General features: G+C 69.4%; 45 protein-coding genes (1 of these 45 running past the window's edge). 14 read left to right on the forward strand and 31 right to left on the reverse strand.

Annotation, left to right across the window (positions count from 1 at the left end):
• The 5 genes from FJY74_02565 to FJY74_02585 all read right to left on the reverse strand — a co-directional run.
• The coding region (locus FJY74_02565) for a hypothetical protein (protein ID MBM3307190.1) at positions 1-196 on the reverse strand (196 nt) is incomplete at its 3' end.
• A gap of 35 nt (positions 197-231) precedes the next feature.
• Positions 232-1,461 carry an aminopeptidase P family protein gene (locus tag FJY74_02570; GenBank protein MBM3307191.1) on the reverse strand — a complete coding sequence of 410 codons (1,230 nt, stop codon included), beginning with the start codon at positions 1,459-1,461 and terminating at the stop codon, positions 232-234.
• 95 nt (positions 1,462-1,556) lie between these two features.
• Positions 1,557-2,018 carry a hydrogenase maturation protease gene (locus FJY74_02575; protein MBM3307192.1) on the reverse strand — a complete coding sequence of 154 codons (462 nt, stop codon included), beginning with the start codon at positions 2,016-2,018 and terminating at the stop codon, positions 1,557-1,559.
• Positions 2,019-2,084: 66 nt separating this feature from the next.
• Complete coding sequence (locus tag FJY74_02580) at positions 2,085-3,554, reverse strand: Ni/Fe hydrogenase subunit alpha (GenBank protein MBM3307193.1); 1,470 nt, start codon at positions 3,552-3,554, stop codon at positions 2,085-2,087.
• Positions 3,555-3,614: 60 nt separating this feature from the next.
• Positions 3,615-4,583, reverse strand: a complete 969-nt coding sequence (locus tag FJY74_02585; protein ID MBM3307194.1) for an oxidoreductase — start codon at positions 4,581-4,583, stop codon at positions 3,615-3,617.
• Positions 4,584-4,817: 234 nt separating this feature from the next.
• On the opposite strand from FJY74_02585, the gene FJY74_02590 reads away from it, so the two are divergent.
• The 6 genes from FJY74_02590 (at position 4,818) to FJY74_02615 (ending at position 11,434) form a co-directional block, all read left to right on the forward strand.
• Positions 4,818-5,945, forward strand: coding sequence for a response regulator (locus FJY74_02590; GenBank protein MBM3307195.1), 1,128 nt, complete (start codon positions 4,818-4,820; stop codon positions 5,943-5,945).
• Positions 5,946-5,971: 26 nt separating this feature from the next.
• Complete coding sequence (locus FJY74_02595) at positions 5,972-6,259, forward strand: hypothetical protein (protein MBM3307196.1); 288 nt, start codon at positions 5,972-5,974, stop codon at positions 6,257-6,259.
• Positions 6,260-6,268: 9 nt separating this feature from the next.
• Positions 6,269-6,655 carry a response regulator gene (locus FJY74_02600; GenBank protein ID MBM3307197.1) on the forward strand — a complete coding sequence of 129 codons (387 nt, stop codon included), beginning with the start codon at positions 6,269-6,271 and terminating at the stop codon, positions 6,653-6,655.
• A 63-nt stretch (positions 6,656-6,718) separates the two neighbouring features.
• The gene (locus tag FJY74_02605; GenBank protein MBM3307198.1) at positions 6,719-7,138 is read left to right on the forward strand and encodes a response regulator; all 420 of its coding nucleotides are present in this window, start codon (positions 6,719-6,721) and stop codon (positions 7,136-7,138) included.
• Between the two features lie 129 nt (positions 7,139-7,267).
• Positions 7,268-9,499 (forward strand): NADPH-dependent glutamate synthase, encoded by a 2,232-nt coding sequence (gene gltA / locus FJY74_02610; protein MBM3307199.1) that lies wholly within the window; start codon positions 7,268-7,270, stop codon positions 9,497-9,499.
• A gap of 6 nt (positions 9,500-9,505) precedes the next feature.
• Entirely contained in the window at positions 9,506-11,434 is a 1,929-nt protein-coding gene (locus tag FJY74_02615; protein ID MBM3307200.1) for a cache domain-containing protein, read from the forward strand.
• Between the two features lie 30 nt (positions 11,435-11,464).
• On the opposite strand, the gene FJY74_02620 is transcribed toward FJY74_02615, so the two are convergent.
• The 3 genes from FJY74_02620 to FJY74_02630 form a co-directional block, all read right to left on the reverse strand.
• The gene (locus FJY74_02620; protein MBM3307201.1) at positions 11,465-12,814 is read right to left on the reverse strand and encodes a polysaccharide biosynthesis C-terminal domain-containing protein; all 1,350 of its coding nucleotides are present in this window, start codon (positions 12,812-12,814) and stop codon (positions 11,465-11,467) included.
• Between the two features lie 7 nt (positions 12,815-12,821).
• Positions 12,822-14,084 (reverse strand): glycosyltransferase family 4 protein, encoded by a 1,263-nt coding sequence (locus tag FJY74_02625; protein MBM3307202.1) that lies wholly within the window; start codon positions 14,082-14,084, stop codon positions 12,822-12,824.
• Between the two features lie 185 nt (positions 14,085-14,269).
• Positions 14,270-17,911 (reverse strand): right-handed parallel beta-helix repeat-containing protein, encoded by a 3,642-nt coding sequence (locus FJY74_02630; GenBank protein ID MBM3307203.1) that lies wholly within the window; start codon positions 17,909-17,911, stop codon positions 14,270-14,272.
• 178 nt (positions 17,912-18,089) lie between these two features.
• On the opposite strand from FJY74_02630, the gene FJY74_02635 reads away from it, so the two are divergent.
• Positions 18,090-19,439, forward strand: coding sequence for an NAD(P)/FAD-dependent oxidoreductase (locus FJY74_02635; GenBank protein ID MBM3307204.1), 1,350 nt, complete (start codon positions 18,090-18,092; stop codon positions 19,437-19,439).
• A gap of 181 nt (positions 19,440-19,620) precedes the next feature.
• Positions 19,621-22,272: a T9SS type A sorting domain-containing protein gene (locus FJY74_02640; protein MBM3307205.1), complete on the forward strand. Its 2,652-nt coding sequence runs from the start codon at positions 19,621-19,623 to the stop codon at positions 22,270-22,272.
• An 87-nt stretch (positions 22,273-22,359) separates the two neighbouring features.
• On the opposite strand, the gene FJY74_02645 is transcribed toward FJY74_02640, so the two are convergent.
• From FJY74_02645 to FJY74_02660, 4 genes are all read right to left on the reverse strand, one after another.
• Complete coding sequence (locus FJY74_02645; protein ID MBM3307206.1) at positions 22,360-23,043, reverse strand: PEP-CTERM sorting domain-containing protein; 684 nt, start codon at positions 23,041-23,043, stop codon at positions 22,360-22,362.
• A gap of 135 nt (positions 23,044-23,178) precedes the next feature.
• Positions 23,179-25,293, reverse strand: a complete 2,115-nt coding sequence (locus FJY74_02650) for an ABC transporter ATP-binding protein (GenBank protein ID MBM3307207.1) — start codon at positions 25,291-25,293, stop codon at positions 23,179-23,181.
• Between the two features lie 4 nt (positions 25,294-25,297).
• Positions 25,298-27,055, reverse strand: a complete 1,758-nt coding sequence (locus FJY74_02655; GenBank protein ID MBM3307208.1) for an ABC transporter ATP-binding protein — start codon at positions 27,053-27,055, stop codon at positions 25,298-25,300.
• Between the two features lie 439 nt (positions 27,056-27,494).
• On the reverse strand, positions 27,495-28,208 hold the full coding sequence (locus FJY74_02660; GenBank protein MBM3307209.1) for a hypothetical protein: 714 nt from the start codon (positions 28,206-28,208) through the stop codon (positions 27,495-27,497).
• Between the two features lie 167 nt (positions 28,209-28,375).
• Between FJY74_02660 and FJY74_02665 the strand changes: the two genes are divergently transcribed.
• Positions 28,376-29,908 (forward strand): FG-GAP repeat protein, encoded by a 1,533-nt coding sequence (locus FJY74_02665; protein ID MBM3307210.1) that lies wholly within the window; start codon positions 28,376-28,378, stop codon positions 29,906-29,908.
• Between the two features lie 114 nt (positions 29,909-30,022).
• Here the strand turns inward: FJY74_02665 and FJY74_02670 are convergent, their stop codons facing one another.
• The 6 genes from FJY74_02670 to FJY74_02695 form a co-directional block, all read right to left on the reverse strand.
• The gene (locus tag FJY74_02670; GenBank protein MBM3307211.1) at positions 30,023-31,810 is read right to left on the reverse strand and encodes a T9SS type A sorting domain-containing protein; all 1,788 of its coding nucleotides are present in this window, start codon (positions 31,808-31,810) and stop codon (positions 30,023-30,025) included.
• A gap of 82 nt (positions 31,811-31,892) precedes the next feature.
• Entirely contained in the window at positions 31,893-33,404 is a 1,512-nt protein-coding gene (locus FJY74_02675) for a radical SAM protein (GenBank protein MBM3307212.1), read from the reverse strand.
• 115 nt (positions 33,405-33,519) lie between these two features.
• A complete protein-coding gene (locus FJY74_02680; GenBank protein ID MBM3307213.1) occupies positions 33,520-34,110 on the reverse strand; it encodes a TetR/AcrR family transcriptional regulator in 591 nt (196 codons plus the stop codon).
• Positions 34,111-34,487: 377 nt separating this feature from the next.
• Complete coding sequence (locus tag FJY74_02685; GenBank protein ID MBM3307214.1) at positions 34,488-36,797, reverse strand: PKD domain-containing protein; 2,310 nt, start codon at positions 36,795-36,797, stop codon at positions 34,488-34,490.
• A gap of 164 nt (positions 36,798-36,961) precedes the next feature.
• On the reverse strand, positions 36,962-39,586 hold the full coding sequence (locus FJY74_02690; protein ID MBM3307215.1) for an immune inhibitor A: 2,625 nt from the start codon (positions 39,584-39,586) through the stop codon (positions 36,962-36,964).
• A 166-nt stretch (positions 39,587-39,752) separates the two neighbouring features.
• Positions 39,753-40,496, reverse strand: a complete 744-nt coding sequence (locus FJY74_02695) for a class II glutamine amidotransferase (protein ID MBM3307216.1) — start codon at positions 40,494-40,496, stop codon at positions 39,753-39,755.
• A 204-nt stretch (positions 40,497-40,700) separates the two neighbouring features.
• On the opposite strand from FJY74_02695, the gene FJY74_02700 reads away from it, so the two are divergent.
• Positions 40,701-41,315, forward strand: coding sequence for an arginine decarboxylase, pyruvoyl-dependent (locus tag FJY74_02700; protein MBM3307217.1), 615 nt, complete (start codon positions 40,701-40,703; stop codon positions 41,313-41,315).
• A gap of 72 nt (positions 41,316-41,387) precedes the next feature.
• Positions 41,388-42,290 carry an agmatinase gene (gene speB / locus FJY74_02705; GenBank protein ID MBM3307218.1) on the forward strand — a complete coding sequence of 301 codons (903 nt, stop codon included), beginning with the start codon at positions 41,388-41,390 and terminating at the stop codon, positions 42,288-42,290.
• Between the two features lie 13 nt (positions 42,291-42,303).
• Here speB and FJY74_02710 read toward each other — a convergent pair whose 3' ends face one another.
• From FJY74_02710 to FJY74_02720, 3 genes are read right to left on the reverse strand one after another with little or no spacing between them, the layout of a single operon-like run.
• The gene (locus FJY74_02710; GenBank protein ID MBM3307219.1) at positions 42,304-42,978 is read right to left on the reverse strand and encodes a gamma-glutamyl-gamma-aminobutyrate hydrolase family protein; all 675 of its coding nucleotides are present in this window, start codon (positions 42,976-42,978) and stop codon (positions 42,304-42,306) included.
• Positions 42,948-44,087, reverse strand: coding sequence for an NAD(P)/FAD-dependent oxidoreductase (locus tag FJY74_02715; GenBank protein MBM3307220.1), 1,140 nt, complete (start codon positions 44,085-44,087; stop codon positions 42,948-42,950). The genes FJY74_02710 and FJY74_02715 overlap by 31 nt, the downstream gene beginning before the upstream one ends.
• An 18-nt stretch (positions 44,088-44,105) precedes the next feature.
• Complete coding sequence (locus FJY74_02720; protein ID MBM3307221.1) at positions 44,106-45,857, reverse strand: metallophosphoesterase; 1,752 nt, start codon at positions 45,855-45,857, stop codon at positions 44,106-44,108.
• 256 nt (positions 45,858-46,113) lie between these two features.
• Here FJY74_02720 and FJY74_02725 point away from each other — a divergent pair, with 256 nt between their 5' ends.
• A complete protein-coding gene (locus tag FJY74_02725; protein MBM3307222.1) occupies positions 46,114-46,458 on the forward strand; it encodes a DUF2007 domain-containing protein in 345 nt (114 codons plus the stop codon).
• A 27-nt stretch (positions 46,459-46,485) separates the two neighbouring features.
• On the opposite strand, the gene FJY74_02730 is transcribed toward FJY74_02725, so the two are convergent.
• On the reverse strand, positions 46,486-46,968 hold the full coding sequence (locus tag FJY74_02730; protein MBM3307223.1) for an adenosine-specific kinase: 483 nt from the start codon (positions 46,966-46,968) through the stop codon (positions 46,486-46,488).
• Positions 46,969-47,155: 187 nt separating this feature from the next.
• On the opposite strand from FJY74_02730, the gene FJY74_02735 reads away from it, so the two are divergent.
• On the forward strand, positions 47,156-48,295 hold the full coding sequence (locus FJY74_02735) for a glycosyltransferase (GenBank protein ID MBM3307224.1): 1,140 nt from the start codon (positions 47,156-47,158) through the stop codon (positions 48,293-48,295).
• A 138-nt stretch (positions 48,296-48,433) separates the two neighbouring features.
• On the opposite strand, the gene FJY74_02740 is transcribed toward FJY74_02735, so the two are convergent.
• The 8 genes from FJY74_02740 to FJY74_02775 all read right to left on the reverse strand — a co-directional run bounded on the left by FJY74_02740 (position 48,434) and on the right by FJY74_02775 (position 56,886).
• Positions 48,434-48,943 carry a hypothetical protein gene (locus tag FJY74_02740; protein ID MBM3307225.1) on the reverse strand — a complete coding sequence of 170 codons (510 nt, stop codon included), beginning with the start codon at positions 48,941-48,943 and terminating at the stop codon, positions 48,434-48,436.
• Positions 48,944-49,016: 73 nt separating this feature from the next.
• The gene (locus tag FJY74_02745; GenBank protein MBM3307226.1) at positions 49,017-50,156 is read right to left on the reverse strand and encodes a DUF4384 domain-containing protein; all 1,140 of its coding nucleotides are present in this window, start codon (positions 50,154-50,156) and stop codon (positions 49,017-49,019) included.
• Positions 50,157-50,357: 201 nt separating this feature from the next.
• Entirely contained in the window at positions 50,358-50,885 is a 528-nt protein-coding gene (locus FJY74_02750; protein MBM3307227.1) for a hypothetical protein, read from the reverse strand.
• A gap of 11 nt (positions 50,886-50,896) precedes the next feature.
• A complete protein-coding gene (locus FJY74_02755; protein MBM3307228.1) occupies positions 50,897-51,430 on the reverse strand; it encodes a zf-HC2 domain-containing protein in 534 nt (177 codons plus the stop codon).
• On the reverse strand, positions 51,427-52,053 hold the full coding sequence (locus tag FJY74_02760) for a sigma-70 family RNA polymerase sigma factor (protein MBM3307229.1): 627 nt from the start codon (positions 52,051-52,053) through the stop codon (positions 51,427-51,429). Before FJY74_02760 ends, FJY74_02755 begins: the two co-directional genes overlap by 4 nt.
• 102 nt (positions 52,054-52,155) lie before the next feature.
• Entirely contained in the window at positions 52,156-53,511 is a 1,356-nt protein-coding gene (locus FJY74_02765) for a phosphomannomutase/phosphoglucomutase (protein ID MBM3307230.1), read from the reverse strand.
• 47 nt (positions 53,512-53,558) lie between these two features.
• Complete coding sequence (trpS, locus tag FJY74_02770) at positions 53,559-54,542, reverse strand: tryptophan--tRNA ligase (protein ID MBM3307231.1); 984 nt, start codon at positions 54,540-54,542, stop codon at positions 53,559-53,561.
• Positions 54,543-54,630: 88 nt separating this feature from the next.
• Positions 54,631-56,886: a tetratricopeptide repeat protein gene (locus FJY74_02775; GenBank protein ID MBM3307232.1), complete on the reverse strand. Its 2,256-nt coding sequence runs from the start codon at positions 56,884-56,886 to the stop codon at positions 54,631-54,633.
• 170 nt (positions 56,887-57,056) lie between these two features.
• Here FJY74_02775 and nifU point away from each other — a divergent pair, with 170 nt between their 5' ends.
• Complete coding sequence (nifU, locus tag FJY74_02780) at positions 57,057-57,458, forward strand: Fe-S cluster assembly scaffold protein NifU (protein ID MBM3307233.1); 402 nt, start codon at positions 57,057-57,059, stop codon at positions 57,456-57,458.
• A gap of 5 nt (positions 57,459-57,463) precedes the next feature.
• On the opposite strand, the gene FJY74_02785 is transcribed toward nifU, so the two are convergent.
• Positions 57,464-57,671, reverse strand: partial view of a tetratricopeptide repeat protein gene (locus FJY74_02785; GenBank protein MBM3307234.1) — the 3' end only. The gene runs 2,051 nt beyond the window's last position; the window shows 208 of its 2,259 coding nt (coding positions 2,052-2,259); the start codon falls outside the window, past its right edge — the gene reads right to left on this strand; it ends in the stop codon at positions 57,464-57,466.

Consider the following 57,671-nt stretch of genomic DNA (forward strand, 5'->3'; position numbering starts at 1 on the left):
CCGCGTCCAGGAGCGCGTCGGCGACCTCCTGCTCCGACCGCGCGAAGACGATGCGCTCACACGACGCCGGCCCGTACCGCGACTCGTCGGCGAGGTACGAGGCGTAGGATCCCTCGATGCGCTCGCGCGAGTCCACGACGGGCCCGCGGTCGCCGCGGGCGGGCCGCGGGGGCTCTGTGGCGATGCGACGGGTCAAGCCGGAGGCCCTCCTCCGGGCGCGCGGCGCCGGCCCTAGGCGCGGAGCTCGAGGTCGCGCGGGTAGTTCGTGAGGTTCTCGATACGGCCGTCGTCGGTCACACGGTAGATGTCCTCGATCCGCATGCCCCACCCGCCCTCGTCGGGATAGTAGAGCCCAGGCTCGAACGTGAAGACGGCGCCCGGTTCGAGCGTGTCGTTGTTCCCCGGGAGGTCCGCCAGCGTCGGGCGCTCGTGGACCTCGAGGCCCACGCCGTGCCCAAGGCTGTGCACGTAGCCGTTTCGCACCTGCGGGTTCGTCCTGAGCGTCTCGCGGCCGCGCTTCTCGAAGAAGTCGCACGTGAGGGTCTGGTACAGCGACGCCTTCTCGCCCGCCCTGAGCTGCGCGGCGACCGTGTCGAAGCACTCCTCGAGCTCGCGGTAGGCCGCGGCGATCTCCTTCGGCGCCTCGCCCACGACGAACGTGCGAGTGAAGTCGAAGAAGTAGCCGCCGCCCTGCTCCTGCGGGAAGATGTCGCAGACGATGGTCTTCCCGAGCGCGATCGGGTCGGCGTCGTTGCCTCTGCTGTGCGGGATGCCGGCGTCGCGCCCGAGCGCGAAGATCGTCTCCTCGGCCTCGATGAGCTTCCGCGCGGCGAGCGCGGTCCGGATCTCCGCCTTGCAGTCGCGGATGGTGAGCGGAGAGCCGTCGTCCTTGACGAGCGCGCCGCCCTTCGCGCGGTGCGACGCGAGGAACGACTTCATGTGGCTCACGACCTCGCAGGTGAGTCTGCCCACGCCCTTGATGCGCTCGATCTCGTCGCCGTCCTTCGTGCCGCGCGCCGTGAGGAAGATGTCGTCCTTGAACTCGCCGGCGACCGTCACGCCGGGGAGCCCCTTCTCCAGCTCGCGGAAGAGCGCGATGTTCCGGCCCACGTCGCCGACGCCGTAGAACGCGACGCGACCCCGGACGCCGAACTCGTCGAAGATCGCCCGGTAGTAGCTCACCGTCGCCTTGAGCGAATCGCCGCCCGCGGCCGCGAGCATCGACCGGTAGTCGTACTTCGACGTGTCGACGGTCTCAAGGCCGCTCGCCTCCGCCTCCTCCCGCTCCATCGTGCCGCACAGGAGCACGGGCTTGCCGCCCCTCCTCCTGATGACGACGGCGTGGCTGAGCTTCGCGCCGCTTGTGACGTAGAACATCGTCGGGTTGCCGAGCACCTTCCCCACGACCACCGCCGCGTCGATGCCGCGCTCCTCCATGAGCCTGTCGATGTCGCGCTTCAAGGACGACCTCCTCTCATGTCGTGTGATGTCCCGCTCGGCGGCCCCCCGCCGCCGGCACATGATACAGCGGCCGCGCCGCGAGGGCCACCGCCCCCTTAGGCCCCGAGGACCTCGCGCTCGATCGTCGCGACGATCTCGCCGAGCCTCGCCTCCACCTCGGGACTCAGCCGCTCGCCGAACGCGTTCACGTCCCTGACCTCGATCGCGTACACGACGACCTCGCGCGGCACGGCCAGGCCCTGCCGCCGCCCGAACTCGAGCACGGTTGCAAGGTCCAAGCCATGCGGCGCGCCGCAGTGCACGGTCGGGGCGAGGTCCTGAAGCGCGAGGCGCGTCAGGCGGCCGGGCTCGGCTCCCAGGACCGCGTCGATCACGACCAGCCGGTCGAACCCCAGCGCGTCCTCGAGGAGCGTGAAGCCGCCCTCCTCGTTCGTCGCGAACTCGACGTCCCCACGCCCGCCGGCCCGCGACTCGAGCGCCCGCGCCACGGCGAGACCGACGCCGTCGTCCGACAGGACCGAGCTTCCCACTCCGAGCACCAGTGTCTTCATGGTCAAGCAGACGCCCCGGCGCCGCCTTGCGGGGCCGCGCCGGGGCGCCTCACGCGGACGTCTTCCGACGCCCTAGTCCACGAACTGCGACAGCCTCCGAATCAGCGTCCCGTCCGCGCCCCTGATCTCGACGACGAGCGGCGTCCGCCCCGGCAGCGCGTGCGACGCGCACGCGAAGCACGGGTCGTACGCGCGGAACGCCATCTCGACCATGTTCAGCAGACCGTCGGAGACGTTGCCGTTCTTGATGAGACCCTTCGCGGCGCGCTCGACGGACATGCAGATGGCGGGCGCGTTGTTCACGGTCGCCACGATGAGGTTCGCCTGCGTGATCACGCCGCGCTCGTCGGATTTGAAGTGGTGGATGAGCGTGCCGCGCGGCGCCTCGACGACGCCGACGCCCTCGGACGGCTTCTGCGTGGGCAGCGTCCGGATGTCCGTCCCCATGATGTCGGGGTCCTTCACGAGCTCGACCATCCGCTCGGCCGCGTACAGGAGCTCGACGAGCCTCGCCCAGTGGTACGCGAGCGTGTTGTGGGCGGGCTTCCCGCCGAGGGTCTCGTACATGCGGTCGTGCTCGGCCTGGGCCTTCGGGGTCGCCATGCCGTCCGACGCGTTCAGGCGCGCGAGCGGCGCGACGCGGTAGATGCCGCTCTTCTCGCCGTCCACGAACCCCTTCCACCCCACGGCCTTGAGATAGGGGAACTTCACGAAGCTCCAGGTCTCGACGTGCTCGGCGACGTGCTTGAGGTAGTCGCGCGCGGGGAACTTCGCGAACTCCTTCCCGCTGGGGTTCACCACGCGGATGTCACCGTCGTAGAAGCTGACCTTGTTGGCTTCGTCCACGAGCCCCATGTAGTACGTCCGGTGCTTGTAGACGTCGCCGACGATGGTGTCCACGTACGTCTTGTTCTTGAGCACGACGCTGCCGAAGAGATCGAGGGAGAACCTCGCGAACTCGACGGCGTCCTTCGCGGTCTTGGCGAACTCCTCCCTGTTCTCCGGCGTGAGGCCGCGCGACACGCCGCCCGGGAGCCCGAGCACCGGGTGGATGACGCGTCCGCCGAGCGTCGTGATGATGTTCCGGACGCGCTTCCGCATGTCGATGACCTTGCCGCCCGTCTCGAGCCCTACCTTCCCGATGACGCCGAGGATGTTCCTCTCGGCCTTGGGGGCCTCGAGCCCCACGACGAAGTCCGGCCCGCCGAGGAAGTAGAAGTGCAGCGCGTGGTCCTCGAGCATGAAGGCGTTGTACACGAGCTCTCGGATGAGGCGCGCCGTGCGCGGCGGCTCGACCTTGTAGAGATCGTCCACGGCCTTCGTCGAGGCCATGTGGTGGGCCGTCGGGCAGACGCCGCAGATCTTGGGGGTGATCCTCGGCATCTCCTCCGCCATCCTGCCCTCCGAGAACTTCTCGAACCCGCGAAGCTCCGGCACCTGGATGTACGCCTGCGCGACGTCTCCCTTGTCGTCGAGGAAGATCTCGATCTTGCCGTGGCCCTCGAGCCGCGTGATGGGATCGATCGTGACTCTCTTCGTCATCGTCCCTCCGAGTCGCCTGCGAGCACCGTTGGTCGGCCGCGTCGAGCCCGCGGCCCCGCGCTACTTCGCCGCCTTCTTCCTGGTCAGGAGCGAGGCGGGAAGGCTGTACATGTAGAACAGACCCGTCGTGTCGGGGATGGACTCGGCCACCTTCTCCATCTCGGCCGGGTCATCCGTCGCGATGATGGACGCGAGCGCCGACAGGAACTTCGCGCCCTGGTCCCGCACCTCGTCCGTCGGCCCGAAGCAGCCCCTGCAGGGCATGTTCGCGTTGATGCACCGCTCGCCGCAGCCCGAGCGCGTCGCCGGCCCCGTGCAGATGACGCCCTCGGCGAGGAAGCACTTCTCCGGGTCCATGAACGTCTCGTGCGGCCGCTTGAGCTTCGCGATCTCGAGCTTCTCGGGTTTGGATTCGTTGCGCTTGCACGAGTCGCACAGCGATTTCGCGGGCGCCAGCACGCTCCCCTTCGGCGGGAGCTTCCCGGTGAGGATGGCCGTCACGGCCTCCATGATGAGGTCGGGCGGCGGGGCGCAGCCGGGCAGGTAGTAGTCCACGTCGATCACCTGGTCGAGCGCGTAGACCGCGTCGTAGAACTCCGGGAGCCCGAGCTCGCCCCCGGGAACGCGGGTCTTGCGCTGAGGCATCACGCCGTCGGGGTTGTCCACGCTGGGGAGGTAGCCGTACGCGGCCTCGAAGACGCCCTTCCGGTCGGTGAGATTGGCAAGCCCGGGGACGCCGCCGAGGTGGGCGCACGACCCGAACGCGACGACGAGCCCCGACTTCCTTCGCAGGAGCTTCGCCCACTCCTCCTGCTCGCTCGTCCTGACGCCCCCGTTGATGAACGAGACGGCGATCTCCCCGTCCTTGAGCGCCTCGACGTCGGACTTCTTGAAGTCCATGGCGACCGGCCACAGGACGATGTCCACCGCCTCCACGACCTTGAGAATGTCCTCGGCGAGGTCCACGACCGCTTCCTCGCAGCCGCCGCACGACGCGTTCCAGTAGAAGGCCACCTTCGGCTTCGCCACGTGATCCCCCCGCTGCGTGAGGTGCAGAACAGACCTGCCATCATGGCGGGCGCCGCCGCAGGTCGTTCCCAGGGCGGCGCCCCGACGCGACGAGCATAGCATCGGCGTTCCGCGCCGCGCAAGGGGAAGCACCGGGGATTCCGCTTGAAGCACGGGCGTTCGCGTAGTAGCATGCCGATGCTGAAGCACACTCAAGGCGGGGCGGCCACCCGCGAACGCGACGAGCGAGGCGCCATGCCCGAACGACACACCGTGCTGGTGGTCGACGACGAGGAAGCGATCCGCGACGCCTGCCGCCAGGTGCTCACGAAGGCTGGCTTCGACTGCCACACGGCCGTCGACGGCCTCGAGGGCCTTCACCTCGCCCACCAGGTCCAGCCCGACATCGTTCTCCTCGACCTCATGATGCCCGGCCTGAGCGGCTACGAGGTGCTCGACCAGCTCCTCAACACCCACAAGCACCTCGTGTGCATCGTGATCACCGGCTACGCGACGATCGAGTCCGCGGTCGAGGCCATGAAACACGGCGCGTTCGACTTCCTCCCGAAGCCGTTCACGCCCGACGAGCTTCGCCTCATCGTCGGCCGGGGGCTCGATCAGCGGAAGCTCCTCCTCGAGACGGTCGCGCTCCGCGAGGAGAAGGAGCGGATGAAGCAGTACTTCATCACGATCGTCGCGCACGAGCTCCGCTCTCCCCTCCTCCTCGTGAAGCAGTACCTCGACCTCGTGGTCGGCGGGAAGATGGGGTTAGTGGACGCGACGGCGAAGGAGCTCCTGAGCGGCGCCCACGGCACGCTGACCGGCCTCCTTGACATCATCGCCGACTGGCTCCAGCTGTCGAGGATCAACGCCGGCGACATCACGGGCGCGATGGCGGAGATCGCGGTCGCCCCGATCCTCGAGAAGGTCGCGCGCGACCTCGCCCCGCTCGCCGCCGAGCGGTGCATCACGCTGAGGGTCGAGCCGGCGGACCACGACGGCCGCGTGGACGGACACGCGGAGTCGCTCGAGGTCGTCTTCAGGAACCTCGTGACCAACGCCATCAAGTACAACAGGCCGGGCGGGAGCGTCACGATGTCGACCGGCGCCGGCCAGGGGAACCTCCGCGTGGCGGTGTCCGACACCGGCATGGGGATCGCGAAGGCCGACGTCCCCTTCGTCTTCGAGGACTTCTTCAGGGTGAAGTCCTCGAAGACCGCGGAGATCCCCGGAACGGGGCTCGGGCTGTCCATCGTAAGGAAGATCGTCGAGGGCCACCACGGGGCCGTGACCGTGGAGTCCACGGAGGGCGAGGGAACGACGTTCACGGTCGCGCTTCCCCTCGCCGGAGCCGCCGGCGGGACGGACGAGCCCGTCGACTGAACGCCGCACGGGAGGAGAACCGAGCAATGCCGGAGGGCAGCGGATTCAAGCACATCCAGGTGTACTGCCCGGAGTGCCAGCGCATGATCTCGCCGGGCGAGTACGCGCTGTGCCCGTACTTCGAGGGCGGCACGGCGGATCTCAGCGAGGCGGAACAGGCCTTCCGGCAGCTCTTCAACTGCCACGTCAAGTGCGGGACGCAGGTCGAGTATCACTACTACAAGGACGGCAAGCGCGTCACGACGACCGTGAACCCGGTGGAGAACGAGGGGATGCTCATGGAGATCCTCAAGCGGGTCCTCGAGCACAGGTAGGAGGTATCGGTGGCAGGCAAGCACGTCCTCATCGTGGACGACGACGTCGATTTCGTCAGGCTCTATTCCCTCTTCCTCAGGAACAAGGGGCTCACGGTGTCGGCTTCGTACAGCGCGGCCGAGGCGCTCGAGGCGCTCGGGAAGGCGCGGCCGGACATCGTTGTGCTCGACGTCATGATGGAGCACTTCGACTCGGGCTTCAACGTCAGCAGGACCATCAAGGAGCGGTACCCGGATCTGCCCGTGGTCCTCATGACCGCCATCGGTCAGGAGACCGGCCTGGACTTCAAGCCCCGCTCGGACGAGGACAGGAGCGCGATGCACGCGGACGCGTTCCTGGACAAGAGCGCAAGCCCCGAGGATCTCCTCGCGAAGATCGAGGAGCTCACGCGATAGGCGGGCGCGCGGGCGACGGTCGCCGTGCGCGGCCGCGCTTCGCGCCCGGATGGAGGACAAGGGGTGGCCAAGGCGAGGATCCTGATCATCGACGACAACCCCGGCTTCGTGAAGATGAACACGGTGGCGCTCGAAACCGCCGGGTACGAGGTCGAGGCCGCGTACAACAGCGACGAGGGCTACACGAAGGTCGAGTACGGCAGGCCCGACGCGATCGTGCTCGACCTCATGATGGAGCGCCACGACTCCGGGTTCACGCTGGCAAGGAAGCTCAAGACGCATCCCGTGTACAAGAACATCCCCATTCTCATGCTGACGGCCGTCGGCGAGGCGACGGGCTTCCGCTTCTCGATGGAGCGCGACGGCTACTGGATGAAGACCGACGACTTCGCGGACAAGCCCATCGCGGCCGACGAGCTGGTCCGGCGCATCGAGAGCCTGCTGGCCGCGGCCGGAGCCGGGAGGACCGAGGCGGAAGCGTAGACGCCGCCTCGGAGCCCCGTCGGACGGCCCGAGGCCTCCCCTTCACAATCAGCCGCGACAACGCATCAGCACGAGGGACGCAAGGTGGGCACACGACCCCCTGTAGCACCGCCGTACGGAAGGAACGAGATCGCGGCCGTCCACGACCTCTCCCCCGAGATCAAGCTCTTTCGCGTGTTCTGCCCCGAGATCGCCGCGTCGGCCGCGCCCGGGCAGTTCGTCGTGTTCCGGGCCAACGACTACGCCGAGCGCATCCCGCTCACGATCGCCGAGTGCGACGCCCGCGCGGGACTCGTCACGGTCGTCTTCCAGGCGATCGGGGCGTCCACCCGGAAGCTCGCCATGCTCAAGGCCGGCGACGCCGTCATGGACGTGGTCGGCCCGCTCGGCCGGAAGAGCGAGATCGAGCGCTTCGGCATGGTCGTCTGCATCGGCGGCGGCATCGGCGTTGCCCCCGTTCTCCCGATCGCCCGCGCTCTCAAGGCCGCGGGCAACAGGGTCATCTCGATCGTCGGGGCGCGCACCAAGGACCTCCTCATCCTCGAGGACGAGATGCGCGCGGCGTCCGACGAGCTCGTCGTCGCGACGGACGACGGCAGCTACGGCCGTAAGGGGTTTGTCACCGACGCGCTCACCGAGGTCATCGGCCGCGGGGAGAGGATCGCGCGCGTCGTTGCCATCGGCCCGGTCGTCATGATGCGCGCGGTCGCCGACGCGACCAGGCCGCACGGCATCCCGACGATCGCGTCGCTCAACTCGGTGATGATCGACGCGACCGGCATGTGCGGCTGCTGCCGCGTGAGCGTCGGCGGGAAGACGCGCTTCGCCTGCGTGGACGGCCCGGAGTTCGACGCGCACGAGGTGGACTTCGACGAGCTCCTGCGGCGCCAGGCGATGTACCAGCGCGAGGAGTACCGCGCGCTGTGGCACCACGAGTGCCTCCTGACGGCGCAGGACCACGCCGTCGCCAAGGCGGAGCATCGGGTCGAGATGCCGAAGCAGGACCGCCGCGCGCGGGCGACCAACTTCGAGGAGGTCGCGCTCGGCTACGCGCGCGAGATGGCGCAGCAGGAGGCGCTCCGCTGCCTCCAGTGCAAGAAGGCGCCGTGCGTCGCGGGATGCCCGGTGGAGATCGACATCCCGGGGTTCGTGCGGCTCGTCGCCATCGGCGACTTCCTGGGGGCCGTGCGGAAGATCAAGGAGAAGAACAGCCTCCCGGGGATCTGCGGCCGCGTCTGCCCGCAGGAGGAGCAGTGCGAGACCACGTGCGTCCTCTCGAAGAAGGGTGAGCCCATCGCCATCGGCAGGCTCGAGCGCTTCGCGGCCGACTACGAGCTCTCGCAGGGCGAGGTCCGCGCGCCGTCCATGCCGGCCTCCACGGGGAAGCGGATCGCCGTCGTCGGCGCCGGGCCCGCCGGGCTCACGGTCGCGGGCGAGCTCGCGAAGATCGGGCACGGCGTCACGGTCTTCGAGGCGCTCCACAAGCCGGGCGGTGTGCTCATCTACGGCATCCCGGAGTTCCGCCTGCCGAAGGGCATCGTGCAGAGCGAGTGCGACTACGTCATGAAGCTCGGCGTTGAGTTCCGCACGAGCCACGTGGTCGGGCAGCTCGGGACGCTCGACTCGCTCTTCGCGGACGGGTACGACGCCGTCTTCGTGGGGACCGGCGCCGGGCTCCCCTACTTCCTCGGCGTTCCGGGCGAGAACCTGAACGGCGTCTACTCGGCCAACGAGTTCCTCACGCGCACGAACCTCATGAAGGCCTACCTCTTCCCCGAGTACGACACGCCCATCCGCATCGGGCGACGCGTCGCCGTCGTCGGTGGCGGGAACGTCGCCATGGACGCCGCGCGGTGCGCGCTGCGTCTGGGGGCGAAGGAAGTGTCCATCGTCTACCGGCGGTCCGAGAAGGAGATGCCCGCCCGCAGGGAGGAGGTGGAGAACGCCGTCGAAGAGGGCATCGTCCTCAGGACGCTCAAGAACCCCACGCGCATCCTCGGCAGCGAGGACGGGTGGGTCCGGGCGATGGAGCTCCTCGACATGGAGCTCGGCGAACCGGACGCGAGCGGGCGCAGGAAGCCCGTGCCGAAACCGGGCAGCGAGCACCTGCTCGAGGTGGACGTCGTGATCGTCGCGATCGGCCAGGGCCCGAACCCTCTTCTGACGGCCGCGACGCCGGATCTCGCGCTCACGAAATGGGGCAACATCATGGCCGACGAGGAGACCGGGAAGACGAGCAAGCGGGGCGTCTTCGCCGGCGGCGACATCGTGACCGGCGCCGCGACGGTCATCCTCGCGATGGGCGCGGGCAAGAAGGCGGCCCGCGCGATCGACGCGTTCCTCTCGTCCGGCGACTGGTAGGACTCCATGATCTTCACGATCAGAACGAAGCTCGCCGCGAGCATCGCGATCGTCGTGCTCGCGATGGGCGTGCTGTCCACCGTCGTCGGCACCCGCCTCTTCGGCGGGTCCCTCGTCAGGCAGGTCCAGCGGAGCGTCGAGGCCGACCTCAGCACGGCATACCTGCTCTACGAGGAGCGCGAGGCCGCGACGCTCGAGCGCGTGCGGAGCGTCGCCACGACGCCCGCCGTGGTGGCCGCGCTCGCCCGCGGCGACGGGGCCGCGCTCGCGGCCGCGCTCACGGACGGCGCCCGCGAGTTCCACCTGGACATCCTGACCATGACGGACCCGCGGGGGCGCGTCGTCGCGCGGGGCGGCAGCCCCGGCTCGGCGGGCGACGACCGACGGGACCACCCCGTCGTGTCGAGGATCCTGCGCACGGGGCAGGACGTCTCGGGCACGCTGCTCATCCCGGCGGACGCCCTGGCCGTCGAGTCGCCCGACGCCGCCCGGCGAGCGCGCATCCCCGTCGTCGAGACGCCCAGGGCCGGACCGACGACCCGCGCCTGTCTCGACGAGGGCATGGTCCTCGCGGCCGGCGTTCCGGTGATCCAAGGGGTGGAGGTGCTCGGCCTGCTCTACGGAGGCCATCTCCTCAACGGGAGCGACGGCATCGTCGACCAGATCGTGAACACTGCCTACGGCACCGAGACATGGAAGGGCAGACGGGTCGGAACCGCCACCGTCTTCTGCGACGATGTCCGCATCGCGACGACGGTGAGAACGGACGACGGGGCGCGCGCCGTGGGGACGCGTCTCTCGGCGGAGGTGTACGATCGCGTCTTCCGCACGGGCGAACGCTGGGTCGCCAGGGCGTTCGTCGTGAACGACTGGTACATCGCGGCGTACGGCCCCATCGCTGACCTGGACGACAGGACCGTCGGTGTGCTCTACGTGGGCGTGCTCGCCGACCGCTTCGACGCCGTCCGGCGCCGGACGGTCGTCACGTTCGCGGCGGTCAGTGTTGCGGGCATGGCGCTCGCGCTCCTCATCGCGAGCGTCCTCGCCGGCGGCATCCTTCGTCCCGTGCGACACCTGGCAGAGGCGTCGCGGCAGATCGCGGAGGGGAACCTGCGCGCGCGGGTCGAAGTGGACCCGCACGCCGCGGGGGAGCTCGTCGATCTCGCCGAGGCGTTCAACATCATGGCCTCGTCCATCGCCGAGCGCGACGAGCGACTGATGGAGAACGCTCGCAAGATGACCGAGAGCAAGAAGCTGGCGACGCTGGGCCAGCTTGCGGCCGGCATCGCGCACGAGATCAACAACCCGCTCGGTGGCATCGTGATGTACAGCCACATGCTCAAGGAGGAACTCCAGAAGCCCGAGAACCGGGAGAACGTCGAGAAGATCGCGCGCGAGGCCGACCGCTGCAAGCGGATCGTGAAGGGGCTCCTCGACTTCGCGCGGCAGACGAAGCCGGAGCGCACGGAGGCGGACATCAACCACGTGATCGACGAGGTGATCGGCCTCCTCGAGCATCAGACGCTCTTCCACGGCATCAAGGTCGTGAAGGACCACAGCGCCGGCATCCCGCTCGTGAACATTGACGCCGCGCAGATACAGGAGGTATTCATGAACATCATCATGAACGCGGCGCAGGCGATGAACGGCAGCGGGAGGCTCACGACGGCGACGCGGCTGACGGGCAACAACAGGGCGATCGAGGTCGAGATCCGCGACACGGGGCCCGGCATCCCGCCGGAGCACGTCGACAAGATCTTCGAGCCCTTCTTCACGACGAAGGAGGTCGGGCGCGGCACCGGGCTCGGGCTGTCGATCGCCTACGGCATCGTGGAGCGGCACCACGGGGTGATCAGGGTGGAGAGTGAGGTCGGACGCGGAACGGCCTTCTTCGTGCAGATCCCGATCGAGGAGACGCCGCCCCCGGCCATGTAGTACGGTGCGGCCACGAAGCGCCGACCGCGCTCAGCGCCGCCCCAGCGCCTTCCGCAGAAGGCCGAGGAACACCGCGGCCTCCTCGCGCCCCGGGACGACGGTCTCGAGGGCGCCCTTGCCGGACAGCCTCCTGAAGAACGCGAGCATCACCGCGGCCTGCACCGTGTACGCGACGGTGGACGCCCACGCCGCCCCCACGATCCCCCAGCGCGGGATCCACAGCACGCCGAGGACGACGTTGATCGCGAACGCGATCGCCGTCCCCACGGTGTAGTACACGCGCCGGTCGCGCCCCGAGAAGTCCGTCGAGAGGATCTTCCCCACCGAGAGCATGACGACGCCGGGCAGCAGGACGCGCAGCGCTCCCAGCGAGCCCAGGAACTCCTCGCCGAAAAAGAGGAGAAGGAGCGGTCTGCTGAGCAGCCAGAGCGCGACGGCCGCGACCGTCGTCGCAAGCAGCGAGCTCCTCACCGCGCGCGGGGTGAGGCGGTTCGCCTCCTTCGCGTCAAGCGCGGCCAGCCGCGGGAAGAGCACGACCTGGATCGACTCGGGAATGTGCGAGAGCTTCTCGGCGAGGACCACGGCGATCGAGTAGAGGCCCTGCGCCGGCAGCCCGGCCATGGACAGCACGAGAAAGGTGTCGAAGCGGTACGTGAAGAGCACGAGGATGTTACCCAGGTGCCCCTGCAGGCCGTAGACCAGCGAGCGGCGGAGCAGCACGCGGGGCGGGCGCTCCACAAGGCGTCCCCCGTGTGCCGCGCGGCACGCCACGGCCACGCCGACGCCGGTCGCCGCCAGCTCGCTCGTGGCGTATGCGACGATCGCCCCCCGCACGCCGCCCCGGAACACGAGGAGATTCGCCGCCATGAGCGCGAGCAGCGCGGCGGCCTGCAGCAGGTTCGCGAGGTTGAACCGCCTGATGTCCTCGAGACCGAGGAGGAACGCCACGGCGAGGTACTTCGCGAGCAGCACCGGGATGAGCGTCGCCCCGACGGTGAGCACGGACCTGAGCCCCGGATCGGCGGCCGCGTTGTAGAAGCGGAGGAACACGAGGTAGAGCGGCGTGATGACCGCGGCCAGAACGCCCGCGAGCAGAAGGCTCTGGCCGTTCACCTGCGCCCTGGAGAACTCCCGCCTCGACAGGAGGAAGGTGTGCGCGGAGTCGACGCCGAGGAGCCCCGCGAACGCGAACAGCGTGGGGAGGATGACGCTCGACGAATAGGCGCCCTGTCCCTGCACGCCGAGGAGGCGCGCGATGAGGATCGAGGTCGGGACGTTGACGAGGACGATCGCGACCCGCGTCCCGAACGTCATGATGCTGTGGCGCAGGACCGACCTGCCCGCGCGTTCCACGACGCCGTCCTCGAGCGACTCCTGCATGACCCTCCTAGCGCGCCCCCGCGGAGCGCGATGCGCGCACGACGCCGAGCACGACCTCGACCTCCTTCGCCTGCCGCTCCTCGATGCTCGGAAGCCTCCGGTTCGCGTCCTCCCTCGCGCGCGCGCCGAGCGCGGCGCGCGTTGATCCGCCCGAGAGCAGGTCGACGATCACCTGCCCCAGCCGGGCGAGGTCATGCCGGTCGAGGAGAACGCCGTTCTGGCCGTCCCGGACGACATCGGACGTTCTCCCCGTGTTGAGCGCGACCACGGGGAGTCCCGCCATCATCGCCTCGTTGAGCGGGTTCAGCACGTTGGTCCTCTCCGAGACGGTGACGAACAGGTCGGACGCCGCGTAGAAGGTCGGCAGGTCGTCCACCGGCACGGACCCCGCGAAGGTCACGCTCGCGACGATGCCGAGGTCCCGGGCCATGGCGCGGAGACGCGGGGCCTCCTCGCCGTCCCCCACGATCACAAAGGCCGTGTCCGGCCTGGCCGCGAGCACGGCCGGGGCGGCGGCAAGCAGCCGGTCAACGCGCTTCTCGTGGTGGAGCCTCGACACCGAGAGGACAACGCCCGCGCCGGACGGGAGCTTCAGGCTTCGGCGGGCGGCGTCCCGGTCGGGCGCTGCCGCGAACCTCGTCTTGTCCACACCGTCCGGCAGGAACACGAGCCGCTCCGCAGGCACGCCGTAGCGCAGAGCGATCTCGTCCCCCCCGGAGCCGTCGTCGCACATGATGAAGGCGTCGGCCGAGGTCCTGAACGCGATGATCTCCGGGTACCGGAGCGCGCGCTTCACAGGATCGTGGAGCACCTCTCCGAGCCCGGTGCCGAAGAGCCTGGTCACGTTCGGAACGCCTCGCGCCGCGGCGATCGAACGGGCGACCGGGGCGCTGTGCGCGCCCATCCCGAACACCACGTCGGGCCGGACCCGCGCCGCGAGCGCGAGGCCGGCGCGGAGCGCGAGACGCCGCCACAGAACATAGGAGCCGAGGATGCGCGCGTGCTGGACGACGCGGCTTCTGCCTCGCTCCGGCATGAAGTCCGCCCGCGTGGCAATACGGTGCAGGTGGACACCGTGGTAGTCCCCCTCGACCGGGGCGTCGGGCGGCCCGGGCATGAGAACGTGCATCTCGTGGCCGTGCGCGGGGAAGCTCGTGACGGAGAGGAAGAACGCCGCTGCGCCCCGCCCCTCCCCCATGGACCAGAAGGACGGCCACGGGTAGATGGCGAGAACGCGCAGCAGCGGGGCAGGTGCAGCACCGTGGGCCATGGCCATCCTCAGGCGCCGGTCGGCTCGAGACCGGCGCGAAGCGTAGCACGGCGCGGGACGGGCAGGCAACACCGCGGCCGGGAGACGCGCATCCTCCCCCAAGACGCCGGCGCCCACGCCATGGGCGCGGGCGCCGTGCCGAACCTCAGCGAGGCCGCGCGAGGCGCGCGACCATCGCGGGATCCTCACTTCAGCATGACCATCTTCCGCTCGACGCTCGTCCCGCCGACGGTGAGTCTGTAGAAGTACACGCCCGACCCCACGGGGCGGCCCGCTTCGTCGCGCCCGTTCCACACCGCCACGTGCTCGCCGCCCTCGACCGCGCCCGACACGAGCGTCCGCACGACGCGGCCCGCAAGGTCGTAGACCGTCAGTCGCACATCGGCCCCCGGCGCCGGCACCGTGAAGCTGATCGCCGTCGTCGGGTTGAACGGGTTCGGGTAGTTGTAGCTCGCGTCCACCCGCCACTCGCCGACGACGCCGCTCAGGCACTCCGTGTACACCGTCGTGTGCCCGGCGTCGGTCCACGGGACGTAGTCCACGGCGCCGTAGAACCACGCCGGATCCACGCAGTCGTTGCCCCAGTAGTTGTACTCGGCCCGCACGACCGCGCCCTCTTCGCTGTAGTTCGCGATGTGCCGCGTGTTCGACCAGAAGTCGTTGGCGTCCGCCAGGCTCCCGCCGACGAGCGGGCCAGGCTCACCGTAGCTGCGAATGCCACGCGTGTTCCCGTAGATCGAGTTCCGCATCAGTCGCGGCTCGGCCGTGTCCCAGCACACGACGCCGTTCGCGTTCGCCGTGAACTCGTTCCCGTCAAGCAGCGGCGCGCCGCCCATCTCGAACTTCGCCCCGGTCGTCGCGCCTCTGAACACGCAGTCGCGCACAACGATGTCGGAACCCGCCGCCGACAGCCCGTTCGTCGCGGTCCCGAGCCCGTTCACCGTGAACCCCTCAAGCACGGTGAGGCCGTGAAGGACCGTGGCGGTGACAACGTCCCCGCTGGCCCGCGTGATCGCCGTCACCGACGCGCCGCCGGTCGAAAGCACCGTCACGTTGTCCTTGAGCGTGATCGCTTCGTCGTACGTCCCCGGCGCCACCAGCACCGTGTCCAGCACCGCCGCGGCGTCGATGGCAGCCTGGATCGTCCCGTACGGCGACGGCACATTGAGGACCTGCCCCTGACCGACCCACGCCATGTCGGAGTACTCGCTGTACTGGACCGAGCGGTCGGAGGCCACGACCCGGAAGAAGTACTTGTTGCTCGGGTTCAGGTTCGGACGCACGAACGTCGTGTCCTGCGTGAACCCGACGACGAGCTGCTCGTTGAGCGGCGGCCAGAACGGGGCGCTGCTCATGTACACGCGGTACCGCTGCATGTCGCTCTCGCAGTTCGGCGACCACGTGAGGCGCACCGACGTGCCCTCCCACTCGGCGACGAGCCCCGTGGGCGCGGCGGGCGCCGGGTTCACGTCCTTCGTCAGGCTGATGAGACCTCGCCAGCCGGTGTCATAGACCGGGAGGACGCGATACGAGAAGCTGTTGCGCGGGCACGCGCCCACGTCGGCATCCAGGTAGACGGTCTGCCCACCCGGGACCATCGCGAGCGAATCGGGCTCGACCGAGAGGTCGCCGCGCTCGATGACGTAGTACGCCACCGGACCCGCCGCCGCCAGCCACTCGACGATGTTGCCGTCGTCCGTGTAGGTCACCGCGATGCTCTCCGGACCGGCGTAGCACAGCTCCCCCGAGCGCCGGCTCGACGTCGCGCCCTCGACGCCGTTCGTGTCCACCGCGGCCACCCAGTAGTTGTGCGCCACGCACCCGGGGATCGTGATGTCCGTGAACGTCGTGTCCGGCGCCGACACGGTCGCCACCGCCGTGACCGCGACCATGATCGTGTCACGGTACACCACGTAGTGATCCACGGCGTCCCGCCAGTCGGGCGGCGTCCACGCAAGCGACAGCGACGCGCCCGCCTGGGTCACCGAGAGCCCCTGCGGACCCTGCGGGCAGCCGATCCCCAGCGCCCCCATGTTGTGCCCGTCGGAACTCGTCCCCCTGGTCGGCGAGAGCGCGTGCACGGAGACGACCCCGCCGGGGCCGTCGCAGAACATCGGGTTCACCGAGATGGAGCCGGCTCCGCCGCTGCACCCGTTGTACTGCCCGGTGGTGTTGCCCCAGACGTCGTTGTAGGTGATCACCGGCGAGGCGCTCGTGCAGGTGATGCCGTAGCCGGAGTTGTTGGCGATGATGTTGTCCCTGATCGGGCTCCCCGACGTGGACCGGTAGTCGATGCCGCTCGAGCCGTTGTACGCCACCGTGCAGTTGATGATGTCCGTCGGCTTGCCCGTCACGTAGATGCCGTTCAGGGCGTTGCCGTAGATCACCGACCACAGCACGTACGCGTGCGGGTTGTTCGGGTTGTTGATCACGACCCCGGGGCCGGTGTTGTTGCGAATCGTGCAGTACTCGATGATGGCGTCGCCCTGCGTGGAACTCCCGGACCCGGAGAGCACGTACACGCCGCGGTAGCAGTTGTACACCTCGCAGTTGCGCACGACGATCTCGCTGTTCCGGGCGTAGATGCCCGCGGACGCGCTGCCGGAGTTCCTGATCACGAAGCCGTCGACGACGATCTTGTTCGCCGTCTGTACGGAGAGAACGTTCCCCGATCCACCGCCGTCGAGGACGGTCGGGTACATCTCGGGGTCGCGCACCGTGAACGTCGGATCGTAGCCGCCGTAGAGCGAGCGGTAGTCCGGAAGCGTGACGTTGCCCGTGTACGTCCCGCCGGCGACGCGGATCACGTCGCCGCGCTGCGACGCGTCGATGGCCGCCTGGACGGTCGCGTACTCCGTCGGCACGAGGCGGACGCGGCGCAGGTGCGGGTTGAGCGGCCTCTCGCCGCCCGAGTTGATGCCGACCTCGTTGTACTTGATGTAGAACCACCCGCCGAGGCCCCAGCTCGTCCCCCAGCTGTTCTTGCAGATCCACGCGCCCTGCCCGCCGCACATCGTGTCGTCCCAACCGACGACCGTCACCGCGTGGCCGCCGACGTAGGCGCCCCACGTGTGCGTGTAGCAGCCGCCGCTGTACTCGTCGAAGTCCTCGTAGACGGCGAAGCTCGTGGAGATGGGGCCTTGCATGAGCGCCGCCTTGTACGAGTCCACACTCCCGGCGATGGACTGGTAGCCGTCGATGATGACGACCTTCTCGCACTGGTCCTGTCGGCAGGCGGTCTCGCTTGCCACATACGGGTAGCAGGTCTCGAGCACCGCGCCCGGGTGCCTGTACAGCTGGTACACCGAGCCGGCCCACCCACCGTCGCAGCTGGAGCCATAGGTGTTGCAGTCCAGGCCCTGCTGCTCAGACAGGTCGTAGCGGGCGCCTTCGAGGATCCTGAGATTGCCCTCCGTCGCGCCGACGGCGGCGAAAGCCCAGCAGCTCCCGCAGCTCCCCTGGTTCCTCACGTCGGTCGTGCCCGACATCGTGCGCCAGTCCCACACGGTCGGGTAGCGTCTGCCGAGATCCTCGGGATTCGGGCGGAGTGTGTCCAGCATGGCGCGCACGTCCGGCGGCACGACGTTGCCGAGTCGCCGGGCAAGTTCCTCACGGGGCAGCACGGACATGGACGTGTGGTCCGCGGTCCAGTTCGCGCCCGCCTGCTCGATGGCCGCCCGGATGAGCTGCAGCTCCTCCTCCTTCTCGGGTGTGATCGGCCACTCGGCTTCGGCGGCACGTGCCGCTGGAACCAGCAGGGCGGCGGCGAAGAACACCATCACGAGGACGTTGGCGACTCGCGTCGCGGGCCGTGTCGTGGGTCGCATGCTCTCTCCTTCCCGCAGGGCTGACACAAGCACAGCCGCCGCGGCCGCGCCACGTGACGCGCCCGCCGCGGTGCAGTCCTTGACAAAGCTCAATCTTAGCACGATCCGTGCCCTGTTTCAACTCCCGAGCTTGTGCGGATTTGACGCCTCGGAAGCCTGTTGGTAGTGTGATGCCCCCATGCGGCACCAGATTCCTGACAGGGCCGATGCGCTCGTGGTCGGGGCGGGCACCGGCGGTGCGGTGGCTGCCCGGCGCATCGCCGCGTCCGGTCTCCGCGTGCTTCTCATCGAGAGGCATCACGCGCGGGACGTCGGGCGCAAGGTCTGCGGCAACGCCCTGGCGGGGGACGGCGTGGCGGCCGTGCAGAGACGCATACCGCCTCCGGCCGGCGCCGAGGTCGCCATGCGCGTCTCGGGTGCCACGGTCGTCCTGCCCGACGGGCGGTCCACCGTCGAGCTGCCCGGCGAGGGGGTGATCCTGAACCGCCTCGTCTTCGGGCAGCGCCTCCTTCGTGACGCGGCGGAGGCGGGAGTTGAGATCGCAGACGAGTGCACATGCGTCGGCTGGTCGGATCGTGAGGCAGGAAGGGTGAGAGTCCGGCTGGTCGGCGACCGCGAGGCCGAGGTCACCGCCAAGGTGGTCATCGATGCGACGGGCTACCGCGGCCTGCTCACGAGAAGCGGCGGGCCCTCGCGCGAGGACACGCTGGCGCGCGACCAAGTGGGCATCGCCTACCGCGAGATCGCGCCCGTCACTGAGTCGTTCGGACCCGACGCCCGAGTCGTCATCGTCCCTTCACCGGAAGGCGCCGAGGGCGGGTATGGATGGGTCTTCCCGATGGGCGATCGCCTCGCCAACCTCGGCGTCGGCGCACAGCTCTCCGGAACCGCGAGGACGATCAGGGACGCCTTCGTGCGATTCAGGGAGCGACCCGGAGGCCCACGCGTGCTCGCCGCGCTCGAAGGCGGGCTCGGGATGCTGCCGCTCCGCCCTCCCCTGGCGAGCATGGTCGGCGACCGGTTCATGACCGTCGGCGACGCCGCCTGCCAGGCGAACCCGCTCCACGGAGGAGGCATCGCGCCCTCCATCATCGGCGGCGCGATGGCGGGCGAAGTGGCGGTGCGCGCCTCGGGGCGCGGCGCAGCATCGGCGGGAGCCTTGTGGCCCTACAACGTGGCGTTCATGAAGGAGGTCGGCTCCGTCCACGCGGCGCACGATGTGCTGCGCCGCTTTCTCGCCGGCCTGTCGCCGCGCGACTTCACCGCCCTTGCCGCCGCGGTCGCGCAGGCCGGTGACGCCGGCGCGCTCGCGGGCCCGTCGGCGCGGCCCGCATCGAACGCCCTTCGCCTCCTCGGCGCGATCGGAGCGCGGCCGGGCCTTGCGGTGGCGTTCGCAAGAACCGCGCGCCTCATGGAGAGCGTCCGCCGCGTGTACGAGGGATACCCGGACGCGCCCGCGGGGCTCGATGCGTGGCGGCGCCGCGTCGGCGCGCTCATGAGGAGAGTGGGAGGGATGGGAGGAGGGTGAGCGTGCCGTCTCGCACGAGGCCGCCGCGCGGGACTCCACGCTTGCTGCGCCGCGCCAACTGTGATGTCATGCTCGCGTGACACGGACGCGCCGTGCGTGTCCTCAATCCCCCCGCTCGCCGCACACGGCCATCCTCGCTGGAGCACCGACGGGCTGCCTCACAGTCAACAGGAGGCGCGCCGTGAAGCGCATGACATCCGCGGCCTGTGTCCTGCTGGCGGTTCTCGCCGTCATGGTGGGCTCGCGCGCGGCGTCCGGGAGAAACAACATCCGCACCACGTTCCTCAATAACTACCCAGCGGTCGTCGGCACGCAGCTCGACGACCTGCCGAGCAAGACCGACCACTGCGGCGTCTGCCACTTCAACTTCAACGGCGGTGGAGCTCGGAATCCCTACGGAGCCCGCATCGAGGTCGGACTCAACGGCGGCCTCAACAACCTCCAGGCGATCGTCGCGGCCGAAGGCTACGACTCCGACGTCGACGGGTTCACAAGTCTGGTGGAGATCACCCACATCGGCACCTTCGCGAACACGCCGACGTTCCCGGGGCTGTCGTCGGCCAATGTGGGCAGCACGTCGAACACCCCGCTCGCGCAGATCCAGCCGTACCTCACGCCTGCGGGCGGGCCGGACACGACGCCGCCCGACGTGACGGTGATCACGCCGAACGGCGGGCAGAGCATCGCGGCCGAATCCACCTACGCGGTCACCTACACCGCGAGCGACGCGGGCGGCGTGTCCCACGTGGACGTGTTCCTGTCCGAGGACGCTGGCGTCACCTTCAAGCCGGTCGCCACATCGCAGCCGCCCGCCGGAGGCTACTCCTGGTTCGTTCCGAACAGGCCGGGCTCCGCGAACAGGATCCGCGTCGTGGCCTACGACACCGCCGGGAATGCCGGCCACGACGACAGCGACGCGTCCTTCACGATCACGGCCACGCCCGCAGGGTACGTCCCGACGACGCTCCGTGACGTGGACCTTCCCGGGACGCAGCCGCACGAAGGAGCCATCTTCGATGATCCGGACTTGAACTGCGGAACGTGCCACGGGAACTACAACTCCGCCGTTGAGCCCTGGTACAACTGGCGCGGGAGCATGATGGCCCAGGCCGCGAGGGACCCCCTCTTCCTCGCCTGCCTGGCCGTCGCCGAGCAGGACGCCCCCTCGGTCGGCGATCTCTGCATCCGCTGCCACACGCCGGGCGGTTGGCAGGAGGGCCGGTCGGTGGACACGAGCGCCGGACTGCTGACTGCCAAGGACCGCCACGGCGTGCAGTGCGACTTCTGCCATCGCGCCGTTGACCACAACTACGTCGCGGGCGTGAGCCCAGCACGCGACGCCGACGTTCTTGCGACCGTGTCTCCGGTTCCGCTTCAGTACGGCAACGGCCAGTTCGTGAACGACTGGGCCGCCATCAGGCGAGGTCCGTACTCCGACGCCCCGGCGAGCCACGACGTCGTCGAGTCGCCCTACCACAGGTCGTCGGATCTCTGCGGGGTCTGTCACGACGTGAGCAATCCCGTCTTCGCCGCGGCAGGGCCCGGCAACTACGTTCCGACCGCCTTCGATCAGCCGCATCCGGACTTCGACGTCCGCAACATGGGACCGGTCGAGCGCACGTACAGCGAGTGGTCTCAGAGCGAGTACGCGTCCGTCGGCGTCTACGCGCCGCAGTTCGCGGGCAACAAGCCGGGGGGCGTGGTGTCAACATGCCAGGACTGCCACATGCGTGACGTTGTCGGCGCCGGCGCCAACGAGGAGGGGACGCCCACGCGGACGGACCTCGCGCTTCACGACCTCATGGGCGGCAACACGTTCGTCACCGACATCGTCGGGATGTTCTACCCCAGCGAAGTGGACGCCGGGCAACTCGCGGCCGCCCGTGACCGGGCCGTGTCGATGCTGCAGAAGGCAGTGTCGCTCACGGTGACCCCTGAGGACTTCGGCGTGACGGTGCGCGTGACCAACGAGACCGGCCACAAGCTCCCGTCCGGATACCCCGAGGGCAGGAGGATCTGGCTGAACGTGCGGGCCTACGACGCGCTGGGTCAGATGGTCTTCGAGTCCGGGGAGTACAACGCGACCACGGGCGTCCTGCACCACGATGAGCAGGCCGTGGTGTACGAGATCCACGGCGGGTTGAGCCCCGCGTTGGCGCTGGCGCTTGGCCTTCCGACGGGCCCGTCGTTCCACTTCGTGCTGAACGACACGGTGTACCATGACAACCGGATCCCCCCGCGCGGCTTCACGAACGCGGCGTTCCAGACGATCCAGTCTCCTCCTGTGGGCCATGCGTACGCGGACGGCCAGCACTGGCACGAGGCCGGGTACAACCTGCCGGCCGAGGCCGAGAGCGCCCATGTGACGCTGTACTACCAGACGACGAGCAAGGAATACGTGGAGTTCCTGCGGGACGCGAACACGACGAACTCCGCCGGGCAGGACCTCTACAACGCATGGATTGCGCAGGGCAGGGCCGCGCCCGTCGCCATGGCGCACGCCCGGGTGGCGGTGGATGTGCTCGCGGATGTTCCGGAGGCGCCCGGCGAGGCGTTCGCGTTCACCCTGGAGAGCATCTACCCGAACCCGTTCAATCCGGCGGGAACCCTGCGCTACTCGCTCGCCGAGCGCAGTCGGGTGCGCATCGCCGTGTACGATGTCGCCGGGCGGCTGGTCCGCACGCTCGTAGATGAAGTCCGTGACGTCGGGCGGCACGCCGTGGCATGGGACGGTCGCTCCGACGCCGGAACAGACCTTGCGTCCGCCGTCTACTTCGTCCGCTACGACGCGGGTGGGCGGACCGTCCTGAGGAAGGCCGCATTGCTTAGGTAGAACCCCGACACCCCCCCACTCCCAACGCACAGCGCCCGGCAGATCACTCTGCCGGGCGCGTTCTCTCTTGGGTCGATCTCTCCCGCTCTAGCCGCGACGCCTGCGGGCTGCCGCGAGAACACCGACGAGCCCGCTGCCGAGCAGGAGCAGCGTGGACGGCTCGGGAACAGGCGGAGTCTCATGCGTGTCGGGAACGAGGAGGTGTCCCATGTAGGAGCCGTCACTCACCGGCGCCGTCGGATCGGCTGCGAGGAAGCCGGCGTTCCAGGCTGCGTTGAACACGCCGGGCTGTCCGGGAACGGCGCCGTCCTTCGCGTAGAAGTCACCCCACATCGGGGCGCGCCAGCTGTCGAACTCGATGACCGTCTCGTTGCCGTACGCCTCGTCGAACTTGATGCCGTACATCGGGCCGGGCATCCCCGGGTTGCCGGGACCACCCGTAAACGTGCTCAGTTCCCATGCGCCGAAGTGACCCTGCGCATTGAAGATGTCGTTCGCGGTGAAGTTGCTCGAGACCTCGAGGATGAAGTGGCTCGTCTCACCCGGCGGGTGAGCCAGCAGGTAGCGGTAGTGCCACGAGTTGTCCGCGTTCGGGGTCACCCACCACGCGAGCGACATGGGCCCCGGCGTGATCCACCTCCCGGTCCCCAGGATCCCGAAGTCCGTGCTCAGCAGCACGCCGTGATACGCGAACCCGAGCGACGGAACCAGCAGCGCCGCGATCGCGGCCACGACGACGAGAGCTGTGCGGCCGATGGTGCAGTTCTTCATGGTGCGTTGACCTCCGCGGGCACGAACCCGTGACACGGGCGCGTCAAGAAGCTCCATAATTGCTATGATGACACAGACTGGCGGTCCTGTCAAGAGGGCGATTGTGGGACCCCCATCCAGCCTGCAGAATCTCACTCATTGCGCGTACTGAAGCTGGTACAGGCGGTAGTAGTATCCACGGGCGGCGAGCAGCTCCTGGTGCGTCCCCACCTCCCGGACCCTCCCCTTGTGCATCACGATGATCCTGTCGGCGTGCTGGATCGTCGAGAGCCGGTGCGCGATGACGATCGCCGTCCGGCCCGCCATGAGTTTCCTGAGCGCATCCTGGATGAGGATCTCGGTCTCGGTGTCGATGTTCGACGTCGCCTCGTCCAGGATGAGGATCTTCGGATCGAACGCGAGAGCGCGCGCGAACGCCAGGAGCTGCCGCTGTCCGGTCGAGAGCGTGGACCCGCGCTCGTGGACCGTCTCGCTGTATCGCCCCGGCAGCCTCTCGATGAACCGGTCGGCGTTGACGTGCCGCGCGGCCTCGCGCACCCTCTCGCCCGTCACCGACCGGTTCCCGAGCCGGATGTTGCCCTCGATGTCCCCGGCGAAGATGAACACATCCTGCATGACCAACCCGAGGTTCGCGCGCAGGAAGGACTTCTCCATGTCCCGGATGTCCACGCCGTCAAGCGTGATCCGCCCCCTCTGGACGTCGTAGAAGCGCTCGAGCAGACTGATGATCGAGGTCTTCCCCGCCCCGGTCGCCCCGACGATGGCCACGGTCTCCCCGGGCTCGACCGTGAACGACACGTCCCGCAGCGTGTCCTCGCTGCCGTCGTACGAGAACCAGACGTTCTCGAAGACGACCCTGCCGCGAACCTCCGCGGGACGGACCGGCCGCTCAGGCTCCGGGATCATCTCCCGGTTGTCCAGAAGGAGGAAGATCCGCTCGGACGACGCCATCGTGGACTGCATGGTGCTGTACTGCTCGGCGAGGTTCCGGATCGGACGAAAGAACATCTGCACGTACGACAGAAAGGCCACGAGCGTCCCGAGCGACAGCGTGGACCGCAGCACACGCCCGCCGCCGTACCAGATGACGAGCGCGATCGCCACCGAGCTCGCAAGCTCCATGAGCGGCATGAAGAGCGCGAAGACCTTGAGCTGCCGCATGTTCGCGCGGAAGAGATCGTGGTTGATCCCAGCGAAGCGCGTGAAGCTCTCGAGCTCCCGCCGGAAGATCTGCGTGACCCGAATCCCGCTGATGCTCTCCTGGAGGCTCGCGTTGATCCGAGCCACCCTGACGCGGACCTCCCGGAACGCGTCCCGGATGCGGACGCTGAAGATGGCGGTGGCCCACACCATCGCGGGGAGCACGGCGAAGCTGACGAGGGCGAGGCGCCAGTTGAGGTTGAGAAGCAGGATGACGACGCCGATGAGTGTGAAGACGTCGCGCAGCAGGGTGATCACGATCGACGTGAACATCTCGTGGAGGACCTCCACGTCGTTCGTGGCCCTCGTCACGAGCCGCCCCACCGGGTTCTTGTCGAAGAACGCGAGCGACAGCCGCTGGAGATGCGCCAGCACCTTCATCCGGATGTCGTACATCACGCGCTGCGACGTGACCTCCATCATGTTGATCTGAAGGAGGCTGAACACGAACGTGAGGACGAGCGCCGCGACAAAGACGACCGCGACGTTCCGCACGCCCCTGAAGTCGCCGTCGCGGAGGACGCGCGTCTGCTCCGGAGAGAGCGCGGCCAGACGCTCTCGGGAGACGGCCACGCGGTCGCCGGCCCTCGCCACGCCGGGCGCTCCCTCAATGCCAGCGCGGGCGACGGCCTCGGGATCGGCGATGTAGAAGGTGCGGTCGGTGATGAGCCCGGCCGCGGACGCCCGGGCCACTTCGCGCGGGTCGTACTTCGAGAGCACCCTGGACGGGACGGCGAACGACCGGGCGCCCTCACCGCCGACGCCCTCCATGGGGACCAGGTCGCCCGCGTGGGCGCGGAGGAACGCCTGCGCCTCAGGCGAGCCTTCGCCTTCGACCCGGACCTCACGGACCGTGGCGACGATGTAGTCGTCGATCGCGAGCTTCGTGAGGTACGGGAGCGCAAGCTCGAAGCCGGCCACGACGAGGAGCATCGCGACGGCGACGACGACGTGCCTCGCGTACGGCCTCACGAACGACAGCAGCCGCCGCACCAGCCGCGCGTCGTACGGCTTGCCGAGGATCTCCTCGTCCTGGAACCCGTGGGTCATCCCGTCACTCCGAGAGGTCCGACCGCTCCATCTCCGCCTCGAGCAGCTGGCGCTCGTGGATGCCGGCGTACAGGCCGCCCAGCGCGAGAAGCTCCGCGTGCGTCCCGCGCTCGATGATGCGGCCGTCGTCCAGCACGATGATCTGATCCGCTCCCTTGATGGACGACACGCGGTGGGACACGATGACGGCCGTGCGGCCGCGCAGCGCGTCCTTGAGCTCCCGCTGGATCGTCTCCTCGGTCGCCGTGTCCACCGACGAAAGCGCGTCGTCGAGCAGCACGATGGCCGGGTCGGTCAGGAGCCCCCGCGCGATCGCGATGCGCTGCTTCTGCCCGCCGGACAGCGTGACCCCGCGTTCCCCGACGACGGTGTCGAGCCCCGCGGGGAACTCCTCGACCTCATCGAGGATCCCCGCCACGCGGGCGACGCTCCGCACCCGCTCCTCGGTCGCGTCCGGCGCGCCGAAGCGGATGTTCTCCCGGATCGTGTCCGAGAACAGGAACGTGTCCTGCGGGACGTAGCCGACGGCGGCGCGGACCCCGCAGACCGTGAGCTCGGAGACGTCGCGGCCGTCCAGCATCACGCGCCCGCTGCCCGTGTCGTAGAGGCGCGCGATGAGGCTGCAGAGCGTGCTCTTGCCCGACCCCGTCCGGCCGATCACCCCGAGGCTCGTCCCCGCGGGGACGTGGAAGCTCACGTCCTTGAGCGCCGGCTCGAGCCCTTCCTCGTACCGGAACGTCACGGCGTCGAACCGGATGTCGCCGCTGATCCGCCCCGGGTCCGCGGCGCCGTCCCGGTCGCGGACCTCAGGCTCGGTCGTGAGGATCCTGTTGATCCTGTCCATCGACGCGGCGCCCCGCTGCATGATGTTGACGACCCACCCCATCGCCATCATCGGCCACGTGAGAATGCCGAGGTAGCTCGTGAACGCCACGAGATCTCCGGTCGTGATCGACCCGAGCATCACGCTGCGTCCGCCGAAGTAGATCACGATGACCACGCTCATGCTGGACAGCAGCGTGATGAACGGGAAGAACGCGCCCCAGACACGCACCAGCTCGACGTTCTTCCCGATGTACTCGCGGCCCACCGACGACAGGCGTTCGAGCTCGTACGGCTCCTGCGAATACGCCTTCACGACGCGTATGCCCGCGATGCTCTCGCGGACGCGCTCGGTGAGGTCGGAGAACGTCGCCTGCACCTTCTCGAACCGGTGATGCAGTAGCCGTCCCGCCTTCAGCGTGAAGAACGCGATGAACGGCATCGGCACCAGCGCGAGCAGCGTCAGGCGCACGTTCAGCGCGAGCATGAAGCCGACGGTCGCGAGCCCGAGGATCAGCGCGTCCGTGAGGGCCACGATGCCGATGCCCGACGCCATGCGGACGGCCTCAATATCGTTGGTCGCGTGCGCCATGAGGTCGCCGGTCTTCGTCGTCGCGAAGTAGCGCGCCGAGAGCCTGTGCAGATGACGGAAGATGTCGTTCCTGAGGTCTTCCTCGATGTGCCGCGAGGTGCCGATGATCAGGAACCGCCAGTAGAAGCGCAGGCCGGCGATGCCGAGAGCGAGCCCGACGACGAGAAGCCCGTACCGCCCCAGCCCCCGCCCGTCGAGCGTGCCGCTCGTGAGGCCGTCGACCGCGTGCTTGATGATCCGGGGGATCGCCAGCTGCATGCCGTCGACAACGAGGAGCGCGGTGATCCCGACGATCACCGCCCACTTGTACCTGGCGAACCGTGTCAGGATGCCCTTGAGGCTTCCCATACGCTCATCCGGCCGCGGTGCGGGCCGGTCCCGGGGGCGAAGGCCTGGGTGCCGCAACAGAGCCGCTCCGCACGCTGTGCGGAGCGGGAGGCCATCCGATACCCGTCCGTGATTGCTGGAGTGAGAGCCTGTGCGGCAGCGCGATTCTAGGGGCTCGTTCGGGGCGTGTCAAGGCAGCGGCCCGCCCGCTGCCCGAGGCCCGAAAAAGGCGAAAGGGGAGACGGAGGCCGATGCGGCACCTCGTGCCTTCTCCCCTTCCACCAGCGATGAAGAGCCGTTGGTGAGGCGGCTCCGGGCCTCGAGGGAGGCCACTTGAGGAAGCGTCAGCCGCAAACGCCAGCCGGTTGCCTGTATGCGAGTTGCGTCACATCGGCGCCCGGGGGGCGAGGCGGTTGGCGACACGGATACAACAAGCCGCACATTCCTGTCAATACGAAAATCACCGAGGGCGACCATCCTCGGCAGTTCCGTTGATGACGTACGCCGAGTAACTGATGTTCCGCGCGCCCCTCTTCCTCCCCAGCACAAGCCCAGCACGCACCTCACCGGCGTGGCTTCTGAGGAGCGAGAACCCCGAAGGCCCGGGCGCGAAGCGCTTGTCGAGGAGGATCTCCGTGATGGGAAAGGGCGGCGCGGAGACGCGCCCCGAGACCCTGACGAGGGAGCAGTCCACGCGCGACACCCAGACGTGCCCGTCCAGGTGATGCCTGTCGCGCACGATCGCCTCGGCAGCGAGCCGGTAGCAGTCCACGCCGTCGAGAGTCTCCTCGCCATCGAGGCGAACGCGATACTCGGAGGGGTCAAGAGACGGACCGACGAGGGTTGCCAGCGTGTACTCCCCCGCCGGATAGGACAGGTTCGACGCCAGCACCTCGCGCGTCATGCCCTCGGCGGCGGCGTACTGCAGAACGGCGCGCGCGTGAAGCGTCCTCCCGTCCGCCTGGGGCTCGTACATGTCCTGCTGCACGCTGAGGCTCTCGATCGTGCCCAGCGCGCGGCGGATGTGCGCGTTGTGCCGCTCGACGATCGAGGCCACGTCCGCTTCGTGGTCGGTCGCGCGCAGCGGACAGGACGACAGGACGAGGACGCTCGCCGACAGCGCGACCGCCAGCGCCCAGCAGACCGTGGGGAGATGCCGTGCTTCCGGCTTCATGAGGCGGGACTCTAGCGGGCCCGGCGGCATGTGTCAATCCGCCGCGGGTCTCCGGCCCCCACCACGCTACGGACGCCCCCGCAGGATCGCCCCGAGCTTGACGCCCTGCAGGCGCGGCGCGCATACTCCGGGGCGATGCGCGCTTCGCTTCCGAACCGGAGGAACCGATGCTGAGAACGTCGGCGCCGCTGGCCGCGGCAATGGTCGCCGCACTGCCGCTCTGCCCTGGGACCGTCCGCGCCTCGAGGACGATCGATCTGGCCGGACAGACATGGCCGGTCATCGTCGGGACGCAGCAGGAGGAGCAGTTCGGCTATGCCGCCGCGGCCGGGGACCTCGACGGCGACGGGCGGCCCGAGGTCGTCGTGGGCGCACCGGGCCGCAGGAGCGACAGCGACCACCACCTCGGCGCGGTGTACGTGCTCGGCGGCGCCGCGCTGGCAGACGCCCGGGGGCAGGTCCGAGCGGCCGACGTGGCGCTGTCCGTCATCGTCGGTCCCCCGACGCACGCCCGGTTCGGGGCGTCGATCGCCGTCGCCGATCTCGACGGCGACGGCCTCTCCGACGTCGTCGTCGGCGCGCCGTCCGAGGGCGAGGGCCCGCACGTCGAGCGCGGCAGCGTGTACGTGTTCTTCAGCAAGCCGGGCCAGCCCTCGCCCCGCACGGCGCTGGAAGCAGACCTGACGATCCGCGGCGAGCGAGCCGGCGACACGTTCGGCACGTCCGTGCTCGCCGCGGACATCGACGGCGACGGGACCGTCGACCTCGTCGCCTCGGCGGCGCGCGCCGGCGCGCCCGCGCGCCCCGGCGCAGGCGCGGTGTACGTGGTGGACGGCGCAGCGCTCCGCGGCGGCCGGGGCGAGATGGGCATCTCGGGGCTCGCGCGCGCGGTCATCGAGGGCGACCGGCCCGGGGACTCGCTGAGCGCGCTCGCGGTCGGCGACTTCGACGGCGACGGCCGCGTGGATCTGGCGCTGGGCGCTCCCCTGTCGGACGGACCCTCCGGGGGCCGCACCGACGCCGGAGCCGTGTACGTCGTTCCGACAGGTCGTCTTGCAGGCGGGAGAGCCGGCGTCTCGAGGACTGCGGCGGCCACCGTCCTGGGGGGCCGCGAACGCGGCTTCCTTGGCAGGACGATCGCAGCGGCGGACATCGATGACGACGGCATCGCCGACCTCCTCGTGCCGGCGCACGCGTCCAGCGGCGAGACGAAGGAGGAGAGCGTCATCGGCGAGGCGTTCGTGCTCTTCGGGAGCGCGTCGGGATCGCCGGCGCCCCTCGACCTGGCCACCGCCGGCACGCCGGTGTTCAGGGGCCTGTCGCGCTGGGACATCTTCGGGTTCGCCGTGATGCTGGCCGACATGAACGGCGACGGCCAGGCGGACATCGTTGCGTCCGCGCCGTTCGCCGGCGGCGACGGGGACTCGCGCCCGCGGTGCGGGGAGGTCTGCGTGTTCTGGGGAGGCGTCCGATCGGTCGTGAGAGCGAAGGCCGGCTCCTCGGAGCTGGCGGACATCCGGATCGTCGGGGCCGGCGAGCGCGATGCGATCGGAAGCTGCCTCATCGCGGTCCGCGCCGGCGGCGCGAAGACCCCCGACCTCTTGATCGGGGCGCCCGACGCCCCCGTGACGTCGGGGTGCGGCGACCGCTGCGGGAAGCTCATCGTCGTGCCGGCGGCCGCCGGCCTCGGCGGGAGGTGACGCGCCGCGCCGGCCCCTGCCCGACCCGCAGCGCCTGCAGGACCGAAGAAGCGCGGGGGCGGTCATCCGACCGCCCCCGCTCGCGTCCTGAGTGGGTAATCCCCGGCCCTTCGACTACTTGAGCATCAGGAGCTTGCCGCTCGCCGTGAGCCCGTCAACGTCCAGCTTCGCGAAGTAGACGCCGGCAGCAACGGGCGCTCCGCCATCGTCGCGGCCGTCCCACACGGCCGTCCCGTCGCCCGCCGCCCTGTGCGCGCTCACGAGCTTGCGGACCTCGCGCCCGGCCACGTCGTAGATCGTGATGTCGACGAGGCCGCCGCCGGTCGGCACGGTGTACGCGATGGCCGTCGACGCCGAGAACGGGTTGGGGCTCGCGGCCTTGAGCGCAAGATCGAACACCGCATCCTCGACGCCGGTGTCGACCTCGTCCACGCTGTACGTGTAGCTCATGTCGTTGACGCTCGTGCTGAGGTTCGACACGACGAGGCACACGTACGCCTTCTGGTTCCACTCGTTGACGGTGATCTCGCCGTTGCCGAACCCGTTGAGCGGGATGCCGCCGTACTCGTAGCCCATCGTCCCGCCCAGCCTGACGTAGTTGATGTCGGCGGCGTTCGGGCTCGAGTTCATATTGGGGCCGTCGTAGGCGACGCGCAGCCCGTCCAGCCCCGACGAGGCGTACGAGAACCGGATGTAGTTGCAGCCCAGATGGTCCGGCTTCAGTGACGCGCTCGGCGCGCCGCTCACGATCGGGTACGAGTTGTACACCGCCTGCATCGGTGCGAGCGTCCAGGTGCCGCCCTCTTCGTAGTGGCTCCCGTCGTTGCGGTTCCCTGTGAAGAAGTTCCAGATGCTGAACCTGCGGACCTCGTCCTTGAGGCTGGTGCCGTAGCTCTGGAGCGCGATGTTCATGTTGGTGAACGTTGCCGTGCCGGCCTCACACTGGTACCAGATGGCCGGGACGATCGCGTTGCCGTACACCTCGCTCAGGCAGAAGTTCCAGATGCACGCGCCGTAGATCCTGAGCCCGCCGGTGGTGTTCGCGTCGAGCGCGTAGTACGGGTAGTTCAGGAAGGACGAGACGTACTGCCGGTAGTCGTTGATGCTGTCGTAGACGATGTCCTCGACCCACGTCGAGGTCGCTTCCTTGTACCACGTGTCCTCGTCGACGTCGTGGGCGAACTGGCAGGAGTGGTTGAACTCGTGGGCGACCGTCACCTTCATCGGGTCCTGGGGATTGGGGTATCCGAACCCGGCGTAGTCATTGTCGATGACGACGAAGCTCGTGGCGTCGTTCTGCGGGGTCGAGGGCTCGTAGTACTCGCCCTGGCAGTATCCGTACACCCCGGACAGGGCCCGAACGTAGATGTCGTACCGCCCGTCACCCCCGTTGTCCGGGAAGCCCGCGTCGCTCGGCGGCTGGCGGAACCCCAGCGTCCCCACCTCCACCGTCCAGCTGTTCTCCGCGGCCGTCGCGATCGCGTCGCGGTAGGTCGTGTCGGGCCAGTTCAGGATCTTGTGCGTTCCGCTGGTGTCGTAGTGGATCCGGAAGTGCTCGGTGTCGATGTAGGTCATCGCCGTCGGGCGCGCGCGGAGCGACCGGATCTCCTCCGCAACACCCGCCGACAGGGTCGGGAGCGCCCTCTCGATGTAGGCGATGGTCGGGTTCCCGCACTTGTCGATGAGACCGCCCCGGTACTCCTCGGGCAGATTCCACGGCGCGTACACCGAGTATGCCTTGAGGAGGACGGCCTGTTCGCCGTCGAGCGCTCCGCGCTGAACCTCCGAGTCTATGAACGCCAGCGTGGTCATCTGCGCCCGGTCCGTGTGGGCCCCCTCAGCCGTGGCCACCGCGACAAGGAACAGAAGCGTCAACACTCCGAGCGCAGCATGCGTTCGCATGGTCCAACCTCCAATCATGGAACCGAGCCCCACAGCCGTGGTCTCCGTCGAGGTACCATTGTAACACAGCCTGCAGGGTCGGTCAAGGAGGGCTCGATGCGCGGCCGGCGGCGATCTCCCGGACGCGTCGCTGTCCGGGGACGAGGCCCCGCGCCCGCGCCCACCGCTCGAGGTGTTCCCTCTCGAGCGCCCACTGCGCCCTGACACGCGCGCCGTGACGGTGCCACTCCGACGCGGGATTGTCGTAGTGGTCCGACAACCACTGCGGGTCGGTGATCTCGTGCATCCGGGCCGCGTACCGGTCGAGGTGCGCCACGATCGCCGGGTCCTCGATGACGGTCTCGGCCCCTTCGTGGCTCGGCGCCGCCCCGAAGCGCTTGACGAGGCGACGGAGAACCTGGGGGTTGTCGATGATCATGCACGGCGCGTAGACGTTCTTGATGTCGGAGTACGGCTGCTCGTAGCGAATGGCCCTGAAGAGGTCACACGTGAGGATCTGGCGCAGCGGCGACCGTCGCACGTTCCCCACTGAGAAGTGGCAGAACACGCACGGTTCGACGTTGCCGTTCGCGGTCACGTGGAAGTAGACGCGGCCGCCGGCCATGCACCCGCCGATGTACTGCCCGTCGTTCCAGAAGTCCCCTACGAAGATGGGTCTGGCGCGCCGGATCTCGGCCGCGCGCGCGCGAAGCGCCACGCGCTGTTCGGGCGTGCTCATCAGTCCCACGTCAGGCCGGCGCCCGACGGGAATGTACTGGAACAACCACGCGAACCGGGCGCCTCTGGCGATGTAGTGGTCGATGAACTCGTCGCTCTGCACGGTGTCGTGGTTGTGCCTGGTGACCGTGACGGAGATGCCGAACAGAAGAGCCCGCTCGCGCAACCTGTCCATGGCGGCGATCGCCCGGTCGAAGACGCCGGGACCTCTGCGGATCTCCGTTTCCTCGCGATAGCCCTCGACGCTGATGGCGGGGATCACGTTCCCGACGGAGAGCAGCCGGTCCGCGACGCGGTCATCGATCAGCGTGCCGTTCGTGTACACCTGGAAGAGCGCGTCGTGGTGTTCCTCACAGATCTCCAGAAGATCGCCGCGCACGAACGGCTCTCCGCCTGAGACCGTGAAGAAGTACATGCCCAGTTCCTTGCACTGGCGGATGACGCCGTCGAACTCCTCGGTGGTGAGCTCGCCGCCCTTCTCGTACTCGAACGCGTAGCAGCCGCTGCACCGCAGATTGCAGCGCATCGTCGGACTGATGACCGCGAAGGTCGGCGGGAGCCAGCCCTCGTCCTCGAGGACCTGGTACCTGCGGGATCCGCCCAGGATCCCCCAGTTCACGAGCAGGTTCTCGATGACGCGCTGTCTCTGGACGGGAGCGAGGTCAAAGAACCCGCGCACGACCTCGGCGGTCATGCCCGTGCGCAGCGCGTGGCGGAAGCGGTCGGCGTAGGACCGGATGTTGGGGTTCGGGATGATCTTCGCGGCCCAGAGCAGGATCCGGTCGATGTCCTCCGCGCTCAGACGGCTCCCCCAGGAGCCGAGCTGTCGCAGGAGGTGCGACTTGAAGGTGTCCTGAAACCCTCCCCGTGTCTGCATGGCTCTCTCACTCCTCCGCCGGCGAGTTCCCCGGGGGATCAGCAAGAGCGTCGTGCGCCCTGCCCGCCTCGCGCGCGGCACCCTCGGCCGCGGCGGCGGTGACAGGGCCCCCGGGCTAGGTGGGACAGGCGGCCCCTCGGAGTATGTACGCGGTCGCCTCCCCGGCGAGGTCCGTCAGCCGATAGGAGCAGTCGTCCGCGACCCAATCGAGCACGAGGTTCTGGAACGACCCGAAGAGCATCGACGCCACCGCTCGCGTGTCCATGGGGCGGAACACACCGGAGCGGACGCCCTCGTCGAGCGTGCTCTCGATGATGCCGCGGTAGGCGCGGCTGCTCCGCTTGGCGACCATCTTGATCATCGCCGTGCTCTGGCGGAGCTGGGAGAGGAAGATGCGAGCGCTGTCGGGGTTCTCCTGCATGAGCTCAAGCCCCAGCACGATGAGCCTGCGGAGCTTCGCCTCGGGCCCGGGCTCCCGCTCGACGCCCTCTCGGAGGCTCGCCATGTGCTTGTCGAGGAACTCCTCGAAGACGGCGACGAGCAGCTCTTCCTTGCTCGAGAAGTAGATGTAGATGGTCCCTGCGGCCACACCCGCAGCCTCTGCCACCTCCGCGGTCGTGGTGTTGTGGTACCCCTTCTCACCGAAGAACCGCGCCGCGGCGGCGATGATCCGTTCCCGCTTGTTGCCGACTCTCTTTCGGGCCATGCGGCTTCCCTCTCTCCCGGCTCCCAGCAGGGCGAAGCCGGCGCTCAGGAGACGACAGGACATCCCCGCTGGAGTGAACGCGGTCCGCGCCGCGAGCGTACCAGCCCGGGCCGAAGCGCCGAGCGCGGCTGAGACTGAGTGAGAGCCGCCCCAGATCGTCTTCGGCGTCCGTGCCCGGAGGACAAATGACTGGCATGATACTAATGCCGTCGCCGGGGCCCTGCAACAGCAATCTGGGGGCCTTGAGGGAAGAAGGGCCCCGCCGGGCGGCCTTCCGGCCACAGCCCGATGACGGGGCCCTTCCGATGAGCGGCGGGGGCCGGCTGACGCAGGGGATGCTGTTCGGCGAACCAAAGGAGAGGAAGTCGCCGTCCAGGCTAGAGCTTCCCGCTGGTCAGGCCGCGCTCCCCGCCGGACGCCGCCGGCTTCCCTCTCAGCTCCGGCTTCACGATCCCGCCGAAGTCGTGGATGATGGGCAGGCCGAGGGCGTTGCACACGACGTTGGGCATCACGAGCCCGCTGGTCCAGTTGTTGTAGAAGTTCCACTCCAGGGGCTGGGTCGTCAGGATGACCCATCCGTCGCCGTATCCGAACTCCACGAGCGTGGCGGAGCCGGCGTTGTCCGTCACGTACACCGTTGCGCCGTCCGGGAGGTTCGCTATCCCCGCGTGGCTCGCGTACTGCCCGTAGATCTGCTCGGGAAGCCCCGCGACCATCGGCGATCCGCGAAGCACGACGGTGTTGAACCACGTCCGGTAGCTCTGGAGCGTCACGCCGCCGGGCAGCGCGATCCGCGCGGCCTGGATGGACCCTCCGTTCCACCCGAGATCGCACGCCCCCCAGAGCAGCGTGCCGCCCGCCGCCGCGAACTGCAGCATGCGAACCTGATTCCGCGCGTACGCGTTGTAGAACGTCTGGGGCTGGTCGTTCTGGACGATGACGAGATCCGTGCCCGGGCGAAGCTCGAGCGTGCTCAGGTCGACCGAGCCGCGCACCTCGTACTGGCCCGGCCCGTCTCCCTCCGTCAAGCCCAGGATCTCCAGCATCTGGTCCAGGACCGGCGGGACCTCCGGCGACCACGGCATCGCGTCCCTGAGGATGATGACGTGCGCGGCCGAGCCCCCGCTCCCCCCGACGTTGACCCTGTGGGCCACGACGTCGCTGAGTCCGCCCGGGTCCCGCACCTCAAGCGTGACCAGGTGCGCTCCGGGCAGCACGAAGCCGTGCTGGGTGGTTCGGACGCTGCTCCACTCCGTGTCCCACACGCCGTCACTCGACCAGTCCCACCGGACCTCAAGACCGCCCGGCGGGTCGTCGACGTCAGAGCAGGCGCCGGCGTCGAACGAGACCGGAGCGCCCGCCGCGGCGAAGGAAGGCGAGAAGCTGAACGCCGCCCGCGGCGCCGTCTGTGAGACGCCGACCGTCATGACGCCGTCCACCTGGCGGATGCGCTGCGACCCCATCGGGTCGCCCGTCACGAGAGCCCCGAAGAACGGAACGCGGCGTTCCCCACCGGCGAGGATCTGCGTGGCGAACACCGAGCCGCGCAGGAGCGGACAGCCCGCCTCGATGAAGCTCCGGCATGACGAGTTGCTTCCCCGCCAGTACCACGATGCGACGGAGGCGGCTTCCGTCCGAACGAGCGACACGAGAGCGAGCATGAAGGCGTGGGGATCGCCGGCCGCAAAGGACGCCGCAAGGTCGCCCGTTTGCCATGTCGCGACGCCGAGATCCTCGGGCCGGCGCTCGGGCAGCACGCCGGAGAGGGGCGCGAGCACTTCCACGACGCCTCGGGCGCAGTTGGCGCCTGCGGCCATCCCCCCGGGGGTCTGCCCCCCAGGCGCTGCGAAGTCAGGGCGCGAGAAGGCCGTCAGGAACGACCCGTCCCCAAGGTCCACGGCGGTGCGCGTGGTGGACGATGGAACGACGGTGGGCGGCCACGACGCGACGACCTCGACGTTCTCGCGGTCGGAGCCGACGAGCTCGGTGACGGTCCGCCCGTCCGCCTCGCGCACCGCGCGGAAGCCGTAGAACAGCACGCCGGGGTTCACGCAGGCGATGCCGCCTCCCGGGGCATCCTCGAGCCACGGCTGCTCGCAGAGCAGCTCGCCGTAGGGGTTCCCGGCGAGCATGTCGAGAACGACGCGGGACGCCATCTGGATCAGCCCGGGCTCGGTCTCGTCCGAGAGCCGGCCGACCGCCGACGCGGCGACGGCCGTCGTGACGCTCTGCACGAGCACGTTCCACGAGTTGTGCTGCCGGATCGTGACTGCGAACGCGGCCCTGCCCTCTGCCGAGAACATCGTCAGGAACGGGTTCGTCATCGCGAGCGCGACGGCCGTCGAGGTCGCGTCGATGACAACGGGGCCGGTCTCGTCCGGCTCGACCCAGCCGATGAGGACGGGAGACGCGCCGGCGCCCATGACGAACACCGCCTGCGGGAGGTCTCCGTCGGGCACCAGCACGGAGAACTCGCCGCCGGCGCCGACCGGCGCGCGGTCCGCGAACGACAGGACCTCGAGCGTGCCCGGATCGATCGGCGTTCCGGCGGGCAGAGCGACGACGCCCGTGAGCGTCCGCAGGGGCAGAGCGGTCTGGCCGTCGTCGTGCCCGCCCGAGCTCGAGCAGGACGTGAGACTGAGCGCAACGAGGCACAGCGCGGCGACAACACGGATAGCAGTTCTCATGGTACGACCTCCTGCCTGCCGGCACGACACCCGCGGCGGGGCGTCGGCCCCGCGGCAACCTGGCGGGTGCTCATGCAAGGGCCGTACCAAACGGGCCATGTGGGAACACAGAAGGGCCGGCCCTCGCCCGAGGACCGGCCCTCCGTAAGCAGTTCAGACGGGACCTACTTCAGCACGACGACCTTGGTCTCCCGCACGGTCCGCCCGGCCTCAAGCCGGGCGAAGTAGAGGCCGCTCGCGACGCGCTCCCCGTGGTCGTCGCGTCCGTCCCAGGCGACCTCGACCGGCCCGGGGCCGACGATCCCGGCGGCCAGCGTCCGAACACGTCGCCCGTCCACGCTGTGGACGGTGAGCGTCACGCCGGCGCGCTCGGCGATGCTGAACCGCAGCGTCGTCTCGCCGGTGGAAGGGTTCGGGCGCGCCGGGTGCAGGGCCAGCGCCGCGACCGCGCCGTCGTCGATCCCGCTCGACTGAACGGTGAACGACCCCTTCGCCATGAGCGGCCCGCGCTCCGTCCCGTCGTACGCGTACGCGCGCCACCAGTACTCGCCGTCCGTCAGGGCCGGCTCCACCTGCCAGCTCGTGCTGCCGCTCCCCTCCGCGACCCCGGACACCGAGGCGGAGAGCGCGGTGCACAGCTCGTCGGCGTACACGAGGAACCCGTAGGTGAGAACATCACCCTGGTCGGGGTCGGTCGCGTTGAGCACCGTGAGGACCGGCGTCGGCGACGAGACGCTTCCGCCGTCGGGCGGGGCGCTGAGCGTCGGCGCGGTCGGCCGCGCGTTGCCCGTGCACGGCCCGAGGATCTTGACGTCGTCGACGTACCACCCCTCGTCCGTGATGTACGAGTCGGCCGTCAGCCGGAACCGCACCTTGAGGTTGGCCGTCCCGCAGAAACCGGTGAGCGCCAGGCTCACGCTCTCCCACGTCCCGCTGTTCCCGGAGTACTTCGGGCCGACCTGCCCCCACGTCGCGCCGCCGTCGGCGGACGCCTCAACGTAGCAGAAGTCGTACCCGTACTCGGTCTTGTAGCGGTGGTTGAACGAGAGCTCGGCCGAGGTCGCGTTTGACAGGTCGACGGGATTCACCATCTGGATCCAGGTGTTCACGCCGTTGACGTAGTTGCCGGACGGGCTGTCGGTGTACGAGTGCGTCGGCGAGCTGTAGCTGGAGGTCGTGAGCCCCCACCGCCCGTCGTTCTCGTGCCACTTGCCGATGCCGCTCTCCATGTTATCGGAGAACAGCGTGCACGGAGAGCCGACCATCCAGACGAGCGTTTCCTGCATGGCGAAGCCGTCCGCTTCGATCCGGACGCTGAGCGCGAGCGAGTGGCCGCCGGGCGTCGTCGGGTCCACGGAGAACACGAACGGGTCGGACGCGTTCCCCGCGAACGAGTTCGGACCGATCGTCCCGATCGCGGCGGACGCGTCGATGAGTTGCACGTACGGGTCGTCGGTCGAGATCGTCATGGCGACGTTCGTGGCCGACGCGATGAGGCTCTGGTTCGCCAGAACGACCGTGAGGTTCAGCGTCTCGCCGGGGTCCGGCTTGCCGTTCCCGTTCCCGCCGGCGAGCGCCTTGTCGGCCACGGCGACGTACAGCCCCGCGATGCGCGTGAGGTAGATCTGCGGCCACAGGTTCTCCGCGTTGAGCCCGGCGATCTCGCTCTCCGCCGGCCAGAAGCCGCTCCCGCCCACCTCGACGCAGTACGCCCACACGGCGTGCTGCCCGTAGAGCCAATCCGTGGTGGTGCCGCTGCAGTTGTAGAGGATCTCTCCCGGCTGGCCCGTGCTGTAGCCGTTGGACTGCGCCATCGTGTTCGCGATGGCGCGGAACGTCGCGTCATCGGGCGTGTGCGAGTTGGTGTAGCTCCAGGGGAACAGGACCATGCCGGCGACCGAGTGGAACGTGATGTTCGCGATGAGCTCGCGCGCCGCGACGAAGTCCATGTAGACCTGGACCTCGGGCTCCGAGCCCGCCGACGCGCCGCGGTACGTCTCGCTGCACGGGTCGGAGGACGACCCCACCCCGCCCCACTGGTACGGGTAGTTGCGGTTGAGGTCCACGCCCTTGCACGACGAACCCGGGTTGTCCCGCCGGTTCTTCCGCCACATCCCGCCGCCGGAGGGGTTCGTCGTCTCGTTGTAGATGAACCCGTCGGGGTTCACGATCGGGATGAACCAGATCTCGCGGTTGTCCACGAGGAACGTCGCCTCGGGGTCCGTGCCGTGGTTCTGCGTGAGCCACTCCATGAAGTGCAGCTGGGCCTCGAGCGACATCGGTTCGCGGGCGTGGTGCATCCCGTCGAAGAGGATCTCCGGCTCGTCCTCGTCGAGGTCCGGGTTGTCCGAGATCTTGAAGGCCCAGATCGTCCGACCTTCGATGGACGTGCCGATGGAGATCCGCGAGGTCGTGATGGATGGGTACTGGGCGTGCAGCGCGTCGAGGAAGTCCTCCATCTCGGAATACGTGTGGAACTGGCCGAAGTTCGGGCCGCGGATCCGGCTCGCGTAGAAGGCCTCCATGTCCTCGATCTCGACGACGATCCGATACCCTTCGGACCTGAGGGCCTCGACCTGGTCGGCGTCGGTGACGAAGGTCACTCCCAGCCCAGGCTTCGACGACATGATGTCCAAGTCCGGCCGCGAGACGAACCGCTGCCAGTCGGACATCGATGCGAACTCCGCGCGCGCCTGGACCCGGGCCGCCTCCGGGCCGGCCCCGTGGACGCGGCCGGCCCCGGCCAGCGCCAGGGCGCAGATCACAAGAGCCAGCTTCGCCACCCTCATCATCCGGCTCCTTCCCGTTGACTCGCGCACCCCCGGAGAGCTGTTCCTGACCTCTCATCATAGCACACATTGCATAGGTAATCAATGAGCGAGCGCTCAGCGGCGCAGCAGCGACCACCCCGCCGGCCGCGGAGGGGGATGCCATGGGCGAGATGCCGCTGAGGCATCACGCGGAACAAGCGAGGAACGAGGCAGAGCCGTCCTCGACGGGCGTCCACGCGCCGACGGGCGAAGGGAGGACCTCCGACGAAACCACCGCGAACGGCCCCGCCGGGCCTTGGCCGTCGGTCCGCCACATGGTGTAGTACCTCGGCGTCGTGCTGCCGGGCTCACGCCGCGTCGCGTACACCACGGACCGCGACCTCACGACGAGGCAGTTGACGCAGGTGAAGTCCCGCAGTCGTCCGAGCGTCGCGGCGAGGGCGTCCGGCGCGCTCGGACCGTCCATTGCGACCGTCGAGAGCACATGTAGGAAGAGCCGCTCGGAGTCCGTGGAGCCCTCCGGAGCGAGCGAAGGGTCCCACGAGAGCTGCGAGGTGTCGCGAACCTCTCCGTTGTGGCAGAAGGCCCAGACGGCGTCCCGGTGGGTCACGAGGAACGGGTGCGTGTTGGCGGGCGCGATCGACCTCGGGTGCTTGGCGCGCCGCGCGTGGACGACGGCGAGATCGGTCTCCACGCCCGCCAGCTCGTCGAAGAGCCTGTCCTCGAAGCAGGGCGTGGTGCTGCGAACGCGCTCAAGATGGCCGTCTCTCAGGTACACGGCGCCCCAGCCGGAGTCGTGAAGGAAGGCGCCCGCGCGCGGCGAGAGCTCGTGCTGGTGCGCCGGGTTCGCGTTCGTCGCCATGGCACGGACGCCCTCCACGACGTCGGCCATCGCGAAGCTCCCCACCGCAGCGACCATTCTGCACATCGGCTGCGCCTCCCGAAGGTGCGTCGAACCGACCGCGACTATATCCCGTCGGTCCCGCCGCGGTCAACGCGCCGCGCGGCCCGTTGACACCCGGGGACCGCGACCATATACTCCTTGCGCCGCGCGCCTCTCGTGGTGCGCGCGGGCGAGCGCCGCTCCGTTCCGGCAGGCCGTGTCTCCCGCCGGTCGGGCGTCGCCGCGACGATGGCACCGAGACGGAGCGGCCCGGACCGGCGGGAGCGCGTGAGGAGACGAACGTTGAGAGGCCCCTGCGAGATCTTCTTGACGAAGGGCTCAGGCAAGCACAAGGAGAAGCTGGCGAGTTTCGAGATGGCCCTCAGGGACGCGAAGATCGCCAACTTCAACCTCGTGCGCGTATCCAGCATTCTCCCACCCGGCGCGAGGATCGTCGGTTGCGATACAGGCCTCAAGAGACTGCTCCCCGGCCAGATCGTGTTCGCGGTCATCTCGGACAACGCGACGAACGAGCCGCATCGGCTCATCGCCGCGTCCGTGGGCGTCGCCCGCCCGAAGGACTCTCACAAGCACGGCTACCTCTCCGAGCACCACGGCTTCGGGCAGAACGAGGACACGGCCGGCGACTACGCGGAGGACCTCGCCGCCCAGATGCTCGCGACGATCCTCGGCGTTCCGTTCGATCCGGACGCGAGCTACGACGAGCGGAAGGAGCACTGGCGGATCAGCAACGAGATCGTGCGCACGAGCAACATCACGCAGACCGCCGTCGGGGACAAGAACGGCCTGTGGACGACGGTCCTCACCGCCGCGGTCTTCGTGGTGCCGCCGTTCCACTACTAGGCGCGGGGTCCGGAGGCGCGTCGTATCGACGACGGTCGCGCGCCTCTGCGCGTTCCTCGCGAGGGCAACGCCATGCCATCCCCGCACACGGGCGGTGAGTTCCTCGGCCTCCCCCCTGAGGCTGCCGACGTCGCTCGGGCGCGGGTCGTCGTCCTCCCCATCCCCTACGAAGCCACGACCACGTACCGCAAGGGCACGGGACTCGGACCGTCCGCGATCCTCGCCGCCTCGGCGCAGGTGGAGTTCTTCGACGAGACAGAACGCGACGAGCCGTGCTTCCGCGGCATCCACACGCTGCCGCCGCTCGACGCAACCGGTTCGCCCGAGGAGGTCGTCGCGCGGATCGAGAATGCCGCCGCGACGCACGCGGGCGCCGGGCGGTTCGTGCTCGCGCTCGGGGGCGAGCACACCGTGACCGTCGGCGCCGCGCGCGGTGTGGCGCGCGGCCGCGGCCCCCTCACGGTGGTGCAGATCGACGCGCACGCGGACCTCAGGAACGAGTACGAAGGCTCGCCCCTCAATCACGCGTGCGTGATGCGGAGGCTGCTCACGGACTTCCCGATCGTGCAGGTGGGGATCCGCGCGTTCTCGTCCGAGGAGGACGACCTCATCCGGCGCCGGAGCATCACGGCGGTCACGGCGCGCGAGATCGCGTCCTCGCGCGGATCGTACCCGGAGACCGCCACGGACGCTCCCTGGATCCGTCGCGCGTTGGCCGCTGTCGCCACGGACGCGGCGTATCTCACGGTGGACCTCGACGGTCTCGATCCGTCGGTGGTGCCGGCCGTCGGGACGCCCGACCCGGGCGGACTCCTGTGGTACGAGGCGCTCGCGTTCATCGAGGCCCTGTTCGCCGAGCGCGCCGTCGTCGCGGCGGACGTCGTCGAGCTGTGCCCGGCCCCGGACTCCGCGCGGTCCGACTACGCCGCGGCCCGCCTCGCCTACAAGATCGCAGGACACGCCCTGCGCGCGTGAGGACGCCGCGCGCTCACCCGATCCACGCCCTGAAGATCCGCGCGGCGTTCGCGAGGATGTCCGCGCCGTCGTGCGCGAACCGCCCGCGCAGTCCCGTCGCCTCCCACGCGTCGTCCGCGTCGAAGACGTCGTCCCCGTAGCATGGGTGGAATTGCACGCCGTAGACGGGAAGGCCCGCGCGGCGGATCGCCTGCACGCCGCAGTAGTCGGAGGTCGCGATGAGATCGAAGCCGTGGGGGACGCGCTCGAGCTGGTCCCCGTGCTGCTCCGGGACGAGGGCGCGGTGGCCGAGTCCGGCGAAGAGCGGATCCCCGCCCACAAGCTCGATGTGGTACAGGCCGATGCGCTTGGCCTCGCGCACGACCTCGGCGCCGAACGCCCGTCCCAGCAGCTGATGGCCGAAGCAGACGGCGAGCACGGGGAGGCGACGGGCGACCGCTTCGACGAGGAGCGCCCCTTCCTCCTCCATCCACGGCAACCTCGCCGTCACGGACCGCTCGCTGCCGGAGAGGACGAGGGCATCCGCCCCGCGCGCCGCCAGCCACGCGCGCGGCGCGCCGAGCCCGCCCTGCGGTTCGACGATCGTCGCGTCGAACGCCGTGCCGAACGCGCCGGCGAGGCGACGCGCTCCGTAGGAGGAGTCAGGTGCGTCGTTGCTCAGAACGACGAGCCGCGGTCTTCTCGACACTGAGCCTCCCTGCGCCACCCCCGCGCGCGCTCCGAAGGCGCCATCCAGAGAAACGCCCTCCGCAAGGGCCCTGCCGAGAGCGCGCGGTCGGCGACGCGCGCGCCGGCGGTGTAGAGGAGGTTTCCCACTCCGCTGAGCGCGAGAACCGCCGGGCGGACCTCCGCGGAGACGCGCCGCGCGTAGAGCGCCCCAGCGTCCGCGCCCGACTCGACGGCGGTCGCGATTGACTCCGCGGCCGTCCGTCCGCTCGCGATCGCGTGGGAGATGCCCTCCCCCGTGACGGGGTCGGCCAGCCCTGCGGCGTCGCCGACGAAGAGCACGCGGCCGACCGCCGCTTCCGCCCGTCGCGGGCCCGCGGGCACCGGAAACGCGAACGGTCCCTCCGTCCGCCACGCGGCGAGCCCTCGCGCCGCCAGAAACGCGCGCAGAGCGGACGCGATGTCCTTCGACATGGGGAGCTGCGTGTACACGCCGACGTTCAGGTGGTCGCGCTTGGGGAACACCCAGCCGTACCCGCGGCGGTGCCCGGTGAGATCGAACGTGATCCTGTCGCGCGCGAGCTCGCTGTCGCCGCCCGCCGGCGGGAAGGCGCGGACGTAGATCGCGCTCGACAGCCTGAGGGGCGTCGCGCCACAGCGCGCGCGGAGCGCCCCCCCCGCGCCGTCCGCCGCGACGACGTACCGCGCGCGCCACTCGGCCTGGCTCCCGCCCGCGCGCACGCCGACCGACGCGTCGTCGGTCCCGGCCAGCTCCGCCGCCACGCCGCTCTCCGCCCGCGCGCCGGCCGCCGCCGCCGCCTCGAAGAGCATCGCGTCGAGCTCGGGGCGCGTCGTCGTCGAGATGAGGCTCTCTCCGCCCGTCCACACGAGCTTCGTGCGCCGGCCCACCACGACCTCGATCGCGCGGAACTCCTTGTGCACGATGGACGCGACAGCCGGGCCGAGCCGAGCGAGCGCGCGGGCGGAGAGCCCGGCGGCGCAGGGCTTCGGCCGCGGAAGGCGCTCGCGCTCGACCAGCAGTACGCTGAGCCCGAGTTCCGCGGCTCGCCGCGCACAGCTCGAGCCCGCGGGGCCGCCCCCCACCACGATGAGATCGAGGGTGTTCGCCAAGGCGCCCCCGCGGCCGTGCTACTCCAACACGAGCCGGCCGAACGTGCTCGGGTCGTAGTCGATCGGGACCTGCCAGTCTGCCGACGCCCCGGTCCGCGCCTGCTTCCTTCGGAAGTTGAGTCCCCAAACCGCGCCCGGCGCCGCGCTCGTTTCGAGCGTATCCATGGAGATCCGCGCCTCGAGGACCCACCGGTCGCCCAGCCGGGCGACCGCCGCTTCGTGTTCCCCGTCCCACGCGCGGTCCGCCGAGTAGCCCCCGACGCCGCCCACGACGATCCGCTGATCGAACGCCGTGGCCACGGGGTTCCAGTAGATCTGGTACACCGTTCCGTGGTCGCGGTTCGGCTGGATGAAGAACCCGACGCAGTCCTCGCCGTACACCGCGCCGTCGCGTTCGGTGACGCGGGCGGCCAGCGCGTCCATGATCGGCTCCGCGCAGTCGGCGGCGATGTACAGGTTCGCGTCGTCGTACCCGAACAGGACCCTGGTCTCGCCCTCGACGGTCTCTTCGTACGGCGGGAACAGCCTCGAGACCGCCGCCGCGCGCCCCCACCCCTCTTCGTCGATCGCGCCGTCGATGACGGGCGAACGCTCGAACCGCGCCGCTGTCGCCGTCCGCACGGCCCGCAGGGGCACATCCACGTCCAGCCGACGGCCGTCGCTCAGCGGGTACTTGAGCGACAGCCTCGGCAGCGGGTAGAGGTCACCTGTGTTCGTCGCCGTGAATCGGCACTCCGCCGCGCCCCCGGGGGCGACGGACACGCGCGCCTCGGTTGGCTCGACGGTCCATCCGTCCGTGGCGGTCCACGTCAAGAGATCGTCCACGGGCTCCCCGGAGTCGTTCCTGATGGAGACCACGAGCGGAGCCCGCACCGAGGCGTTCTCGAACACGGGAACGGCGGCGACGGTCACCTGATCGCGCTCGATCCGCGCGATCTCATCGCGAGTCGCGAGCGAGACGACGCCGAATGGATGGATGCTCCCCAGACCCACGATCGCGATCTGGTGCCCGTCGGGACGCACGCTCACCCAGCCGAACTGGTAGAACTGCCCTCGCACGACCGAGTCGTCCCGCCCCATCCCGCCCCCCGAGCTTCCCACAACGACGTAGTCGATGCCGTCGAACCGATCGGTGATGGTCGTGTGGTAGTGCCCGTTGAAGACGGCGTCCACGCCGTATCGCACGAAGAGGTCATGCAGCGGGTCCGGTTCGCCGGCGGGGAGCGTCCGCTCCCAGAACGGCTTGTGGAAGAAGACGAATGTCCTCGCCGCGCCGGCACTCGCCATGAGGTCGGCCTCCAGCCACTCGCGCTGCGGGCCGACCACCTCGGCCGAGGCGTTCAGCCGGGCCGTATCCAGGATGATGAAGTGAACGCCTCTGTAGTCGAACGAGTAGTAGGGCTGCTGCCCGGTCTTCTCGACGTAGACGACCTCGGCGTCGTCGCTCCAGATGTCGTGATTGCCCGGTGTCATGTGGACCGGCGCCCGCAGGCCCCGGATGACCGGAAGCAGGGAGTCCCACTCGGCCCTCGCCCGGTCGTAGTCCTCGCCGTACCCCTCGATGTGGTCGCCCACGGTCACGACGATGTCGGGATCCAGCAGGTTGATCTCGTCGATGACGCGCTCGTAGATGCCGGGCACGTGGCCCCCGGTTCTGTCGCTCAGGATCGCCATGTGGAAGAGCGGCTCACCGTCCGCCGCGCGGGCCACGACCGCCCACGCCGCGCAGAGCGCGAGAGCCGTCGGGAGTGCCATCCACCTTCTCACCACGGTATCATCCCCTCCTTCCGTCCGTCGTCCGAACCGCCACCGCCGTCCGGAGTCGAGATGCTAGTCCACGGCGACCGCCGAGTCAACCTGAGCCGCCTCCGCTCCGAGGTCTGTCGAGCCGCTCGCTCGCGAGGAACGAACCCGCGGCGACCTCGCTCTCCCGCTCGTCAAGATTGTGTTGACACGTCTCGCATCGCTGATGGTATTCTACGCGAGCGGGTCAGGAGTCGTGTGACGTCTCTCGGAGGTGAGCATCGTGGCCGTCTGTCCCGAGTGCGAGTGCGAGTACGACGATGTGCTCGAGGTGTGTCCCCGCTGCAAGGTCGCTCTCGTGACGAAGGTCGCGCACGCGCGCGCCGACGCGCCGGACGATGACGACGAGCAGGACCTCCCGCGTGAGGGACTCGTCGTCATCGATACGTCGGACGACGAGGACCACATAGGGCAGATCCGGGAGCTGCTCGAGGAGAGCGGCATCCCGTGCTTCCTCAGCAACGAGCTGAGCCCCGCCGAGACCGAGCCGGCCAGGACCGAGGTCATGATCCCACGCGAGATGCTCGATGACGCCAAGAGGCTGATCCGTTCCTACTCGGCCCGGTGAGCCCGCCGGGCCCGCAGCCCTGATCGCCTACCGCTTGTAGCCGATGGCCCTGAGCAGGGACCGCCGCTCCGCGGCGTCCGCGTCGCTCTCGACGCCCTTCGGCGATGACCCGTCGATCACCCCCAGAACGCCACGCCCCTGGGCGGTGCAGGCCACGACGACCTCGACGGGGTTCGATGTCGCGCAGAAGACCGAGCAGACCTCCTGGCACCCCTTGACGGCGTTGAGCACGTTGATGGGGTACCCGCCCTCGAGCGCGATCGCGAAGGTGTGCCCGGCGCCGACGCGCTCGACGATGGAGGTCGCGACGTCCTTGAGGCGCTCGTCGTTCCCGTCGCGCCTCACGAGGCACGGTCCGGACGCCTCGGCGAACGCGACCCCGAACCGGAGCCCCGGCCCCGACGTCACCACGGCCTCGTAGAGGTCTTCCACCGTCTTGACGAAGTGCGACTGCCCGAGGATGATCCCGACGCCCTCCGGGCAGCCGAGCCTCACGCTTGCCAGTTCCATGCTGCGCCTCCCGCTCCGTTGGTGCGCGATGACCGATGGACACGCGCGGCATTATCGCTCCGCGCGCGGCGGGAATCAAACCGCAAGCTGAAGGGACGCAGTTCGGGTGTTGTGCCGCCGCGCGGTCGGGGCTAGACTCCGTGGTCGCGCGGTCTCGCAGCGTGGAACGTGAGCCGGGGACTCCACGGTGAAGGTCCTCTACCTCTCTGAGATCCAGTGGCTCTCCCAGGTGTCGCGGAAGCACCTGATCGTCCGCCGCTTCCCGCGCGACTGGGAGGTGCTGTTCCTCTCCCCGCTGAACCTCAAGGCCGACGAGAACAGCTTCGTGACGCGCCGCGACGCGGCCTGCCCCAACGTGAGGTACCGCTCCCTCGCGCTGCCGAAGCCTGACGCACGGTCCGCGCTTCTGAGGTCGCTGTCCCCGGCCCTCGGCGTCCTGGGGCGCGCGATCGTGGGGCGCCTCGCCGGCGGCTTCGCGCCGGACGTGGCCGTGTGCTCGAACATCTGGATGGCCCCCGCGGCGTCGGACCTCCGGGCCCGCGGCGTCCCGGTCGTGTACGACCTCAACGACCTGCACACCGAGTTCTACCCTGCCTGTCGCGAGCGGGCCGAGGCCATGTTCCGCCGCCTCGTCGGGCTGGCGAGCGAGGTCGTGGCGTCGTCCGAGCATCTTCACCGCGTCGCGGGCCGCGGTGTCGTCATCGGAAACGGCGTCGACCTCGACACGTTCGACGGGCGGCGCGACGTGTCGCCGCCCGCCGGCGTCGCTGGGAGCACGCTCGCGGCATGCGACGACCTCGTCGCCTACGTGGGTTCGGTGGACGACAGGATCGACCCGGCGTTCGTGGCGCGCCTGCTCGAGAGGCTCGCGGAATCGGGCCGCAGCGTCGGGCTCGTGCTCGTCGGCAGGGTCTTCGACGTGGCCCTCGCGTGGAAGGAGCGCCTCGAGGCGCGGTTCCCGGACAGGGTCCTCTTCACGGGTCGCGTTCCCTACGATGCGCTGCCCGCGTTGCTCGCGCAGGCGTCCGTCGGCATCGCGCCGTTCGCGAGGAGCGCGAGAACGGCCGCGATCAACCCCAACAAGCTGTACATGTACGCGGCGATGGGACTCAACGTGGTCTCGACACCGTTCTCTGCGGAGGTCGAGCGGCACGGAGACATCGTCTACATCGCTTCGGAGCCCGACGCCTTCGCCGACTCCGTGATGGCGGCGCTCGACGACCGGCGGCGGCGCGCGGTCGTGCGCGAACGGATCGCGGTGCCGAACGGCTGGGACGAGAAGGCGCTCCGGTTTCGCGAGCTCCTCACCTCGCTCGCAGCCCGATAGCCCTCGCGCGACCCGCCCCGGGGCGGCGGGCCTGCAGACGACGAGGCCGGCGCGGGAGGGGATTCCGCACCGGCCTCTTTCGAGCGCGTGCTCCGATGGCCTTCCCACGGGCTGCGACGCGCTCTGCAGGATCGCCGATCACTCCAACGGCGCCGCCTCGATCCTCACTCTGTCCGGCGGGCCCTCTCCCTCGGGAAGCTCGGGAGCACGCTCGCCCTCACGCGTTACGGCGAGGGGCCACGGAGCCAGGTAGAACCGCACGGTCCTCGAAGGGCTGTAGTAGTCCACCGAGACGGTGCAGGACTCGGTGTAGTACCCCTGCGCGAACGCCACGATCCGGAACGCTCTGCTGTCATAGCCGCCGCCGTCGCAGCCCAGGTACCCCCCGCTGACGAACGCGTACCCGTACGGGCTCACCGACCACGTCCCGAGATAGCTCCAGCTCCACCAGCTCTCGCGATAGAGCTCCACGCCCGCCCACGGGAGTGGCACGCCGGAGTAGTAGTCGTACACGTACACGTGGAACGCCGCCGTGCGCGGCGGGCAGTCGGACCACCAGGGACGCTCCCATACGATGCACCCTGAGAGGGCCGCCGCCGTCAGCGACACGAGGCATCCGAGCGCGACCGCTCTCGCAATGGCCCTCATGTCTCACGCACCTTCCTCTCGTCGTCGTGTCGTCCGTCGCGGCGCCGCCGCGGGGCGATGGCACGACGCATCATCAGTTCGCGGACGCCCGCACGTCGAAGCGGATCCACTCGATGCGCCGGCTCCCGTCGCGCTCCCTGCGAGACAGCTCGACGTCGAGGATCTCGATCTCGACGCGCAGCCCTTCGATGTGAGCCGCGTAGGCCCGCCCTCGCTCAGGGGCGTCGCCGCGCCTCCCGCTCGCGTCGAGGCGGAACAACGTCTTGCTGTCGCCGCCGTCCTCGGCGACAGCGCGCCCGACGATCGTCGTCGGCCGACCGCTCGCGCTCTCGATGCAGCGGATCGCGACCTCGACCGCGTCGCCTCGTGCGCGCACCTCGCGCCGGAACTCGTCGGAGCAGCGCCACATCTCGAACTGCTCCCACAGCGACGGGCCGCGATGTCGGGGCCACGGCGATACGTCCCAGCGAGCGGACGAGACGTAGAAGCTCACCTCGTCATACGACCACCGGGAGGGAGCATCCGCCCAACCCGGCGGCGCGGGCCACCAGCGCGGTTCAACGACGACGCGGCCTCGCCCGCGCCCCTGCGGCCCGGGCGGGTCGATGATGACGGCCCCTGGGCCGCGCCCGACGTCCCGGCCTCCCGCGGCACGCGGGTGGAACGACGCCGATGCCCTGAACGCCCATGGCGTCGCCCACCCCGTCGGCCACGCGCCGTCGTGCGCGTACGCGACGATGGTCTCGACGCCCGGGGGACCCGCCACGCGCAGCGAGTAGCGACGGCTGTCGGGGATCCGATGGACCTCGTGCGAGCGGACGAAGCCCGATCCCGTCCAGGCCGACGGGAACAACACCTCGACATCACCTGTCGTGGTGTAGCTCAGGATGGTGACGTAGCAGGGACGGTCGACACGGAAGTACACGGCGATGCGGTCTCCGGGCTCGTAGGTCGCCCACTCGCCGCGGTCGACCCACACCCTGATCCTCGGAGCGTCCGACTGATCCCAGTCCCTCCAGTCGCGGGCGTCCGGCCACCAGGGTTCCGGCGTGGGAACGATCCTCTGTGCGGCGGGAGCGCCCTCGACCCTCTCGGGCTGGGCGCTCCCTGAGTCCTCCTCCACCACGGTCGCACCGGCGGCGACCGCGACGGCGGAGGCAAGCGCGACGGCAGTCAGCGTCGGCAGCTTCCACATCGATAGCAAACGTCCCATCGTCTTCCACCTCCCTTGCGAGCGCGCGGACTCGAGTCTTCCGTCTGCCGTTCTCCGTCCGCACCGTTGCAACGCGATGCCGTTAGACGGGAGCGATGCGTGCTCATTCAACGCGCGCGGGCCGGGCTCCTCGAGCCCGGCCCGACGCCGACGCGTCTGCTGATCCCCGGCGCGCGTCGCGCCGGCTCTCACCGCGACCGATCAGGTGCGCGCGGTGAGAGCCAGGATGAGCACGCCTCCCGCGATCGGCGGACCGCCGAGCAACACGGTCCCGCCGTTCTCGAGGCGGATCCTCGTGCGGAGCACGACCTCGGCCTCGGGGTGTCCGCGACCCGGCGCCGGCCCACCTCGGGCCTGCTCGCCCTCGCGAAGCAGGCTGATCGTCATCTCGATCCTGCCCTCGCTGTCTTGCTTGGGCGGCTCGGGCTGCACCTCGAGCGAGAAGCGCTCAGGCAGCTGAATGGCGGCGGTCCCGCCGAACCGCGCCCGGACCTCCGACCTGCCGAGGAACGAGTATCTCGTGTACGCGAAGAGCGAGCGGAGATTCTTGGCGAACTGGGAGAGCCGCGGGTCCACGACGGGCGCGGACGAGGGCCCACCCGCTGCGACCGCCGACGCCGCCGAGATCGACGTCACGCCGATGAGCACCTCGTCCCTCGCCGTGACCGGGAGCGGGGCAAGCGCGAGCAGCGCGAGAACAGCAGGCAGGATGATCGCGGTCTTCGTCATGGCCTCCGCGCTCACTGGCGAGCGCTCCCTGCTCCGGGCTCCTCCGAAAACACCCAGATGACCGTCATCCTGGGGTCCTCGGAGGTGAAGAACATGGGCGTGGAACCCGCGGCGTACGTCTCGATGCTGTCGACGATGCACTCGTTGCCGCCGCCCCAGCGACCGAACGACAGGAGCCCCCGTTGCCCCACGGCGGCCACCGCAATGACGAGGGCCGCGCAGGCGACGGCGAACGCGAAGGCAGGTCGCCGCACGGCCGGCTCCGGCGGCCTGAGCTCCCGAGGCCGCGTCGCGCGCCTGGCCTCCCGATCGACGCCGTCCAGGGCCTGCGAGAGACCGCGGCGGAACGCGTTCCACCGCTCCGGCGTCGCCGCCGGCACGCCGACCCTGCTCAGGATTCTACCAGACGCGCGGATCGAGTCAAGCTCACGGGCGCAGCGGGCGCAGCGGGCGACATGCCGTTCGACGGAGCGCGCGCGTCGCTCGCCGAGCTCTCCGTCCGCGTACGCCGTGAGCCATCTGCTGAAGCGATAGCAACCGATCATGCGTCCCTGTCCTTCTCTGCGCCGGCATCCAGTCCGTTCTCCACGTACGGCTTGAGCATCGTCCGCAGCTTCTTCCTCGCGTAGTGGAGGCGAGACATCACCGTACCGATCGAGCACCCGACAACGTCCGCGATCTCCTTGTACGACAACCCCCTGATCTCGTACAGCACGAACACGGACTTGTGATACGACGGCAACGCGTCGACGGCGCGCTGGATCTGCTCACCCAGCTCGGACGAGAGTGCCAGGCCGTCCGGGCCCACGGCGCGGTGGGCCGTGGCCGGTTCGCTGTCCGCGTAGTCTGCGACCTCCTCCGGCACCGTGTGCGGCTCGATGGAACGTGAGCGGCGACGCGTGTGATCGATGCAGGTGTTGATGGCGATCCTGTAGAGCCAGGTCGAGAAGCTCGACCGCCCCTTGAAGGTCTTGATCCCACGGTATGCGCGAACGAACACGTCCTGCGACAGGTCCATGGCGAGGTCGGGGTCTCTTGCGAAACGATAGGCGACGGCGTACACCAGCTCCTTGTAGTGATCCACCAGCAGGTCGAACGCCCCGCGGTCACCCGCCTGGCTCGCTCGCACGAGCTCCGCGTCTCGCTCCTTGGAATCGGGCTCAGGCATGGCGCCCGGTGAACTCCTTGGACGGCGAAGGCCGGAGGGTATTCGCCCCGCATCCGTGCCCGTGGGAAGGGGACCGGACGGCTACGAAGGTCCCCCCCGCGCTCACAGGCGAATCTCGCCGAACTCCCGCAGCTTCCCGGTGACGAGCGCCTGGATCTCCCTGAGGCGGGACTCAGTCCGGGCCTCGAAGCGCATGACGATGACGGGCTGCGTGTTCGACGCCCGGACGAGCCCCCAGCCGTCGCCGAACTGGATGCGCACGCCGTCCACGTCGATGACGTCGTGATGGGACCTGAAGTACTCCACGGCCTTCCGCACGATCTCGAACTTCGTCGCGTCGTCCTTCGTCTCGCCGCGGATCTCGGGCGTGGAGTGGTACCGTGGGATGGTCGCCACGAGCTCGGAGAGCGGCGCGGCGGCCCGCGACAACATCTGGAGGATCCTGCAGGAAGCGTAGATCGCGTCGTCGAACGGGTAGTAGCCGTCGGCGAGCACCATGTGCCCGCTCATCTCGCCGCCGATGGGCGCGCCGGTCTCCTTGATCTTCCGCTTGAGCAGCGAGTGCCCCGTCTTCCACATCAGCGGCTTCCCGCCGTGTGCCTCGATGTCCTCGATGAGCGCCTGCGAGCACTTGACGTCGAAGACGATCTCGGCGGGGCCCGCCGCGAGCACCTCCCGCGCGAGGAGGGCCAGGACCTTGTCGGCGAAGACCATCTCGCCCTTCTCGTCGATCGTGCCCACGCGGTCCGCGTCGCCGTCGTACCCGATGCCCACGTCCGCCTTGTGCCGCACCACGGCCGCGATGAGGTCCTTCACGTACTCCGGGACGGTCGGGTCCGGATGGTGGTTGGGGAAGTCGCCGTCGGGCTCGCAATAGAGCGGCACGACCTCGCATCCGAGGCTCTTGATGAGATCGCAGGCGACGAGGCCCGCGCAGCCGTTTCCCGCGTCGACGACGACCTTGAGCGGCCGGGCGAGCGAGATCCTGGAGCGGATCGCGTCCTTGTACGCGTCGAGAAGGGCGGTCTCCGTGCGGGTTCCGCGGCCGCTCTCGAAGTCGCCGCGCTGGGCGATCTGCCAGAGCTCCTGGATCTCCGCCCCGTACATCGAGTCCGTCCCCGCGTTCAGCTTAAGCCCGTTCATGTCGGGCGGGTTGTGACTGCCTGTGATCATCACGCCGCCGTCCACCGCGCGCTCGTGCAGCCCGAAGTAGAAGGCAGGCGTCGGCACGACCCCTGCGTCCACGACGTTGATGCCCGTCGAGAGCAGCCCCTCGGTGAGCGCGCGGCGGAACCGCTCGGTCGAGTGGCGCACGTCTCCCCCGACGAGGGCCGCCCGACCGCCGCGCCGCCTGAGATGGGTTCCGAACGCCCTGCCGACGTTCCGAACGACATCCTCGGTCAGATCGCGGTCGACGACGCCCCTGATGTCGTACTCACGGAAGATGTGCCGCTCCATCGCGTCTCCCTGCTGCGCGTTGCGCGTCCGTGGGTAGGTCGAACCGATCAGATGAGGATCACGCCGATCCTGGACCTGACCTCGTCCATCGTGGCTCTTGCGACTGCGCGGGCCCGTTCGGAGCCGTCGCGCAGGACCGCGCGGATGTCGTCAGGGGCGCGAAGCAGCGCGTCACGCTTCTCGCGGATGGGCCCGACGAGCTCCTGAACGTGCGTGATGACGATGCGCTTGCAGTCGAGGCATCCGATGGAAGCGGTCCGACAGCCCTTCGCGCACGCCTCGACCTCATCCGGCGTGGACAGGATCCTGTGGTAGCTCATGATGTTGCAGACGTCGGGGTTGCCGACGTCGGTTCGGCGGATCCGCGCCGGGTCCGTGGGAGCCGTGGACAGCTTCTTCGCGATGACGTCGTCCGGATCGTCGAGATATAGGCAGTTGTCCAGGCTCTTGCTCATCTTGCTCGCGCCGTCCAGCCCCTGCACGCGGGCGCCTTCACCGAGAACCTCCTTCGGCTCGGGGAAGGTCTCGCCGAAGACCGCATTGAACCGGCGCGCCACCTCCCGCGCGAACTCAAGGTGCGGCACCTGGTCGTCGCCGACCGGGACGATCTCCGACTTGTATAGGAGGATGTCCGCCGCCATGAGCACGGGGTAGGCGAAGAGCCCCATGTTCACGTTGTCCGGGTTCTGCCTGACCTTCTCCTTGAACGTCGGTACGCGCGCAAGCCTCCCCATGGGCGTCACGCAGTCGAGGACCCAGGCGAGCTCCGTGTGTTCCTTCACCTGCGACTGCACCATGAGGATGCTCTTCGAAGGGTCGAGCCCCGCGGCGAGGTAGCTCGCAGCGGCATCGAGAACGCGGCCCGGCAGCTCCTGCGGAGCGTACCGCACCGTCATCGCGTGGTAGTCCACGATCCCGAACACGGGCTCATACTGCTCCTGGAGCCGTATCCACTGCGAGATCGCGCCGAGGTAGTTGCCGATGTGAAGCCGCCCGCTGGGCTGGATGCCGCTGAAGAAGTGCTTCTTCATCTGGGTTCAGATCTCCCTGTGCTCCAGGTCCTCGTCGTGCGCGCGAGCCTGCCGTCCGCCTCCGCGGGCGCTCAACCAGTCGGGCGCGTCAGCGCGATCCCGCCTCGATTGCCGCCAGTCTCTTCCGTGCTTCGTCGGAGACCGGGTTCGCGCGAAGGGCGCGCTCGTAGTCGGCGACGGCCGCCGCCCTGTCGCCCGCCGCCTCGTGGTATCTGCCGGAAGCGAGGTGCAGCGCCTCGAGCGCCTGCGGCTGGTTGCCTGTCTTCGCAACGAGAAGGCGCGCCGCAGCGATGCCCGTCCGGGCCTCATCGAGCCGCCGAAGCCCGACGAGCGCCATGGCCCGAGTGGCGTGGCCGATGGGGTCGTCCTTCTTCATCGAGACGTATGCGTCGAGGTGCCTGAGGGCCGCCGTGTGCGCGTTGGCTCGAAGGTAGAGCTGGCCGAGCCAGAGCCGGAGCCCGGCGTTCTTGGGGTCGAGTCGAGCCGCCGCGTCGAGCGCCTCGAGCCCCGCCGTCAGCCGCCCCGACCGCACGAGCGCCTCGCCGTACGCGTAGCGGTACGACGCTTGGCGCGGCGCGAGGAACGCCGCGGCCCCGTACTCGTTCACCGCCGTCGCCCAGTCGTTGGCGGCCTTCGCCGCGTTCCCGCGCTCGAAGTGCGCACGGGCCCTGTCGGCGCTCTCGATCACGGGAAGGACGCCGTCCGCGTCCACCAGGATCCTGAGCGGCTCGCTCTCGGCGACGAAGTCGAAGGGCTGCTCGGACGACTCGATCGCGACGACCTCGTCGTACGACCACAGACCCAGGTCAACGGTCAGCGGCACCGGCGTCCGGTAGATCTCCCCGTCCTGCCTGATCGTGCCCTGCACGCGGTACCGCCGCCCCCTCACGTGGGAAACCGTGTAGTCCAGCACGTACGTGGGAAGGTCGCCGCGGTAGACCCATTCGTAGAAGAACCAGTTGAGGTCCTGCTCGGTGGCCTCTTCGAAGGCCGCGACGAGGTCGCGGAATCCCGCCGTCCGGCCCCGGTGCCGCTCGGCGAACACCCGAAGCGCGCGGCAGTACGCGTCGCGCCCGATCAGGCGCTCGAGCATGTCAAAGAGCGCCGCCCCCTTGCCACGGCAGATGCGCCGGTCATCGCACGGGGACTCGCCGAGGCACGCGCTGAGCGGTGCCGAGCCGCCGGCCTCCGAGAGGGCCCGCGCGTACTGCGCGCGGCGGAACTCCCGCCGGCGGAGCGCCTCCTCGTCGCCTCCGGTGGCTTCGAGCCAGTCCACCTCGGCCGCCGCGGACAGCCCCTCCGCGACCAGCGCGCCCGCGTCCATCGAGCACGCCCACCAGCTCCTCGCGAGCTCCAGCGAACATCTCGTGAGCGCGGACGAGCCGCTGGTCAGTCCAAGACCGTCCACGTCCTGAACGACGATGAGCCCCGCTCCCGAGGCCGCGGACTCGAACCCCTCGAGGTTCGGAGGCAGCAGGAGGACGTTGAGCCACCTGAACGGATAGCCGCCGTAGCATGCCTCGAGATACCCGACGAGCCCCTTGAGCTCGCCCGCGGGGCCGGGCGGGACGTCGGGCTTCCATCCCCCGGTGAGGGTGTCGCCGGGCGCGGGAACGTACCAGTGGTATCCGAGGAACACGTTCCCCCAGACTCCGAACGAGTTCCCGATCCGGCCGACGGCCGCGGATGCCGCGGCGAGCGGCTCCGCCGACTCCCAGATGTCGCCCGCGCTGCAGCGCCCGTCCGAGGACGGCATCGCCATGCCGACGAGCATGCCCGTGCACACGCTGGAGTACTCGTCCGGGTATCGCAGCACGATCCGCATGGTGGCCGGATCGTGCGCCTCGCTCATCGGATACCAGGCCGACTCGCCGCCCAGGTACAGCAGCCCGGGATTGGCGAGGATGCCGCCCCCCGCGGCGACCGTGCCCTGGTAGCGAAGGACCACCCTCACCGGCCCCTCCGGCACGCCGCGCAGCAGCACGCTGATCGTCCTGCCGTCCCGGACGAAGGCGAGCGCCGCGCCGGACGCCGCCCGCACGGTCGTGACGGCGAGCCCCTCGTTCAGCACGAGCGTGAGGCGGTCCGCGCCCGCGCGCATGGTGATCGCGCACTCGCCGGACACGCGGCGTCTGGGAGGATCCACGCACACGTCGAGCTCGTAGCGCTCGACGTCCTGGCGCGCGAGGATCTCGGCCGTCCCGGCCGTTCTGGCGTCGTCCTTCCGGAACAACTCCCGGACGGCCCGCCCCGCGTGGTCGGACATCGCGGAGATGACGGGCTGCTGCGCGAACGCGCAGGCCGCGCAGGCGAGGACGAACATCAGAGCGTGGAGAATCCGCACACCTTCCTCCGGAGAGAGCGCCGCGGGCGGGCCCCGTGGCCGTCGCGGGCGGCCATGATAGCACGCCGCCCGCGCGGCGGCAAGGCGGCCCCCGCTCCCGGCGGCTCCTTGACTGCGGCCCGGCGCAGCGCTAAGATGGCCGGTGGCCTCAGGGAAAGGAGCCGCGCCACATGCCCCCGGTCTACAGCGACAAGGTGCTCGATCACTTCAGGAACCCGCGGAACGTGGGCGAGCTCGAGCATCCTGACGGCGTGGGGGTCGAGGGCAATCCCGTGTGCGGCGACCTCATGGAGATCCAGATCCAGGTCGAGAACGACCGCATCAAGGACATCCGGTTCCGCACCTTCGGATGCGGCTCGGCGATCGCAACGAGCAGCATGGTGACGGAGCTCGCGAAGGGGAAGACGCTCGACGAGGCGATGACGATCACGAGGGAGACGGTCGCGACGGAGCTGGACGGCCTGCCCCCTCAGAAGATGCACTGCTCGAACCTCGCGGCCGACGCACTCCACAAGGCGATCGAGGACTACAGGAAGAAGCACGGCGGCGCCCCGGGGAGCGGGCAGGCCTAGACGGTCTAGTTCCCGAAGCCTCCGTAGATCTCGCGGTAGATCCCGGAATAGCGGTACACGCGCTCCACGTAGTCTCTGGTCTCGGCGAAGCCGATATCCTCGAAGAAGACGTCCGAGTCCCCCGTCCCGCCGTAGTTCCACCACCGCTTCACGTTCCCCGGCCCCCCGTTGTACGCGGCCAGCGCGCGCAGCACGTCGCCGTCGAAGTCCGCA

Source organism: Candidatus Effluviviaceae Genus I sp. (genome assembly GCA_016867725.1).
GTDB lineage: Bacteria > Joyebacterota > Joyebacteria > Joyebacterales > Joyebacteraceae > VGIX01.

Bases quoted from the DNA above. Each gene is read 5' to 3' on its own strand.
- FJY74_02635 (MBM3307204.1), top strand. From the start codon at position 18,090: ATGCGGCACCAGATTCCTGACAGGGCCGATGCGCTCGTGGTCGGGGCG.
- FJY74_02620 (MBM3307201.1), bottom strand. From the start codon at position 12,814: ATGCAGGAGTCGCTCGAGGACGGCGTCGTGGAACGCGCGGGCAGGTCG.
- FJY74_02625 (MBM3307202.1), bottom strand. From the start codon at position 14,084: ATGGCCCACGGTGCTGCACCTGCCCCGCTGCTGCGCGTTCTCGCCATC.
- FJY74_02700 (MBM3307217.1), top strand. From the start codon at position 40,701: ATGGCACCGAGACGGAGCGGCCCGGACCGGCGGGAGCGCGTGAGGAGA.
- FJY74_02760 (MBM3307229.1), bottom strand. From the start codon at position 52,053: ATGCCTGAGCCCGATTCCAAGGAGCGAGACGCGGAGCTCGTGCGAGCG.
- FJY74_02765 (MBM3307230.1), bottom strand. From the start codon at position 53,511: ATGGAGCGGCACATCTTCCGTGAGTACGACATCAGGGGCGTCGTCGAC.
- trpS (MBM3307231.1), bottom strand. From the start codon at position 54,542: ATGAAGAAGCACTTCTTCAGCGGCATCCAGCCCAGCGGGCGGCTTCAC.
- FJY74_02745 (MBM3307226.1), bottom strand. From the start codon at position 50,156: ATGGGACGTTTGCTATCGATGTGGAAGCTGCCGACGCTGACTGCCGTC.
- FJY74_02680 (MBM3307213.1), bottom strand. From the start codon at position 34,110: ATGGCCCGAAAGAGAGTCGGCAACAAGCGGGAACGGATCATCGCCGCC.
- FJY74_02665 (MBM3307210.1), top strand. From the start codon at position 28,376: ATGCTGAGAACGTCGGCGCCGCTGGCCGCGGCAATGGTCGCCGCACTG.
- FJY74_02690 (MBM3307215.1), bottom strand. From the start codon at position 39,586: ATGAGGGTGGCGAAGCTGGCTCTTGTGATCTGCGCCCTGGCGCTGGCC.
- FJY74_02660 (MBM3307209.1), bottom strand. From the start codon at position 28,208: ATGAAGCCGGAAGCACGGCATCTCCCCACGGTCTGCTGGGCGCTGGCG.
- FJY74_02740 (MBM3307225.1), bottom strand. From the start codon at position 48,943: ATGAGGGCCATTGCGAGAGCGGTCGCGCTCGGATGCCTCGTGTCGCTG.
- nifU (MBM3307233.1), top strand. From the start codon at position 57,057: ATGCCCCCGGTCTACAGCGACAAGGTGCTCGATCACTTCAGGAACCCG.
- FJY74_02650 (MBM3307207.1), bottom strand. From the start codon at position 25,293: ATGACCCACGGGTTCCAGGACGAGGAGATCCTCGGCAAGCCGTACGAC.
- FJY74_02655 (MBM3307208.1), bottom strand. From the start codon at position 27,055: ATGGGAAGCCTCAAGGGCATCCTGACACGGTTCGCCAGGTACAAGTGG.
- FJY74_02750 (MBM3307227.1), bottom strand. From the start codon at position 50,885: ATGACGAAGACCGCGATCATCCTGCCTGCTGTTCTCGCGCTGCTCGCG.
- FJY74_02670 (MBM3307211.1), bottom strand. From the start codon at position 31,810: ATGCGAACGCATGCTGCGCTCGGAGTGTTGACGCTTCTGTTCCTTGTC.
- speB (MBM3307218.1), top strand. From the start codon at position 41,388: ATGCCATCCCCGCACACGGGCGGTGAGTTCCTCGGCCTCCCCCCTGAG.
- FJY74_02595 (MBM3307196.1), top strand. From the start codon at position 5,972: ATGCCGGAGGGCAGCGGATTCAAGCACATCCAGGTGTACTGCCCGGAG.
- FJY74_02615 (MBM3307200.1), top strand. From the start codon at position 9,506: ATGATCTTCACGATCAGAACGAAGCTCGCCGCGAGCATCGCGATCGTC.
- FJY74_02675 (MBM3307212.1), bottom strand. From the start codon at position 33,404: ATGCAGACACGGGGAGGGTTTCAGGACACCTTCAAGTCGCACCTCCTG.
- FJY74_02580 (MBM3307193.1), bottom strand. From the start codon at position 3,554: ATGACGAAGAGAGTCACGATCGATCCCATCACGCGGCTCGAGGGCCAC.
- FJY74_02730 (MBM3307223.1), bottom strand. From the start codon at position 46,968: ATGGAACTGGCAAGCGTGAGGCTCGGCTGCCCGGAGGGCGTCGGGATC.
- FJY74_02695 (MBM3307216.1), bottom strand. From the start codon at position 40,496: ATGTGCAGAATGGTCGCTGCGGTGGGGAGCTTCGCGATGGCCGACGTC.
- FJY74_02645 (MBM3307206.1), bottom strand. From the start codon at position 23,043: ATGAAGAACTGCACCATCGGCCGCACAGCTCTCGTCGTCGTGGCCGCG.
- FJY74_02590 (MBM3307195.1), top strand. From the start codon at position 4,818: ATGCCCGAACGACACACCGTGCTGGTGGTCGACGACGAGGAAGCGATC.
- FJY74_02630 (MBM3307203.1), bottom strand. From the start codon at position 17,911: ATGCGACCCACGACACGGCCCGCGACGCGAGTCGCCAACGTCCTCGTG.
- FJY74_02685 (MBM3307214.1), bottom strand. From the start codon at position 36,797: ATGAGAACTGCTATCCGTGTTGTCGCCGCGCTGTGCCTCGTTGCGCTC.
- FJY74_02755 (MBM3307228.1), bottom strand. From the start codon at position 51,430: ATGATCGGTTGCTATCGCTTCAGCAGATGGCTCACGGCGTACGCGGAC.